Raw genomic sequence first — 53510 nt, forward strand, 5'->3', positions numbered from 1 at the left:
TAGTTGGGGGATCTCCCCCTGTGAGGATAGGACGTTGCCAGGCAACAACGCAGAGGACGACCGAGCATAACGCTCGGTCGTTTTTTTGTATCGATTAGCGGTGCTCTTTATAGAGGGCATCGCTTTTCGTTTGCCTTTTTTTAAATCAATGATAAAATATAGTCAAAAGTCAAAGATGGTCAGAGGGTGGTGGAGATGAGAAATATTTCGGATGTCATTGAACAGTATTTGAAGCAAGTGTTGAAGGAAAGTCAGGCAAATGCGATCGAGATTAAACGTCAAGACATCGCACAACGATTCGAATGTGTTCCATCCCAAATCAATTATGTCATCAACACACGTTTCACCGTCGAAAAAGGATATTTAGTAGAAAGTAAACGTGGCGGTGGCGGGTATATTCGAATCCGACGCGTCATTTTACACGAAAAACAAGACGTTCTTTCAAGTTTAATGGATGTCATTCATAATCACCCACGTCTAAATGAACAGCTCGTTGAAAATGTGCTCGTTCGATTAGTGGAAGAACAAATGATGGATGAGCAAGAAGCACAGTTGATCTATCATCTCTTATCAGATGAAGCGTTAAACTTACAGGTTGATGATCGCTTTTTTATTCGACGTCAACAATTACTCGCACTGATGAAAGTACTTCGTTATCGTAATGGGGGATAAGTCGTATGTTATGCGAACGCTGTAAACAACGACCTGCTGTCAATGAAGTCGTTGTGATGGAACAAGATGTACCCGTAAAAAAACGATTATGTCGGCAATGTACGGTAGAACTCATGACGGGTTATGTACCGGTCGTGAAGCGGTGTCCGACTTGCCAGATGACACGCCAAGACTTATTGAGTGTACGAAAAGCAGGATGCGCAACATGTTATACCGTATTTCGGGATGAGTTGATCAAGATTACTCGTCAATATCAACAAGGGCACGATCATCACATTGGATCGATCCCCGACTATTTGCGCACGCCTCATGAACGGATTGAAGAACGACTCGAAAAGTTGGCAGGGGAGTTGACCCGCGCTGTCGAACAAGAAGATTATGAACGGGCAGCACGCATTCAAAAAGAAATGAAGCAATTAGAAGGGCAGGGAGATGTATAATGGAAACTTTCCTAACACATCCACTTGGTCCAAAAATGAAAGAGCGTGCCAAACTCGATGACTTGGTCGTTTCTACGAGAATTCGACTGGCACGTAACGTCAAAGACACGGTATTCTCTCCCGTACTTTCTAAAGAAGGCGAACGACAACTTTGTGATCGTCTCGAAGGGAGTCTACGTGGGTTAAAGGGATTTGAATATCTTCATATGCGTGATTATGATGAAGTAACACGACAGGCTTTGATGGAGAAACACTTGATTAGCCCGGCTGTTGCAACAAATGAAGAGAGTGCGGTCTTCTTAAGTGAAGATGAGACAATCAGCGTGTTGATTAATGAAGAAGACCATCTACGCATTCAAACGCTGCTTCCAGGATATCAAGTGAAAGAAGCGTTTGAGTTAGCGAAGCAAGTAGACGCATTATGCGCAGAATCTCTCCCGTATGCGTTTGATGAGCAATTAGGATATTTGACGACATGTCCAAGCAATATCGGAACAGGACTCCGGGCCTCGGTCATGTTACACTTGCCGGGACTCACCTTAACGGGACGGATTAGTCCGATTTTGCGAGAGCTTCGAAAGCTCGGTTATACGATTCGAGGTCGTTACGGTGAAGGGAGCGATGCTGCCGGACGCTTGTTCCAATTGTCGAATCAACGGACATTAGGAAGTCATGAATCACAATTACTGGCCGACTTCATGGAAGTGACAGAACAAGTGATTCAAGCAGAACGCCATGCGCGTGAAGAACTCGTTGCGAATCGTCAGGAGGAATTAGAAGATCGATTTTATCGGTCATACGGTATTTTAAGATATGCTAAACTACTTTCTTCTACTGAGGCGATCGAAAGATTATCTGATTTACATTTGGCGAGTGACCTAGGGATTTTATCTGATTGGAGTCCACCGAAGTTCCATGAACTCATCGTTCAACTACAATCAGGTTTTCTACAAAAGCATTTCGGGAAAACATTATCTACACAAGAACGGGATCGAGAGCGAGCAACCCTCGTTCGTCGAACGTTAGATCAAGGCTTAGTTTGATCCAACTATAAGGAGGTTTTGTCAATGATGTTTGGACGTTTTACAGAACGAGCACAGCGCGTATTAGCTTTAGCACAAGAGGAAGCAGTACGTCTTGGCCATCATAATATTGGTACAGAACATATTTTATTAGGATTGGTTCGTGAAGGAGAAGGAATCGCTGCAAAAGCGCTCTTCGCTCTCGGATTGACTTCTGAAAAAATTCAACAAGAAGTAGAATCATTAATCGGGCGCGGTTCTGAGAATGGATCAACGATTCATTATACACCACGTGCGAAAAAGGTCATTGAACTCTCGATGGATGAGGCACGGAAATTAGGACATTCATACGTTGGAACGGAACATATTCTTCTTGGATTGATTCGTGAAGGAGAAGGTGTCGCGGCACGCGTCCTCAATAACCTTGGAATCAGCTTAACGAAAGCTCGTCAACAAGTATTGCAGCTTCTCGGTAACACGGAGTCTTCTTCAAACGCCTCGCAACCAGGCGCGAGCGCTGCAACCCCAACACTTGATGGATTGGCACGCGACTTGACGCAACAAGCACGTGAGTCACGATTAGACCCGGTCATCGGACGAGCAGGTGAGATTCAACGTGTCATTGAAGTCTTATCTCGTCGTACGAAAAACAACCCGGTTCTTATTGGGGAACCAGGTGTCGGGAAAACAGCTGTAGTTGAAGGCCTCGCCCAACAAATCATCAACAACGAAGTACCTGAAACACTTCGCAATAAACGAGTGATGGTACTCGACATGGGTACACTCGTAGCGGGGACAAAGTATCGTGGCGAATTCGAAGATCGTTTGAAGAAGGTCATGGACGAAATTCGTCAGGCTGGAAATGTTATTCTCTTCATCGATGAGTTGCACACATTGATTGGTGCGGGTGGTGCAGAAGGTGCGATTGATGCATCGAACATCCTTAAACCTTCATTGGCCCGTGGCGAGCTTCAATGTATTGGAGCGACAACGCTTGATGAGTACCGGAAATATATCGAGAAAGATGCTGCGCTTGAACGACGCTTCCAACCGATTCAGGTAAATGAGCCGACAACAGAAGAAGCTGAGCAAATTCTTTTCGGTTTACGTGATCGCTATGAGGCACATCACCGTGTAACCATCACGGACACAGCGATTCATGAGGCAGTCGTTCTGTCTGACCGTTATATCTCAGATCGTTTCTTGCCAGATAAAGCGATTGATCTTGTTGATGAGGCAGCATCAAAAGTACGACTTCGCTCATTCACCGCGCCACCGAACTTAAAAGAATTGGAGTCGCGTCTCGAGTCGATTCGTAAAGAAAAAGACTCAGCTGTTCAAAGCCAAGAGTTTGAAAAAGCAGCATCTCTCCGTGACACGGAACAAAAGTTACGTGATGAGTTGGAAGAGTTAAAAACGGAGTGGCAGAACAAGCAAGGCAATGAAAAGCTTGAAGTGACGAAAGAAGATATCGCTCAAGTTGTCGCAAACTGGACAGGTGTACCGGTCACGAAGATTGCGGAAGAAGAGACAGACCGTCTCCTTAAACTCGAATCAATCCTTCACAACCGTGTCATCGGTCAAGACGATGCTGTGAAGTCGATCTCTCGCGCCATCCGTCGGGCTCGTGCCGGCTTGAAAGATCCAAAACGTCCAATCGGTTCATTCATCTTCCTCGGACCTACTGGAGTCGGGAAAACCGAACTCGCTCGTGCGGTTGCAGAAGCGATGTTTGGTGATGAGGACGCGATTATTCGAATTGACATGTCGGAGTACATGGAGAAACATGCGACGAGCCGTCTCGTTGGTTCGCCTCCTGGATATGTCGGTTACGAAGAAGGCGGTCAGTTAACAGAGAAAGTACGCCGAAAACCATACTCAGTCATTCTTCTCGATGAGATTGAAAAAGCGCACCCTGAAGTGTTCAATATTTTACTTCAAGTGCTTGATGATGGTCGCTTGACGGACTCGAAAGGTCGCACGGTCGACTTCCGAAACACGGTCATCATCATGACATCAAACGTCGGGGCCGCAGCGCTTCAACGTAATAAATATGTAGGATTCACAGTCGAAGATGATGTGAAACGTGAGTATACAGAAATGAAGGATAAAGTACTCGAGGAATTGAAAAAGGCGTTCCGACCTGAGTTCTTGAACCGGATTGACGAAATCACGGTCTTCCATTCCCTTCAAAAAGAGCATATTCAAGAAATCATTAAACTTATGGCAGAGACACTTAAAAAACGTCTCGCCGAACAAGGTGTTGATTTCAGCTTGACGGATGCGGCGCTCGACAAGATTGCCGAAGTCGGCTACGATCCGGAATACGGGGCTCGCCCTCTCCGTCGTGCCCTTCAACGAGAGGTGGAAGATCGCCTCTCAGAAGCAATGCTTGGCGGTACCATTGCCAAAGGTAGTAAAGTTGCGCTCGACGTACAAGATGGAGAGTTTGTCGTTCGTAACGAAGGTGTGGTTCAGTAAATCATTTAGCTCCCTCGTCGTTCATGAGGGAGCTTTTTTTAGACAGGAAGGAAACTTATGGCCAAAATTAAAACGAAATACGTCTGCCAATCGTGTGGATATGAATCAGCCAAATGGATGGGGCGCTGTCCGGGTTGTAATGAATGGAATACGCTCGTCGAGGAGTTTGTCGAGGAGAAGAAAGCGAAACGGGGTGCAGCTTTTGTGCACAGTTCATCCCGACAATTGAAGCCGGAGCGACTAGCGAACGTCGTCTCGCAAGAAGAGACGCGTGTGCACACAAATAGTCGTGAGTTTGACCGGGTGCTCGGTGGAGGGATTGTTCCGGGTTCCCTTGTCTTAGTCGGGGGTGACCCAGGAATCGGGAAGTCGACGATTCTACTACAAGTCAGTGCACATTTAGCCCACAGCGGTAAGAAAGTACTGTATATCTCAGGTGAGGAATCACTCAAACAGACGAAACTGCGGGCGGAGCGTCTCGGGTTACCGACCGAAGACTTGTTTGTGCTCGCTGAGACAGATATGTTGATGATTGAACGGGTCATCGATGAGGAACAACCAGGATTCGTCATCATCGACTCGATTCAAACGGTATATATGGATGAGATTCAATCTGCGCCAGGAAGTGTGTCGCAAGTTCGAGAATGTACGGCAGCCCTCATGAAGATTGCGAAGACGCGAGGGATTGCTGTCTTCATCGTCGGTCACGTGACGAAACAAGGATCGATTGCGGGGCCGCGGCTACTCGAGCACATGGTTGATGCGGTACTTTACTTTGAAGGGGAGCGTCATCATACCTTCCGTATTTTACGAGCAGTGAAAAACCGTTTTGGTTCAACGAACGAGATTGGAATTTTCGAGATGAAAGAGAGCGGGCTAGAAGAAGTGCTCAACCCGTCCGAAATCTTCCTAGAAGAACGAACCGCCGGTGTGTCGGGGTCTACGGTCGTCGCTTCGATGGAAGGGACAAGGACGGTACTCGTTGAACTACAGGCCCTCATCTCCCCGACATCATTCGGGAATCCGAGACGTATGGCGACAGGGATCGACCAAAACCGCGTCGCGCTTTTGATGGCTGTCCTTGAGAAACGTTCAGGCTTGTTGCTTCAAACACAAGATGCCTATTTGAAAGCAGCGGGTGGCGTCAAGTTAGATGAGCCTGCGATTGACCTCGCGATTTGTGTCTCGATTGCCTCGAGTTTCCGCGATCGCCCGACTCGTCCGACGGATGTCTGCATCGGTGAAGTCGGGTTGACCGGAGAAGTGCGACGCGTATCGCGGATTGAACAACGTGTCGCCGAAGCCGCAAAACTAGGATTCACACGTGCCATCATTCCGAAAAACAACATGGGTGGATGGACGGCTCCGGCAGGAATTGAAGTGGTTGGCGTCGGAACGGTAGACGAAGCATTGCAGTTGGCGATCCCGTTTTAACGGGTCGCCAATGGCAGTTTTTAACGCTTTGTAACGAACGTGATTGAAAAAATCATGTTACAATGTAAGTGTTATTTTTTGAAATTTTATTTCATATAGAAGGAGGTGGAATGAGTGAAGATTGCAGTACGAATCGGATTTATTTTGATTGGTCTCGTCGTAGGTTGGTTTGGAATTATCGAAGCGACGCTATTATTAGGAGACTTCGGCATGAATGTGCCGGAATGGTTAACGATTCCATACGTAGCAAGTTTGATTGGTGGACTTATCTTCTTCATTCTTAGTTTATTCTTAACCGATGGTGTTGTTGCATTTATTCGTTTTGTCGAAGAACGGCTCGTCCGTTTACCGGTAGGAGATATTTTATTCGGTTCGATTGGCCTCATTATTGGACTCTTGATTGCCTTTTTAATCAGTGTGTCGCTCGAAGTCACGAACATTTTCTTATTGAGTAAAATCGTCCCGATTTTTGTCACGGCGCTGTTTGGTTACTTCGGATTCGCGGTCGGATATCGGAAGCGTAACGAATGGATCAAGCTATTTGTGAAGAGCGAGCGGGAGAAGCCGGCGGCTGAACCGGTTCAGCGTTCAAATGATAAAATCTTAGATACGAGCGTGATTATCGATGGACGAATCGCCGATATCGCAACGACTGGATTTGTGGAAGGAACATTGATTGTTCCACAGTTCGTCATCGGAGAACTCCAATATATCGCGGACTCGTCGGATACATTAAAACGAAACCGTGGTCGTCGTGGGCTTGATATTTTAAAGGAACTTCAAGAGAATAAGCGAATCCAAGTTGAAATTTATGATGGGGATTTTGAAGACGTACCAGAAGTCGACATTAAACTAATCAAATTGGCAGAGCTTAAAAATGGGATTGTCGTCACGAACGACTATAACTTAAACAAAGTATGTGAAGTTCGAAATGTCCCGGTCTTGAATATTAATGACTTAGCGAATGCCGTTAAACAAATCGTCATCCCAGGCGAAGAGATGGTCGTGACGGTCATTAAAGAAGGAAAAGAGCAAAATCAAGGCGTTGCCTATCTCGAAGACGGAACGATGGTCGTCGTAGAAGGTGGACGTAAGTTGATCTCGAAGACGCTACCTGTCGTCGTGACGAGTGTGTTACAGACGTCTGCAGGTCGCATGATTTTTGCCCGTCCTGAATAACGAACAAAAAAGAGACGCGTGAGCGCTCTCTTTTTTCACGAAGAGAGGTGTTTAGCATAGTATCTTATACAGTTGTGATCCCGGCTGCGGGAAGAGGGAAACGAATGGGGGCGGATGCGAATAAACTTATGTTGTCGCTCCGTGATAAACCAATCATCGTATGGACGCTACAAGCGTTCGATACCGATCCGTGGTGTGAACGAATCGTTCTAGCGATTCGTCCAGAGGAACGTGAATGGTTTGAAGCGATGACGACACAGGTTGAAACACCGATTACATACGTAACAGGTGGGGAAGAACGACAACAAAGTGTTTACGCAGGACTCAAGGTGGTTGCACCCGATACGATTGTGATGATTCATGATGGTGCCCGTCCATTTGTAAAGCGCGAACAGCTACATCAAGTGGCAGAAGCCGCCTTACAAGGTGGAGCCATCTTAGCGGTACCCGTCAAGGACACGGTCAAACAAGTCGAACGTCATCAAATCGAACGAACCGTGCCCCGTGAAAATTTATGGTTGGCGCAAACGCCGCAAGCCTTTCAGATCGATGCCATTTTAGCGGCTCATGAACGGGCGGTCGAACAACAGATGATGGGAACGGATGATGCGAGCTTATTCGAATGGATTGGTGAGACTGTACAAGTCGTCCTTGGGGACTACCATAATATTAAGATGACAACGCCAGAAGATTTATTGTTTGGTGATGCGATTTTAGCGAAGGAGGACTTACAATGAGAATTGGTCAAGGATTTGATGTACACGCATTTGCGGAAGGACGTCCGCTAATTTTAGGAGGGATCGAGATTCCGCACGAACGTGGTCTGCTCGGTCATTCAGATGCAGACGTATTACTCCATACGATTGCCGATGCGGCACTCGGTGCGATTGCGGCAGGTGATATCGGGAAGCATTTCCCGGATACGGACCCTGAATTTAAAGATGCAGATTCGAAAGTGTTGCTTCGCCACGTGTGGCAACTTGTGAAAGACGAAGGGTATGTCCTTGGAAATGTGGATGCGACCGTCATGGCACAACGTCCGAAGTTACGTCCTTATATTGATGAGATGCGGGCGGTCATTGCCGATCTTCTCGAAGCGGACATCGAACAGGTGAACGTGAAGGCGACGACGACAGAGAAGCTTGGCTTTACGGGGCGTGAAGAAGGAATCGCGGCACAAGCGGTCATCTTACTCAACCGAGCTTGACAGAAATGGTATACTATTTGGGCAGAAGAGAAGAAAGGTGGAACTATTATGAGTGAAGTGCGTGTACGCTATGCGCCTAGTCCGACGGGGCATCTCCACATCGGAAATGCGCGGACTGCGTTGTTTAACTACTTATTTGCTCGTCATGCAGGCGGGAAATTGATTCTTCGAATTGAAGACACGGACCAAAAACGAAATGTGTTGAACGGTGTCGAGAGTCAAATGAAGTATTTGGAGTGGCTCGGAATCGATTGGGATGAAGGTCCGGGTCGTGACGGAGATTACGGTCCATATTACCAAATGGAACGTCTTTCACTTTATGAGAAATACGTCAACGAATTGATGAGCAAAGGTCTCGCTTACAAATGCTACATGACGTCAGAGGAGCTCGAAGCAGAGCGTGAAGCACAAATTGCGCGCGGCGAGGCACCACGTTATTCTGGTGCACACCGCAATCTGACTGTCGAAGAACGTGAAGCGTTTGAAGCAGAAGGTCGCAAGCCGTCGATTCGCATCCGTGTGCCGGAAGTCGTAACGTATAAGTGGACAGATGTCGTTAAAGGCGACGTCTCATTCGAGTCGAAAGACTTTGGTGATTGGGTCATCGTGAAACAAGATGGCATTCCAACATACAACTTCGCGGTTGTCGTCGATGACCACTTGATGAAAATCAGCCACGTCTTGCGTGGAGACGATCACATTGCGAACACACCAAAGCAGATGATGGTATATGACGCACTTGGATGGGAATATCCTGAGTTCGGTCATATGACGCTTATTTATAACGATCAACATAAGAAACTATCAAAACGTGACGAATCGATCATTCAGTTTATCGAACAATATGCGGACCTCGGTTACTTGCCGGCAGCGCTCTTCAACTTCATTTCCCTTCTTGGCTGGTCGCCGGTTGGAGAAGAAGAAATCTTCTCAAAAGAAGAGTTTATTCAAATGTTTGATGCGAACCGTTTGTCGAAGAGTCCAGCGGTATTTGACCAACAAAAACTTTCTTGGATCAACAGTGTATACATGAAGAAGGCCACGCTTGACGAAGTAGTGGCACTCAGTTTACCATTCTTACAAGAAGCAGGACGATTACCCGAGGCGGTATCTGTGGAAGAAGCAGATTGGGCAACAAACTTGATTGCATTGTATAAAGAACAAATGACGCACGGGGCAGAGATTGTCGCGTTGACAGACTTGTTCTTCAAAGATGAAATCGAGTATGACGAGGAAGCGAATGCTGTTCTTTCAGGAGAAACGGTTCCCGCTGTCCTTGCAGAGTTCAAACAACAGCTCGAAGGAATCGAAGACTTCACACCAGAAGCGATTAAAGCGGCGACGAAAGCGACGCAAAAAGCAACTGGTCAAAAAGGAAAGAACTTGTTCATGCCAATCCGTGTCGCAACGACAGGACAAACACATGGACCAGAGCTCCCGAACGCAATTTCGTTAATCGGAAAAGAGCGTGTCTTAAAGCGTCTGACAACTTTATTAGCATAAAGGCATCGATGAGGAAAGTAAGCGGTATGGCACTTTGCAGAGACTAGAACCTAGGCTGGGAGTTCTAGATGTGTCCCCCGAAGAAGTGCACCTCTGAGCCGTCTCGGCGATATGTAGTCGAGGCCGCGACTCGGCGTTAACGAGACTTGAGAGGGGAATATTTTTCCCAAACAGAGTGGAACCGCGCTTACGGCGTCTCTGTGCCTTGGCACAGGGGCGTCTTTGTTTTTGTATAAGAAAAGGAGATATCAATTATGGGATTTTGGAGCAGTGTACGCGAAGATTTGCGGACTGTCCTGGAACTTGACCCTGCCGCTCGTTCAAAAGTAGAGGTGGCACTGACGTATCCAGGTCTACACGCCATATGGACACATCGCATCGCACACGGATTATGGAGACGTAACGTGAAGCTGGTGGCCAAGTTATTAGCCCAGTTCAGTCGTTGGGTAACCGGGATTGAAATTCATCCGGGAGCTGTCCTTGGTGATCGCGTGTTCATCGATCATGGCTTTGGCGTCGTCATCGGAGAGACGGCCATTATCGGAAATGACGTGACGATTTACCAGGGCGTCACACTCGGTGGAACAGGGAAAGAGAAAGGGAAGCGACACCCGACGATTGGAAGTGACGTTCTCATTTCAGCCGGGGCGAAAGTGCTTGGAAACATCACGATTGGCGATTGCGTCAAAATCGGGGCAAGCTCGGTCGTGTTGAACGATGTGCCGTCTGATTCGACCGTGGTCGGGATTCCAGGTCGTGTTGTCATTCGAAACGGTAAGCGGGTGAAGCAACATGATTTAGATCACCGTTTACCTGATCCAGACCGTGAGTGCCAAGAACGTCTTGAAAATGCTGTGGCAGAACTTCAACATAAATTAGAGACGCTTGAAAAGCGAATGGAGGAAAAGACACATGATTCAGCTGTACAACAGTCTCACGAATAAAAAAGAACCGTTTGTCCCGATCGTTCCGGGTAAAGTATCGATGTATGTTTGCGGACCGACCGTCTATAACTACATCCATGTGGGAAATGCCCGACCAGCCATCGCTTTTGATACGGTACGTCGTTATCTGACATATCGTGGGTACGAAGTGAAATACGTTTTGAACTTCACGGACGTAGACGACAAAATCATTCGCACCGCCAACGAGTTGGGGGAAGACACGGAGACGTTGACAAACCGTTACATTGAAGCTTATTTAGCTGATACGGGAGCATTGAACGTACAACCGGCAGACGTACACCCACGTGTGACGGATACAATGGAAGAAATCATCGAGTTCATTCGTCAGTTAGAGACAGAAGGGTTCGCTTATGAATCAGAAGGCGATGTATATTTCCGGACGAAGAAGTTTGAAACGTACGGGAAATTAAGTCAACAGTCCATCGAAGATTTACGTGCTGGCTCGCGCGTCGATGTCGGAGAAAAGAAAGAAGACCCGCTCGATTTCGTCTTATGGAAAGCCGCTAAACCAGACGAGCCTTCATGGGATAGTCCATGGGGTAAAGGACGACCAGGCTGGCATATCGAATGCTCGGCCATGGCGAAAAAGCATCTCGGAGCAACGATTGATATTCATGCGGGCGGTCATGACTTGAAATTCCCACACCACGAGAATGAGATTGCCCAGTCAGAAGCGTGCAACCATGCGAAGTTTGCCAACTACTGGCTGCATAACGGATTCATCAACATTGAAAACGAGAAGATGTCTAAATCGCTCGGCAACTTCCTACTCGTCCACGAGGCATTGAAAGAAGTCGATCCGATGGTCCTTCGTTTCTTCATGTTGTCGGTCCATTATCGTCATCCAATCAACTACAGTCGTGAATTGATTGAACAGGCGGCAAACGGTTGGAGTCGAATCAAAGAAGCGTATCAAAACATCGAATATCGTTTATCGGTAACGGCTGGACTTGGTGAGCCGAGCGAGTCAATGGAGCGGAAACTTGAAGCGATCAAGACGTCGTTCATCGAATCGATGGATGATGATATCAATACGGCAAATGCTATGACTGTCCTCTTTGACTTAGCAAGAGAAGCGAACATTTACGCCAAGGCGGACCATGTGGCAAAAACGACACTCGAACAAGTTCTCTCGTTATTCGACGAATTGACAGGTGTGCTCGGATTGACGCTCGCTGAAGAGAAAGAATTGCTCGATGCCGAGATTGATCAATTGATTCAAGAACGAAACGACGCACGCGCGGCACGTAACTTTGCCCGCGCTGACGAGATTCGTGATTTACTGAAAGAACAAAACATCCAACTCGAAGACACGGCCCAAGGGGTTCGGTGGAAACGGTTATGATGCAACCGAAACAAATGAATGCTCTCGCGCTCGCCTATATGGGTGACGTGGTGTATGAATTGGCCGTACGAGAAAGGCTGCTCGAGAAAGGGTTGACGCGCCCGAACGATTTGCATCGAGGGGCAGTCCGTTACGTGAACGCGCGGGCGCAAGCAAGCGTCGTGACCTATTGGCTTGAGACGGACGTGTTGACAGAAGAAGAGCAAGCCGTCGTCAGACGTGGTAAGAATGCGAAGTCAGGCTCGATTCCGAAGCGGGTCGACGTCCATACGTATCGTTACTCTACGGCATTTGAGGCATTGATTGGCTATATCTACTTAACAGAAAGAAGGGATCGTCTTGAAGAACTCATCAAACAAGCGTTCGAACGACTCGAAACCGAGTCGACCGAAACGACATGACGAAAAACGGGGCGCGGAAAAACGAAAGTTTGACCGTCCTCGCGGGGAACGTCCAGAACGTTCACGCCATCAGAAGGCGGAACGACCGGACTATAAGGAAGTAGACGTGATGGAGGAAGGAATCGATTTTCTTTACGGTCGAAACCCTGTACTCGAAGCACTTCGAAGCGGTCGCGACATGAACAAAGTGTTTGTTATGGAAGGGCAACAAAAAGGACCGCTCGCTCAAATCATCTCGATGGCGAATGAAGCATCCGTCCAAGTGTCATTCGTACCGAAAACAAAACTCGAGAAGATGGCTGGTAGTGAACATCACCAAGGTGTTGTAGCGGCCGTCGCGGCTTATGAGTATAAAACAATCGAGGACATGTTCGCGCTCGCCGCTTCAAAAGAAGAGACACCGCTCTTTATTTTGTTAGATGAACTCGAAGACCCACACAACCTCGGTTCGATTTTACGGACCGCGGATGCTGTCGGGGCACATGGAATCATTATTCCGAAACGCCGTTCCGTCGGTTTGACTCAGACGGTCGCCAAAGCGTCGACTGGCGCGATTGAACATATCCCGGTTGCGCGCGTGACGAATTTGACGCGGACACTCGAAGAGTTGAAAGAAAAAGGATTATGGGTCGTTGGGACCGATGCGAAAGAGAGTCAGGATTATCGTCGATTGGATGGGAATATGCCACTTGTCGTGGTCATCGGGAGTGAAGGCAAGGGAATGAGCCGACTCGTGCGTGAATCATGCGACTTCCTCGTTCACTTACCAATGGTTGGTCATGTCACGTCACTGAATGCATCTGTTGCAGCGGCGCTCCTTCTGTATGAAGTGCATCGCTCACGTCACCCGTTAGCATGAGTATCCAAAAACGCGAGCTCCTTCTTGTCGACGGATATAACATCATCGGGGCGTGGCCGCATTTAAGAAGTTTGCGCGATATGGATTTTGACCAAGCGCGCAATTTGTTAATTGAAGCGATGGCGGAATATCAGGCCGTATCTGGGAAAGAAGTCACCATCGTCTTCGATGCCCATATGCGATACGGGCGTGAATCGAAAGAAAAACGAAGTCGTGTCGATGTCGTCTACACAAAAGAAAATGAGACGGCAGACGAATGGATTGAGCGGCGGGCGCACGAACTGGTGGATAACCGACTAGTCACATTATTCGTCGCGACGAACGACTTTACCGAGCAGTGGGTCATTTTTGGCCAAGGTGCCTTACGTGTCCCCGCGACCGAATTATTAAAAGATTGGAAGCATGCAAAAACACTGATTGAGCAACAACGCCTCTCGTTAGAGAAGGAACAATCGAATCGAAAAACGATCGATATTCCTCCGCATATTCAAGAACGATTTGAAGAAATGCGACGTCGTAAATCAAAAGGTGACTGAAATCACGGACGAGTTCATGAAATGGACTCGTCTTTGTTTCGATTTTGACATTTTTTTGCAAAGGAATGTTGTATACTATTACATATATGAGTTACACAGTATTTAATTGACGGAATTTTTAGAAATTTGTTTGACGCATAGGAGTAGGGAGTCCTATAATGGGACACAACCTTACATAGTTCAGGATCAATCGCCGGGGGGTAACGAGCATGAACGGATGGCCGTACGAACAGTTTGAAAAAATGTCAGACGAAGAGTTGGTCTTATTGGCGCGCAACGAAGGGGATAGCGACGCGCTCGAGTTTTTGATTGAACGATACCGGTATTTTGTTCGAGCAAAAGCCCGCTCTTATTTCTTGATTGGTGCAGATCATGAGGACATCGTCCAAGAGGGCATGATCGGTCTCTATAAAGGGGTGCGGGACTATAAAGACGAGCGACTCGCCTCGTTCAAAAGTTTTGCCGAGATGTGCATCACACGTCAGATGATTACAGCAATCAAGACGGCGACACGTCAAAAACATATTCCGCTCAACTCATATGTGTCACTCGATAAACCGATTTTTGATGAAGAATCTGATCGGACGTTGCTCGATGTCATTTTGCCACCACATCCGACGGACCCGCAGGAACTGATCGTGACTCAAGAAGAACAGACATTTATGGAAGCGAAGATGGATGAGATTTTAAGTGATCTCGAGCGGAAGGTGTTGCGTCTTTATTTAGACGGACGTTCTTACCAAGAGATTTCAGACGACCTCGACCGTCATGTCAAATCGATTGATAATGCGTTACAGCGCGTGAAGAAGAAGTTTGAACGCCATGTCGACGTCCGAATGCTCACGAGCTAACCGATGATTGACCGCGTGCCTCCTATGTGATACTTTAAAAGCAGCGCCTTGTCCGTAGACGCCATTTACAGGAGGCGTTTTTTTTTTCGCTCTTTTTTAAGAGGGATTAGTCGAAAGGGGCGCTTATGAATGGCAAAGAAAGTAAGTCTCGCTTGCTCAGAATGCGGGTCTCGGGAGTATTCGACGACAAAAAAAGATGGTGTGTCGACACGGCTTGAAATGAAAAAGTTTTGTCGCCGCTGTAACGCGCATACGATGCATCGAGAATCAAAGTAACGTAGATTGGCATTCAATGTAGGAGGAAGCTACCATGAACTTTTTGCGCGACGTATGGAAAGAGTTGAAAAAAACGAGTTGGCCAACTCGTAAAGAACTCACGAAATATACCGTTACCGTCATCGCGACCGTTGTCGTGATTGGCCTGTTCGTGTTCGGCGTAGATACTGGAGTCAGCTATCTCGTCAATTTATTGATTAACTAAGGAAGAGGTGAAAGCCGTGGAGAAACAGTGGTTTGTTGTCCAGACGTACTCAGGTTTTGAGAATAACGTCAAAGAAAACCTAGAACGTCGAATCGGTTCGATGAACATGGAAGATAAAATTTTCCGCGTCCTCGTCCCGACTGAAACGACGCAAGAAGAAGTCACATTAAAGAGTGGCGAAAAGAAAATTAAAGAGCGTGAAGTCAAAAGTTTCCCGGGCTACGTGTTCGTAGAGATGGTCATGACTGACGATTCATGGTATGTTGTCCGCAACACGCCTAACGTCACCGGCTTCCTCGGTTCAACGGGTGGCGGAGCAAAACCAATCCCGCTTCAACCGGACGAAGTGACAAACGTCTTGTCACAAATGGGTCTCATCGAGAAGAAAGATCGTTACAACTACGAGCTCGGTGACCTTGTCCGCGTGAAAGAAGGCGCGTTCGAGAACTTTGAAGGTACAATCGATGAGATTGAAGCTGACAAAGAGAAGCTCAAAGTCGTGGTCGACATGTTCGGTCGTGAAACAAAAATTGAGCTTGATTTCGAACAAGTTCAGAAAATTAACTAAACCCACTTGCTAATCCGTGAAACGGATGGTACAATCGAAAATGTTTGATGTTGTGCTATATTTCGGTACAAACTCGACCTAATAGATTGAGTGGGAGGGCGCACAACGTCCAAGAAACCACATTTTAGACTTAAGGAGGTGTGTCTCGTGGCGAAAAAAGTTTCTAAACTCGTTAAACTTCAAATCCCAGCTGGTAAAGCTAACCCAGCACCACCAGTAGGTCCAGCACTTGGTCAAGCAGGTGTTAACATCATGGGATTCTGTAAAGAGTTCAACGCTCGTACACAAGACCAAGCCGGATTGATTATTCCTGTAGTCATCACGGTATACGAAGATCGTTCGTTTACATTCATTACGAAAACTCCACCAGCTGCAGTTCTTTTGAAGAAAGCTGCTGGTATCGAGAGTGGTTCTGGTGAACCAAACCGTAAGAAAGTAGCAACGGTTAAGCGTGACAAAGTTCGCGAAATCGCTGAACTTAAAATGCCTGACCTTAACGCATCATCTGTAGAAACAGCGATGCTTATGGTTGAAGGTACTGCACGTAGTATGGGTATTGTAATTGAAGACTAATTGTTAGTCTCTGGGGTTGTCGGTGAATACTGCTCACCTTCAATCCCTTCATTATGTGGGAGGAAATTCCGCTAACCACAAGGAGGAAAAGATCATGGGTAAAAAACACCAAGAAGCAGCTAAGCTTGTTGACCGCACGAAGTCATACGACCTCGCTGAAGCTGTCGAGCTCGTTCAAAAAACAGCTACTGCTAAATTCGATGAAACAATCGAAGTTGCTGTCCGTCTCGGCGTAGATCCGAAGAAAGCAGACCAACAAATCCGTGGTGCCGTTGTACTTCCACACGGTACTGGTAAAACACAAAAAGTTCTCGTCTTCGCTAAAGGTGAGAAAGTGAAAGAAGCGGAAGCTGCTGGCGCAGACTACGTTGGCGACGCTGAGTACATCAACAAAATCCAACAAGGATGGTTCGACTTCGATGTAATCGTTGCGACACCTGACATGATGGGTGAAGTTGGTAAACTTGGTCGTGTTCTCGGACCTAAAGGCCTCATGCCTAACCCGAAAACAGGAACAGTTACTTTCGACGTAGAAAAAGCAATCGCGGATATCAAAGCTGGTAAAGTTGAATACCGTGTTGATAAAGCTGGTAACATCCACGTTCCAGTTGGTAAGAAGTCATTTGAAGCATCTAAACTCACTGAGAACATCGAGACAATTCTCGAAACACTCATGAAAGTGAAGCCTGCTACTGCAAAAGGAACTTACCTTAAAAACATCGCGCTTTCATCTACAATGGGTCCTGGGATCCGTGTAGCGACTGCGGATTTCCTTAAGTAATCTTGTTGAAATAAATTGTTGACAACGTGTGACACCGCTGTTAAAGTAATACACGTTCAACCGAATATGTTGGATTACCGTAGACAGAAGGTGGACATCGGTCCGTAAACCCTTCCGAGGTGTCTTTGCTCGAACTTGAGCCTGTTGTCACAGGTTTACTTTCAAACAATTACGCCCTCGTATGTCTTCATACGAGGGATTTCTTTTGGAGAGCAGCCTCTCGTCCGGTATAAGAATTGACTAGGAGGTGCAAACACATGGCAAACGAAAAAATCGTAGCTCAGAAATCGGCACTCGTCGATGAAATCGCTGAGAAAATGCAAGCGAGCGTTGGAACAGTTGTTGTTGACTACCGTGGACTTACAGTTGAAGAAGTGACTACACTCCGTAAATCACTCCGTGACGCTGGAATCGAGTTCAAAGTTTACAAGAACGGTCTTCTTCGCCGCGCAGCTACTCAGTCGAACTTCGAAGGTCTTGACGAAGTCTTCACTGGTCCTACAGCAATCGCCTTCTCTAACGAAGACGTTGTTGCTCCAGCGAAGATCTTGAACGACTTCTCGAAAGAGCACAAAGCGCTCGAACTCAAAGGCGGAATCATCGAAGGCAAAGTGACTTCACTCGAAGAAATCAAAGCCCTTGCAGAACTTCCATCACGCGATGGTCTTCTCTCGATGCTTCTCAGCGTACTTCAAGCTCCAATCCGTGGGCTCGCAGTCGCAACAAACGCAATCGCAGAACAAAAAGAAGAGCAATCAGCTTAATTTTTATCGCGTAGCGTAACTCAAAAAACTTTTTCACAACATCAAAGGAGGAAAACCATAATGGCTTTCAACAAAGAGCAATTCATCGAAGACCTCAAATCAATGACGGTTCTCGAACTTAACGAACTCGTAAAAACAATCGAAGAAGAATTCGGCGTATCAGCAGCAGCTCCAGTAGCAGTTGCAGGTGCTGGCGCAGGCGCAGCAGCTGAAGAGAAAACTGAATTCGACGTAGTACTCACAAACGCTGGCGCTGGTAAAATCAACGTCATCAAAGCTGTTCGTGAAATCACAGGTCTCGGCCTTAAAGAAGCAAAAGCACTCGTTGACGGAACTCCAGCTCCAGTCAAAGAAGGCGTTTCTAAAGAAGACGCTGAGTCAATCAAAGCTAAGCTTGAAGAAGCTGGCGCATCTGTTGAAGTTAAGTAATTCAACTTCACAACCTATAGAAGCTCGCCACGGCGAGCTTCTTTTATTTCCTTGAAGAAAGGGTTAGGAGGTTCAACGCATGGGAGATCATTACTACACGAACGATCCACGTTCGGAAAGTGCCCCGGAGACATGGACGTACGAGTTGCGAGGGAAACAGTATCATTTCACTTCGGACCGCGGTGTGTTCTCGAAAGGATCGGTCGATTTTGGGTCGCGTCTTTTAATTGAGTCGTTTGAAGTGCCTGATGTCTCAGGACGTATTTTAGATGTAGGCTGTGGCTATGGTCCAATGGGGATCTCGCTTGCCGATGCCTCTGGGCGTGAAGCCTTGCTCATTGATGTAAATGAGCGTGCGCTGGCGCTCTCTGAGCAAAACGCCGCCCGTAATGGAGTGACGGTCGAAACACGACTTTCTCACGCGTATGACGCGGTGGGGGGAGAACGGTTTGCCGCCATTGTCACCAATCCGCCGATTCGCGCGGGGAAACAAGTCGTCCATACGATCTTGCGTGAAGCACATGCGCATTTGGTCGATGGGGGAGCAATCTATGTCGTCATTCAAAAGAAACAAGGAGCACCTTCTGCTAAGAAATTACTAGAAGAGGTGTTTGGTCAAGTCGAAACAATTGCGAAAGAGAAAGGTTACTTTATTTTCCGAGCAATTCGGTCTTGACAAACGGTGAAGTCTTGTTGACTCGCCATAACGTATATGCTAACATTATAAAATGCCATTGGAATGGAATTCGCTTGAAACTGCCGTGTCTGCTGCTTTTTAGGGACGGAAAACGAGCGACATTCAATGACAATGTTCGATTATTACGCCCGAAAAATTCGCTAAAGAATTGGGGGTCTGAGAGGTGAATCAGTTGACTGGTCAACTTGTTCAGTACGGTCGTCACCGTCAGAGAAGAAGCTTTGCCCGTATCAGTGAGGTATTAGAGCTTCCGAATTTGATTGAAATTCAAACTGCTTCTTATGAGTGGTTCTTGCGTGAAGGATTGAAGGAAATGTTTACGGACATTTCGCCGATTTCCGACTTCACAGGAAACCTCGTATTGGAGTTCATCGATTACTCGCTCAGCGAGCCGAAGTATTCGATCGATGAATCGAAGGAGCGCGACGTTACTTATTCTGCGCCACTTCGCGTAAAAGTGCGTCTCCAAAACAAAGAGACAGGTGAGCTCAAAGAACAAGAAGTGTTCATGGGGGATTTCCCGCTCATGACAGAATCGGGAACGTTTATCATTAACGGCGCAGAACGCGTCATCGTTTCCCAGCTTGTCCGTTCACCAAGCGTGTACTATAACGCTAAACTCGATAAAAACGGTAAACGTGGATTTGGCGCAACCGTCATCCCGAACCGTGGTGCTTGGCTCGAACTTGAGACAGACGCTAAAGATATCGTTTATGTTCGTATCGACCGTACCCGTAAAATTCCGGTAACGGTGTTGTTGCGTGCCCTCGGATTCGGTACGGACCAAGAAATTATCGACCTTCTCGGGGATGACGAATATCTTCGTAACACCCTTGAAAAAGATAATACAGAGTCTACAGAGAAAGCGTTGATTGAGATTTATGAGCGTCTACGCCCTGGTGAACCACCAACGGTAGAAAACGCAAAATCACTTCTCGTGTCACGTTTCTTCGACCCGAAACGCTATGACTTGGCGAACGTCGGTCGCTATAAGATGAACAAAAAACTTCATCTTAAGAACCGCTTGTTCGGTCAAAAATTAGCGGAAACACTCGTGGACCCAGAAACAGGCGAAGTACTCGCTGAAGCTGGAACAGTCCTCGACCGCCGCAACTTAGATCGTATCCTCCCACACTTGGAGAACGGCCTCGGTTATGTCGATGCGGAACCAACTGGTGGTGTCGCTGAAGGTGAACCGTTCGGTCTTCAATCAATCAAAGTCATCTCACCAGATGACCCAGATGGAGAGCGTATCTTGAACATCATCGGAAATGGCAATATCGACCGCAGTATCAAGCATATTACGCCGGCTGATATTATCGCTTCAATCAACTACTTCTTCAACTTACTTCACGAAGTCGGAACAACAGATGACATCGACCACTTAGGAAACCGTCGTCTTCGTTCAGTCGGGGAACTTCTCCAAAACCAATTCCGGATCGGGCTTTCTCGTATGGAACGTGTCGTAAAAGAACGTATGTCGATTCAAGATCAAAACGCGATCACACCGCAAGCGCTTATTAACATTCGCCCGGTTATCGCATCACTTAAAGAGTTCTTCGGTAGCTCGCAATTGTCACAGTTCATGGACCAGACGAACCCGCTTGCTGAGTTGACGCACAAACGTCGTCTCTCTGCACTTGGACCGGGTGGTTTGACACGTGAACGTGCTGGTTTCGAAGTTCGAGACGTTCACTATTCGCACTACGGTCGGATGTGTCCAATCGAAACACCAGAGGGACCGAACATCGGACTCATCAACTCACTCTCGTCTTATGCGAAAGTGAACGAGTACGGTTTCATCGAAGCACCGTATCGTCGTGTTGACCCGGAAACAGGTCTTGTTACTGGCGATATCCAATATATGACGGCTGATGAGGAAGACCTCTACGTCGTCGCACAGGCGAACATGCCGCTCACAGAAGACGGTCACTTTGCAGACGAACAAGTTCTTTGCCGTTTCCGCGGACAAAACTTGTCAGTTGAGCCAAGCCGAGTCGATTACATGGACGTCTCGCCGAAACAGGTTGTTTCTGCCGCGACAGCATGTATTCCGTTCCTTGAGAACGATGACTCGAACCGTGCCCTCATGGGAGCGAACATGCAACGTCAAGCAGTACCACTTCTCCAACCAGATTCACCGATCGTCGGTACTGGAATGGAGTACGTGTCTGCGAAAGACTCTGGGGCAGCGATCGTTGCGAAATACCCAGGTGTCGTTGAACGCGTCACAGCGCGTGAAATCTTGATCCGTCGCACGTCTGACGTCAACGGTTCTGAGGTTTCAGGTGATTTAGACCGTTACAAACTTCAAAAATATGTCCGTTCAAACCAAGGGACATGCTACAACCAGAAACCAATCATCGCAGCTGGCGACCGTGTCGAAAAAGGAGAAATCCTCGCAGACGGTCCGTCGATGGATATGGGTGAGCTCGCGCTCGGCCGTAACGTCGTCGTTGCCTTCATGACATGGGATGGTTACAACTATGAGGATGCGATCATCATGAGTGAGCGTCTCGTGAAAGATGACGTGTACACATCGATTCATATCGAAGAGTACGAGTCAGAGTCACGTGACACGAAACTCGGGCCAGAGGAAATCACGCGTGATATTCCAAACGTCGGAGATGACGCGCTTCGTAACTTGGACGATCGTGGAATTATCCGCATCGGAGCTGAAGTTAAAGATGGCGATATCCTCGTCGGTAAAGTAACGCCTAAGGGAGTTACAGAATTGACGGCGGAAGAGCGTCTCTTGCACGCAATCTTCGGTGAGAAGGCACGTGAAGTACGTGATACGTCACTTCGTGTACCAAACGGTGGAGACGGAATCATCTTGGATGTCAAAGTGTTCGACCGTGAAAACGGCGACGAATTGTCTCCAGGCGTCAACCAAATGGTACGTGTCTATATCGTTCAAAAACGTAAGATTCACGAAGGGGATAAGATGGCGGGACGTCACGGTAACAAAGGTGTTATCTCGCGGATCCTCCCTGAAGAAGATATGCCATACATGCCAGACGGTACACCGGTTGACATCATGCTCAACCCGCTTGGGGTACCATCTCGTATGAACATCGGTCAGGTGCTTGAACTTCACTTAGGAATGGCAGCGAAGAAGCTCGGCATCAAAGTGGCAACACCTGTATTCGATGGAGCGCGTGAGGAAGACGTATGGGCAACGATTGAAGAGGCTGGTATGGATAAAGATGCGAAGACGCGTCTCTATGACGGTCGTACGGGTGAACCGTTCGATAACCGTGTCTCTGTCGGTGTCATGTATATGATCAAACTCGCGCACATGGTTGATGACAAACTTCACGCTCGTTCGACTGGACCATACTCACTCGTTACGCAACAACCGCTCGGTGGTAAAGCACAGTTCGGTGGTCAGCGCTTCGGGGAGATGGAAGTTTGGGCTCTTGAAGCGTACGGCGCAGCCTACACGCTCCAAGAAATCTTGACAATCAAGTCGGATGACACGGTTGGTCGTGTGAAAGCATACGAGGCCATCGTGAAAGGCGAGAGCGTTCCGAAAGCGGGCGTTCCTGAATCATTCCGCGTCTTGATCAAAGAGCTTCAAGCGCTCGGTATGGAAGTCAAGATGATGTCAGCGGATGATGAAGAAGTCGAAATGAAAGATGAAGATGACGACAACATCCCGAACGCAACATCGGCGTTAGAACAAGTCGTTCAACCGACTGTTACGGAAGAGGAATAAGGCGAAAAGGGAGGTCGGCCCCTTGGTAGATGTTAATCGATTTGAATATATGAAAATCGGCTTGGCTTCATCAGAGAAGATCCGTTCGTGGTCTTACGGTGAAGTCAAAAAGCCGGAAACGATCAACTATCGTACACTTAAACCAGAGAAGGACGGATTGTTCTGTGAACGAATCTTCGGTCCTACGAAAGACTGGGAATGTTACTGCGGGAAGTACAAACGAATCCGTTATAAAGGAGTCATTTGTGACCGTTGTGGCGTTGAAGTGACGAAAGCGAAAGTGCGTCGCGAGCGAATGGGCCATATCGAGCTCGCGGCACCAGTTTCGCACATCTGGTACTTCAAAGGGATTCCAAGCCGCATGGGGCTTGTTCTCGATATGTCACCACGTGCACTTGAAGAAGTGATTTACTTCGCTTCTTACGTGGTTACAGAGCCAGGTGATACACCGCTTGAGAAGAAACAACTTCTCTCGGAAAAAGAGTTCCGTCTCTATCGTGAAAAATACGGTAGCGACTTCAAAGCAGACATGGGTGCTGAAGCAATCCGCACACTCCTTCAAGACGTCAATCTTGAAAAAGAAGTAGGCGAGCTTCGTGAAGAGTTGAAAACTGTCCAAGGCCAACGTCGTACACGTGCGATCAAGCGTTTGGAAGTTCTCGATGCGTTCTTCACATCAGGGAACAATCCAGACTGGATGATCCTTGAAGTACTTCCTGTCATCCCACCAGAGCTTCGCCCAATGGTACAGCTCGATGGTGGACGCTTTGCGACATCTGACTTGAACGACTTGTATCGTCGAGTCATCAACCGTAACAACCGTCTCAAACGTTTGCTCGATCTCGGCGCGCCGAACATCATCGTGCAAAACGAGAAGCGTATGCTTCAAGAAGCGGTTGACGCCCTCATCGACAACGGTCGTCGTGGTCGTCCGGTAACAGGTCCTGGTAACCGTCCGCTCAAATCACTTTCACACATGTTGAAAGGGAAACAAGGTCGTTTCCGTCAAAACCTTCTTGGTAAACGGGTCGACTACTCAGGACGTTCGGTTATCGTCGTAGGACCGAACTTGAAGATGTATCAGTGTGGTCTTCCAAAAGAGATGGCACTTGAGCTCTTCAAACCGTTCGTGATGAAAGAGCTTGTCGGTCGTGGCATCGCTTCAAACATCAAGAACGCAAAACGCAAAATCGAGAAGATGCAACCTGAAATCTGGGGCGTCCTTGAAGAAGTCATCCGTGAGCACCCAGTTCTCTTGAACCGTGCCCCGACACTTCACCGCCTTGGTATTCAAGCATTCGAACCGATTCTTGTTGAAGGTCGTGCGATTCGCCTTCACCCACTCGTATGTACGGCTTATAACGCCGACTTCGATGGTGACCAAATGGCCGTCCACGTTCCGCTTTCTGCAGAAGCACAAGCGGAAGCACGTCTTCTCATGCTCGCTGCACAGAACATCTTGAACCCGAAAGACGGTAAACCAGTTGTTACACCATCGCAGGATATGGTCCTCGGTAACTACTACATCTCACTTGAACGTGAAGATGCTGTCGGTCAAGGGAAAGTGTTCTCGAACGTCAACGAAGCGTTGATCGCTTACCAAAACGGATATGTCCACTTGCACTCGCGTGTGGCGCTTCCGGCACGTACGCTCAACAACCCGACGTTCACAGACGAACAGAACGAGAAATTGCTCATTACGACTGTTGGTAAGATGATTTTCAACGAAATCTTGCCGAACACGTTCCCATACTTGAACGAGCCAACGATGGAAAACTTGCAGGAAGCAACTCCTGATAAGTACTTCATCGACAAAGGGGCGAACGTTGCGGAAGAAATCGCATCACGTCCAATCATCGACCCGTTCAAAAAAGGATTCCTTGGAAAAGTCATCGCGGAAGTGTTCCAGAAGTTTGAAACGACTGAAACAAGCCGCATGCTTGACCGCATGAAAGATCTCGGTTTCAAACACTCGACGAAAGCCGGTGTGACGGTTGGGATTGCCGACATCATCGTACTTCCTGATAAACAGGAAATCTTGGATGAGGCACAAAAACAAGTCGACCAAATCATGAAGTCGTTCCGTCGTGGTCTCATCACAGAAGATGAGCGTTACGAGCGCGTTGTACGTGCTTGGAACGAAGCGAAGGATGAAATTCAATCTCGATTGATGAAATCCCTCAACCGCTTGAACCCGATCTTCATGATGTCTGACTCTGGTGCCCGTGGTAACGCCTCTAACTTTACGCAGCTTGCGGGTATGCGTGGTTTGATGGCCGCTCCATCTGGTCGCATCATCGAACTTCCAATCAAATCGTCATTCCGTGAAGGTCTGACGGTTCAAGAGTACTTCATCTCGACTCACGGGGCTCGTAAAGGTCTTGCCGATACAGCCTTGAAGACAGCCGATTCAGGTTACTTGACGCGTCGTCTCGTTGACGTTGCGCAAGATGTCATCATCCGTGAAGAAGATTGTGGAACAGACCGCGGTATTCGCGTATCTGCACTCCGCGAAGGTACGGAAGAAATCGAAAACTTGTACGACCGCCTCGTCGGACGTACATCGTTCGAAACGGTCACACACCCTGAAACGGGCGAAGTGTTGGTCGATAAGAACGAATTGATCACAGAAGACATCGCACGCGTCATCGTTGATGCGGGTGTCGAGCAAGTTGAAATCCGTACGGCCTTCACATGTAACACGTCACACGGCGTATGTAAGAAGTGTTACGGACGTAACTTGGCTACTGGATCAAACGTTGAAGTCGGGGAAGCCGTCGGTATCATCGCCGCACAATCAATCGGTGAGCCAGGAACGCAGCTTACAATGCGTACCTTCCACACAGGTGGGGTTGCCGGAGACGATATCACACAAGGTCTTCCACGTATCCAAGAGGTATTCGAAGCCCGTAACCCGAAAGGTCAAGCGGTCATCTCGGAAATCTCTGGTACGGTCATCGACTTCACGGAATCGCGTGACAAGCGTGAACTCACGGTCGAAGGATTCAGTGAAACACGTTCTTACACGATTCCATTCGGAGCGCGTCTCCGTGTTCAAATCGGCGATACAGTAGAAGCCGGTGAAGTCTTCACGGAAGGTTCGATCGATCCGAAAGAATTGCTCGCCGTCCGTGGTGTATCTGGTGTTCAGAACTATCTTCTCCAAGAAGTTCAAAAAGTATACCGGATGCAAGGGGTAGAAATTGGTGATAAGCACGTTGAGGTCATGGTTCGCCAAATGCTTCGTCGTGTCAAAGTCATCGAGTCTGGTGACACACCACTTCTCCCAGGTTCACTTGTCGACATCAGCGTCTTCAAAGAAGCGTGTAAAGATGCGATTCGTGACGGTAAACACCCAGCGACTGCAAAACCAGTCCTTCTCGGGATCACGAAAGCATCGCTTGAGACAGATTCGTTCCTCTCAGCAGCTTCGTTCCAAGAAACGACTCGTGTCTTGACGGATGCGGCAATCAAAGGGAAACGCGACTATCTCCTCGGACTCAAAGAGAACGTCATCATCGGTAAACTTGTTCCAGCTGGTACTGGAATGGCGGTCTACCGTGATGTTGAACTTAAAGAAGATGAGGCGCCAGTTGCACTCGAAGATACAACGGTCGAGTAAAATACGTCTTGACAGCGCAGGTTGGCGGTGCTACTATGATTTAGTGCCGCCAATCGGTTGTTGTCGATGACAACGATGTCCAGCAGTCGGCAAGCTACTTGGACGTCCATCCGAACTTTCTACGGGAAGGTTTGGCTGCTACAATTGCCACTTTCAAGGTATAACTCACGTTTTTGCGAGGTCATGGAATGCCTACGCCTCGTAAAAGCGTTTCGTTATGACCTTAAATGAACCACCCGGGTCGGTGGGACTAGAAAATAGCAACATTCAGGAAGGGAGGATCTTCAAAGATGCCTACTATTAACCAGTTAGTCCGTAAAGGACGTAAATCGAAAGTCGTTAAATCTGACTCTCCAGCACTTAACAAAGGTTACAACAGTTTCATCAAGTCACAAACAAACGTGAGCTCACCACAAAAACGTGGTGTTTGTACACGTGTTGGTACAATGACTCCGAAGAAACCGAACTCGGCACTTCGTAAGTATGCTCGTGTTCGTTTGACTAACCAAATCGAAGTGACTGCGTACATTCCAGGTATTGGCCACAACCTTCAAGAGCACAGCGTTGTTCTTATCCGTGGAGGACGTGTAAAAGACTTACCAGGGGTACGTTACCACATCGTCCGTGGTGCGCTTGACACTGCAGGTGTTGATGGACGTATGCAAGGCCGTTCTAAATACGGTACGAAACGTCCGAAAGCTGCGAAGAAGTAATTCTCGCAAACTAAACTACAATTGAAATTTTGAAAGGAGGGTACTCGGATGCGTAAAAACCGTGCAGAACGTCGTGACGTTATCGCAGATCCGATCTACAACTCGAAATTGGTAACTCGCCTCATTAACCGTGTCATGTTAGACGGTAAAAAAGGTACAGCTCAAACTATCATTTACAACGCATTTGGCATCATCGCTGAACGCTCAGGCAAAGAGCCTATGGAAGTGTTCGAAGAAGCAATGAACAACATCATGCCTGTACTTGAAGTTAAAGCACGCCGTGTAGGTGGAGCTAACTACCAAGTTCCTGTTGAAGTTCGTCCAGAGCGCCGTACAACACTTGGTCTTCGTTACCTCGTGAACTACGCTCGTCTCCGCAACGAAAAAACGATGGAGCAACGTATCGCGAACGAAATCATGGATGCAGCCAACAACACTGGTGCGTCTGTTAAGAAACGCGAAGACATGCATAAGATGGCAGAAGCAAACAAAGCGTTTGCTCACTATCGTTGGTAATTTAATCGTAAAGTCCACTCCGCCAAGCATGGCTTAACGGAGTGGCTTTCGGGTATAATCATATCGTGTGCGTGCACACGAAAAATCAAACATGCGGAAGGAGAATACCCAGTATGGCAAGAGAATTCTCCCTAAAGAATACTCGTAACATCGGGATCATGGCTCACATCGATGCCGGTAAAACGACAACAACTGAACGTATTCTTTATTACACAGGTCGTATCCATAAAATTGGTGAAACGCACGAAGGTGCTTCACAAATGGACTGGATGGAGCAGGAGCAAGAACGTGGAATCACGATCACTTCAGCTGCGACAACTGCACAGTGGAATGGCCACCGTGTAAACATCATCGATACACCTGGACACGTAGACTTCACAGTAGAAGTTGAACGTTCACTCCGTGTACTTGATGGTGCTGTTGCTGTACTTGACGCTCAGTCAGGTGTAGAACCACAAACTGAAACTGTATGGCGTCAAGCGACGACATATGGTGTACCACGTGTCGTATTCGTCAACAAGATGGATAAAATCGGCGCAGACTTCTTGTACTCTGTGAAGACGCTTCATGAGCGCCTCCAAGCGAACGCTTACGCGATCCAACTCCCAATCGGAGCAGAGGACGATTTCAAAGGGATCATCGATCTCGTTGAAATGAAGACTTACATGTACAACAACGACCTCGGTACTGACATCGAAGTTACAGATGGCTTCCCAGCTGATATGGCTGACCAAGCTGAAGAACTTCGCGGTCAATTGATCGAAGGTGTTGCTGACTTCAACGAAGAGTTGATGATGAAGTACCTTGAAGGTGAAGAGATTTCAATCGAAGAATTGAAAGCTGCAATCCGTCAAGCGACACTTAGCGTTGAATTCTACCCTGTACTCGTTGGTTCTGCCTTCAAGAACAAAGGTGTTCAGCTCATGCTTAACGCCGTTGTTGATTACCTCCCATCACCAGTTGATGTAGAGTCAATCAAAGGGATCAACCTCGATACAGAAGAAGAAATCACGCGTGAGCCTTCTGACGAAGCTCCATTCTCAGCACTTGCGTTCAAAGTTATGACTGACCCTTACGTCGGTAAATTGACGTTCTTCCGCGTGTACTCTGGTACAGCTGAAGCGGGATCATACGTGAAGAACTCGACTAAAGGGAAGCGCGAGCGTCTCGGTCGTATCCTTCAAATGCACGCAAACAGCCGTGAAGAGATTCCAATGGTATACGCTGGTGACATCGCCGCTGCTGTTGGTTTCAAAGACACGACTACTGGTGACACGCTTTGCACAGAGAAAGATAACATCGTTCTCGAGTCAATGACGTTCCCAGAACCAGTTATCTCGGTTGCAATCGAGCCTAAATCGAAAGCAGACCAAGATAAAATGGGTCAAGCTCTTGCGAAACTCGCAGAAGAAGATCCAACATTCCGCACTGAAACAAACCCTGAGACTGGTCAAACGATCATCTCTGGTATGGGTGAACTTCACCTTGATATCCTCGTTGACCGTATGCGTCGCGAATTCAAAGTAGAAGCTAACGTTGGTGCACCACAAGTTGCTTACCGTGAAACAATCCGTGGCGCTGCGAAGATCGATTCGAAATTCGTTCGTCAGTCTGGTGGACGCGGTCAGTACGGTCACGTTGTCGTAGAATTCGAGCCGAACGAAGAAGGCGCTGGATTTGAGTTCGAGAACAAGATCGTCGGTGGTGTTGTACCACGTGAATACGTCCCAGCTGTTCAAAACGGGATTGAAGAAGCTCTCGAAAACGGTATCCTCGCTGGTTACCCAGTAGTAGACGTTAAAGCTCGCCTCGTATTCGGATCGTACCACGATGTCGACTCGAACGAGATGGCGTTTAAAGTTGCTGCTTCGATGGCGGTTAAACAACTTAAGGACCAAGCGAAAGCTGTCATCCTTGAGCCAATGATGCGTGTTGAAGTTGTTATCCCAGAAGAATACATGGGTGACATCATGGGTGACGTAACGTCACGCCGTGGACGCGTAGAAGGTATGGAAGCTCGCGGTAACGCACAAGTCGTTAAAGCGATGATTCCACTTTCAGAAATGTTCGGTTACGCAACATCACTTCGTTCACGTACACAAGGACGCGGAACGTACTCGATGCACTTCGACCACTACGAAGAAGTACCGAAATCAATTGCTGAAGAAATCGTCAAAAAAGCGAACGGCTAATAACGGTTGTATCGCTAGATTGATTGTTGTAAGCTAAGGAGGACGTATGTTAAAAGTAACCTACGTCTTCCTAGTTAAATAAAAAACTAATCGTTTAATAGAGGAGGAATCTAGAATGGGTAAAGAAAAATTCGACCGTTCTAAGCCGCACGTTAACATTGGTACAATTGGCCACGTTGACCACGGTAAAACAACTTTGACTGCAGCAATCTCTGCTGTACTTTCACGTGCACAAGGTAAAACAGCTACTAAGTTCGACCAAATCGATGGTGCTCCAGAAGAGCGCGAGCGCGGTATCACAATCGCAACAGCTCACATCGAGTACGAAACTGACAAGCGTCACTACGCACACGTTGACTGCCCAGGACACGCTGACTATGTTAAAAACATGATCACTGGTGCTGCTCAAATGGACGGCGCGATCCTCGTTGTATCTGCAACAGATGGCCCAATGCCACAAACACGTGAGCATATCCTTCTTTCACGTCAAGTAGGTGTTCCTTACATCGTAGTCTTCATGAACAAAGTTGACATGGTAGACGACGAAGAGCTCCTCGAACTCGTTGAAATGGAAATCCGTGAACTTCTTTCTGAATACGACTTCCCAGGCGACGACCTCCCTGTAATCAAAGGTTCTGCACTTGGCGCACTTAACGGTGAAGCTCAGTGGGAAGAAAAAGTTATGGAACTCATGAACGCTGTTGATGAGTACATCCCAGAACCAGTTCGTGATACAGAAAAAGACTTCATGATGCCTGTTGAGGACGTATTCTCAATCACTGGTCGTGGTACTGTAGCGACTGGTCGTGTTGAGCGTGGTGTTCTCCGCGTCAACGACGAGATCGAAATCGTTGGTCTTACAGAAGAAACTAAGAAAACTGTATGTACTGGTGTAGAGATGTTCCGTAAGCTTCTTGACTATGCTGAAGCTGGCGACAACATCGGTGCACTTCTCCGTGGTGTATCACGTGACGACATCGAGCGTGGACAAGTACTTGCTAAGCCAGGTTCAATCACACCACACTCAAAATTCAAAGCATCAATCTACGTTCTTTCTAAAGAAGAGGGTGGCCGTCACACGCCATTCTTCGCGAACTACCGCCCGCAGTTCTACTTCCGTACAACTGACGTAACAGGTATCGTTCACCTTCCAGAAGGTACTGAAATGGTAATGCCAGGAGACAACATCGAGTTGACGGTCGAATTGATTTCTACAATCGCGATCGAAGACGGTACACGTTTCTCTATCCGTGAGGGTGGCCGTACTGTAGGTGCTGGTTCAGTAACAGAAATCATCGAGTAATCGATTGATTCAACTGAACAACTTCAAGCAGTCCGCAATATGCGGGCTGCTTTTTTGTGTTTTCCTATGGTCGTGGTAATATGAAACATACGAGAAAGGAGTGGCGTCATGTTAAAACAGTTGGAGATGATTTGTCGTTTAAACGGGATCGATTATCGGATTGGCGGTTCGCAACTTTTAAAGCATCATGGAATCGTCGATGTGACCAATGACATCGATTTGTTCGTAGAGCCGGATCAGTTTGAACGGTTGGATGAGGTCTTGAGTCGTGCCGGAGAGAAACGGTCATCTGAACCACATGAAGCATACTTGACGACTTACTTTGGGGAGTATGTGTTTGAGGGGGATGACGTTGACGTCATGTCCAGTTTTCGGATGAAGTGCACAGACGGGATTTATACACATCCTTATATAGAAGGAGAAGGGAACTGGATGCACCTCGAAGAGTGGGTTGTGCTTTACACAGTCATTGGTCGAGAGGACAAATTGACGCGTTTGGTGCAATATTTCGAGACACATCCCATCAATGCTGGCATCATCCACACTTGTTTAAAGCGGGCGCCACATTCGGTCATCGAAGCGGTGACAGAGCGGTTTGGAGAGGTTATGAAACGCTAGGTCGAGTTGACATGGGAGTTCGTTTGAAAAATAGTTCAATAAAAGAATGAATTTTCTCTTGCAAAAGCTCGCGAATCTTGTTACATTAGGGAACGTTGAGCAACTCATCAGACAACCGGCAACTTCAAAAATCTAATCTTGCATTCCATGACCAGATTAGATATAATGATTAAGTGTTTGTGCGAGTGGTGAGAGACTTTACAGCAGAAAATGGGTCCAATCGTTGATTTGCAATGATCGGATACCTCTGCTGACACAAGCACGCTGCGTTGAAGCGGGAGGTTATGACACGCCAGGCAGCATTGCCATGGCCGGTGTGGAAATTTCCGCGGAGAATTGTCTATTTTAAAAGTAGGCGACAAAGGAGGGAAATAAACATGGCAAATGAAAAAATTCGTATTCGTTTAAAAGCATATGACCATCGCGTTCTCGATCAATCAGCTGAGAAGATCGTTGACACTGCGAAGCGTTCAGGTGCAAAGGTATCGGGTCCAATCCCGCTACCAACTGAAAAATCGGTTTACACGATCCTTCGTGCGGTTCACAAGTACAAAGATGCTCGTGAGCAGTTCGAAATGCGTACACACAAACGCTTGATCGACATCGTAAACCCAACACCGAAAACAGTCGATTCGCTTATGCGTCTCGAGTTACCATCAGGTGTAGACATCGAAATCAAACTTTAATTCTTCATATAGTAGATACTAGCCAGAAGAGACAATTAATTATTAACAGGAGGTGTATCTCATGGCTAAAGGAATCTTAGGAACAAAACTTGGTATGACTCAAATCTTCAACGAAGCAGGCGAAGTAGTACCAGTAACAGTAGTTGCTGTAGAAGGTAACGTTGTTCTTCAACTTAAAACAGTTGACACAGACGGTTACGAAGCAGTTCAACTTGGTTTCGGAGACATCAAAGAATCACGTCAAAACAAACCATCAAAAGGTCACGCTGCGAAAGCAAACGCGACACCTAAGCGCTTCATCAAAGAGGTTCGTACTTCAGTAGAAGGATACGAAATCGGTCAAGAGATTAAGGCAGACATTTTCGCTGCAGGTGAATTAGTAGACGTAACAGGTACATCGAAAGGTAAAGGATTCCAAGGTGCGATCAAGCGTCACGGACAATCACGTGGACCAATGGCCCACGGTTCGCGCTACCACCGTCGTCCTGGTTCGATGGGTCCTGTCGCTCCTAACCGCGTATTCAAAGGGAAGCTTCTTCCTGGTCAAATGGGTGGAGAGCGTAAAACAATTCAAAACCTTGAAATCGTTAAAGTTGATGTGGAACGCGGCCTTCTCCTCGTGAAAGGTGCTATCCCAGGCGCTCGTAAATCGAACGTCATCATCAAAACAGCGGTCAAAGGTAACTAATTAACTGCACGGAAAGGAGGAATTACGAATGCCTAAAGTAGCTTTGCTTAACCAAACAGGTTCAAATGTTGGCGAAATCGAATTGGCAGAAGCCATCTTCGGAATCGAGCCAAACGAATCAGTACTTTACGACGCAATCGTCATGCAACAAGCATCACGCCGTCAAGGTACTCACGATACGAAAGGTCGCTCGGAAGTACGCGGTGGCGGCCGTAAACCATGGAAACAAAAGGGAACTGGTCGTGCGCGCCAAGGTTCTATCCGCTCACCACAATGGGTTGGTGGTGGTACAGTCTTCGGTCCAACACCACGTTCATACTCTTACAAACTTCCTAAGAAGGTTCGTCGTTTAGCACTTCTCTCGGCTCTTTCGTCGAAAGTACAAAACAACGAATTCATCGTCCTCGAAGGCCTTGCTTTCGATGCACCAAAAACAAAAGATATGGCTGCTGTACTCAACAGCTTATCAGTAGAACGTAAGGCTCTTGTAGTCACAGCGGACTACAATGAGACTATCGCTCTCGCAGCTCGTAACATCCCAGGAGTGACTGTGATCGACGCAGCAGGCGTAAACGTTCTTGACCTCGTTGCTAACGACAAAGTCATCTTCACTAAAGATGCGGTTGCGAAGGTAGAGGAGGTGCTTGCATAATGGCTCAAGCATACGATATCATCAAACGTCCGATCATCACTGAGCGTTCAGTTAGCCTCATGGAAGCTAACAAATACGTTTTCGAAATCGACGTAAAAGCGACTAAATCGCAAGTGAAACACGCTATCGAAACAATCTTCAACGTGAAAGTTGCTTCGGTAAACACAATGAACTACAAACCGAAAGCGAAACGTGTCGGTCGTCACGCTGGTTACACAGCTCGCCGTAAAAAAGCGATCGTAACTCTTGCAGAAGGCAACACAATCGACTTCCTCGGTTAATTAACTACCTTAGAAGAAAAGGAGGGAATCCTCGATGGCAATCAAAAAGTTTAAGCCGACCACTAACGGTCGTCGTAACATGACATCTCTCGACTTTGCAGAGATCACAACGAATCGCCCTGAAAAATCGTTAACTGAAAAGCTTTCGAAAAAAGGCGGACGTAACAACCAAGGTCGCTTGACTGTTCGTCACCAAGGTGGCGGTCACAAGCGCAAATACCGTATCATCGATTTCAAACGTAACAAAGATGGCGTTGCAGGACGCGTAGCAACGATCGAATACGATCCAAACCGTTCAGCAAACATCGCACTCATCAACTATGTAGATGGTGAGAAACGTTACATCCTCGCTCCTAAGGGCATCAAAGTAGGCATGGAAATCATGTCTGGTCCTGAAGCGGATATCAAAGTGGGGAACGCTCTTCCACTCGTAAACATCCCTGTCGGTACAACAATCCACAACATCGAGCTTAAGCCTGGTAAAGGCGGTCAGCTTGTTCGTGCGGCTGGTGCATCGGCACAAATCCAAGGACGTGACGGCAAGTACGTCATCGTTCGTCTTCAATCAGGTGAATCACGCTTGTTCCTCGGCACTTGCCGCGCGACAATCGGTTCAGTTGGTAACGAAGAACACGAACTCGTAAACATCGGTAAAGCAGGACGTTCACGTTGGTTAGGCAAGCGCCCAACAGTACGTGGTTCTGTAATGAACCCGGTTGATCACCCACACGGTGGTGGTGAAGGTCGTGCGCCAATCGGTCGTTCGGGCCCACTTACTCCTTGGGGTAAACCAGCTCTTGGTCTTAAGACTCGTAAGAAAAACAAATCGAGCGACATGTACATCCTTCGTCGCCGTAAGAAATAATTACTACATGATTCTCGGGCGGTTCGAAAGGGCCGTTCCCGAATCATTCCAAAGGGAGGTTCTAACATGGGTCGCAGCTTGAAAAAAGGTCCATTCGCAGATCACCACTTACTCGCTAAAGTTGACAAACTCAACGAATCTGGTGAGAAGCAAGTCATCAAAACTTGGTCACGTCGCTCGACGATCTTCCCAGAATTCATGGGTCACACGTTCGGTGTGCACGATGGTCGTAAACACGTACCAGTATTCGTGACAGAAGACATGGTTGGTCACAAACTTGGTGAATTCGCTCCAACACGCACTTACAAAGGTCACGGATCAGACAAGAAAACGAAACGGTAATTTGAGGGGAGGTCAAATCCATGCAAGCTAAAGCATCAGCTAATATGGTCCGTCTTGCTCCTCGCAAAGCACGTCTCGTTGTAGACTTAATTCGCGGGAAACAAGTCGGCGAAGCGCTCTCTGTCCTTGCTCACACAAACAAGGCAGCATCGCCAATCGTTGAGAAAGTATTAAAATCAGCGATTGCTAACGCAGAGCACAACTACGATATGAACATTGAGAACCTCGTTGTAACAGAAGCTTTTGTCAACGAAGGTCCAACACTCAAACGCTTCCGCCCACGTGCGATGGGTCGCGCAAGCCGCATTAACAAACGCACAAGCCACATCCACATCGTGGTAACTGAGAAATAAGGAGGGATATGTAGTGGGTCAAAAGGTAAATCCGCACGGTCTTCGCGTTGGTGTTATCAAAGACTGGGATTCGCGTTGGTACGCTGAGAAAGACTACGCTGATCTCCTTCATGAAGACTTCGTTATTCGTGAATACATCGAAAACAAAATGAAGGATGCTAGTGTTTCTAAAGTTGAAATCGAACGCGCTGCAAACCGCGTGAACATTTCGCTTCACACTGCGAAGCCAGGTATGGTAATCGGTAAAGGTGGTTCTGAAATCGAATCACTCCGTAAACACATTACAAAAATCGCTGACGGAAAACGCGTTCACATCAACGTTGTTGAAGTGAAAAACGCTGACGCTGTTGCGAAGCTTGTAGCAGAAAACATTGCTCGTCAATTGGAAGGTCGCGTATCATTCCGTCGTGCAATGAAACAATCAATTCAACGTTCGATGCGTACTGGCATCAAAGGGATCAAAACAGAAGTTTCTGGTCGTCTTGGTGGCGCTGATATCGCTCGTTCAGAGAAATACTCGGAAGGAACAGTTCCACTTCACACACTCCGTGCCGACATCGACTACGGAACAGCTGAAGCTGACACAACTTACGGTAAAATCGGCGTAAAAGTTTGGTTATACCACGGTGAAGTTCTTCCAACAAAAAACAACACAGCGAAAAACGCTGAATAATAAACACTCTTTCAGGAAGGAGGCAACACACTATGTTGTTACCTAAACGCGTGAAATATCGTCGTGTACACCGTGGTAAAATGCGCGGGAATGCTAAACGCGGCACAACTGTACACTTCGGTGAGTTCGGTCTCCAAGCTCTCGAAGCGAGCTGGATTACAAACCGTCAAATCGAATCAGCACGTATTGCAATGACACGTTATATGAAACGTGGTGGTAAAGTGTGGATCAAGATCTTCCCACACAAGCCGTACACTAAAAAGCCTCTCGAAGTCCGAATGGGTTCGGGTAAAGGTGCTCCAGAAGGCTGGGTAGCTGTAGTTAAGCCTGGCAAAGTAATGTTCGAAATCGCAGGTGTATCTGAGGAAGTGGCACGTGAGGCACTTCGTCTTGCATCGCACAAACTTCCAGTAAAATGTAAGTTCGTGAAACGTGAAGAAAATGGTGGTGATACGAATGAAAGCAACTGATCTCCGTCAATCAACAACTGAAGAGCTCAACGGTAAAGTGGGCGAGTGGAAAGAAGAACTCTTTAACCTTCGCTTCCAACTTGCTACAGGTCAGCTTGAGAATCCTGCTCGTATCCGTGAAGTACGCAAGTCGATTGCGCGTGCTAAAACGATTCTTCGTGAACGCGAACTCGGCATCAACAACGGCTAATTACATCGGATTCTTGAGAGGAGGTAACACTCATGGAACGCAACAACCGTAAAGTGTTCACTGGTCGCGTCGTGTCTGACAAAATGGACAAAACGATCGTCGTCGCAGTAGAAACAAAGGTTCGTCATAAACTCTATGGCAAACGTGTAAACTACACGAAGAAATATAAAGCACACGATGAGAACAACGTCGCTAAAGTGGGCGATATCGTTCGCATCGCGGAAACACGTCCTCTTTCTAAAGACAAACGTTTCCGTCTTGTAACAGTAGTAGAAGAATCAGTAATCATCTAATAACAGTTCGGATTTATTAAACATCCGGAGGGAGGTACACTCGCATGATTCAACAAGAATCTCGCTTGAAAGTAGCAGACAACTCTGGCGCGCGTGAACTGTTGACAATTAAGGTTCTCGGTGGTTCTGGTCGTAAGACTGCAAACATCGGTGACATCATCGTCGCAACGGTAAAACAAGCAACACCAGGTGGCGTTGTTAAAAAAGGTGACGTTGTCAGAGCAGTTGTCGTTCGTACAAAACGCGGCGCTCGTCGTAAAGATGGTTCGTACATCCGTTTCGATGAGAACGCAGCAGTCATTATCAAAGATGACAAGAGCCCACGCGGCACACGGATCTTCGGGCCAGTTGCACGTGAACTTCGTGAAAAAGAATTCATGAAGATCGTTTCGTTGGCACCGGAAGTACTTTAATTTCCAATTTCAATCCTATAAGGAGGTGCGCAAACGATGCATGTTAAAAAAGGCGATACAGTCCAGGTAATGTCTGGTAAAGATAAAGGCAAGCAAGGGGTTATCCTCAAAGCTATGCCAAGCAAAAACCGCGTAGTGGTTGAAGGCGTAAACGTGATGAAAAAACACTCTAAACCTTCACAAGCGAATCCACAAGGCGGGATCCTTGAGATCGAAGCACCAATTCACGTCTCGAACGTAATGCCACTCGACCCTAAAACTGGCAAACCAACTCGCGTTGGTTTCAAAGTAGTCGATGGTAAAAAAGTTCGTGTCGCGAAATCGGGCGAATCACTCGATAAATAAGAAGAACGTGACGAAAGGAGGTCCATTCGACTATGAACCGTTTGCAAGAGAAGTATAAAAGCGACATCGTGAAAGCGATGATGGATAAATTCAACTATGACTCGGTCATGCAAGTACCGAAAATCGAAAAGATCGTCATCAACATGGGTGTAGGTGATGCTGTTTCGAACTCGAAAGCACTTGACATGGCAGTTGAAGAATTAACAATTCTTTCAGGTCAAAAACCACTCGTAACGAAAGCGAAGAAATCAATCGCTGGTTTCAAGCTTCGTGAAGGTATGCCAATCGGTGCGAAGGTTACACTTCGTGGCGAGCGTATGTACGATTTCCTCGACAAATTGGTAACTGTTTCACTTCCACGTGTACGTGACTTCCGCGGTGTATCGAAGAAAGCATTCGACGGACGCGGTAACTACACGCTTGGCGTGAAAGAGCAACTTATTTTCCCTGAAATCGATTACGATAAAGTATCTAAAGTACGCGGTATGGACATCGTTGTTGTTACAACAGCAAACACAGACGAAGAAGCACGTGAATTGCTCACACTTCTCGGTATGCCATTCCAAAAATAATCTAGAGGGAGGTCGACAACATGGCTAAAAAGTCAATGGTGAATCGCGAACTTAAACGCGAGAAACTCGTTGCCCAGTACGCTGAAAAGCGTGCGAAGTTGAAAGCTGAAGGCGATTATATCGGACTCAGCAAATTGCCACGTAACTCGTCACCTGTACGCTTGCACAACCGTTGCAGCATCACAGGTCGTCCGCATGGTTACATGGGTAAATTCGGGATCAGCCGTATCAAGTTCCGTGATCTTGCATACAAAGGTCAAATCCCTGGTGTTAAAAAAGCAAGCTGGTAATCCACTAACAGTGTGAAAGGAGGTACATCGCATGGTAATGACAGACCCTATTGCAGATATGCTTACACGTATCCGTAACGCTAACATGGTTCGCCATGAAAAAATGGAGCTTCCAGCTTCGAACATTAAACGTGAGATCGCTGAAATCCTTAAGCGTGAAGGTTTCATTCGCGATGTTGAATATATCGAGGACGCTAAACAAGGTACACTTCGTCTTTTCCTTAAATATGGAGCAAGCAACGAACGTGTAATCACTGGTCTCAAACGTATTTCGAAACCAGGTCTTCGCGTATACGCAAAAGCTGATGAAGTGCCTAAAGTACTCGGAGGACTCGGAATCGCAGTTCTTTCGACATCTAAAGGTCTTATGACTGATAAAGAAGCTCGCCAACAACAAGTCGGCGGCGAAGTGCTCGCCTACATCTGGTAAGTCACTTTTCTAACAAGAACGGAGGTGTAATCAATGTCACGTATTGGTAAAAAACCAGTTACGATTCCTGCTGGCGTTACTGTAACAGTTGCTAATGACAACACGGTCACAGTAAAAGGTGCTAAAGGTGAACTTTCGCTTTCAGCTAACCCGGCATTGGAAATCAAAGTTGAAGAGAACGAATTGACGGTTGTTCGTCCAGACGAATCGAAAGAAAGCCGTACAATTCACGGTACGACACGTGCCCTTATTGCCAACATGGTACAAGGTGTGTCGAACGGATTCCAAAAAACACTTGAGATCTCGGGGGTTGGTTACCGTGCTACTAAGCAAGGTAACAAACTCGTCCTCAACCTCGGCTACTCGCACCCAATCGAGTACGTTGCTGAGGAAGGTATCGAAATCGAAGTTCCTTCAAACACGCAAATCATCGTAAAAGGGATTAACAAAGAGCGCGTCGGTCACGTTGCTGCTCAAATCCGCTCGTACCGTGCTCCAGAACCTTACAAAGGTAAAGGTGTTCGTTACTCTGATGAACGTATTCGCCGTAAAGAAGGTAAAACTGGTAAGTAATTCGTCACGAAATGAACGGAAAGGAGTGGCATAAATGATCACAAAGGCAGATAAAAATGCAGTTCGTAAAAAACGTCATGCTCGCGTACGTCGTACGATCTCGGGGACAGCAGTTCGTCCACGTTTGAACGTATTCCGTTCGAGCAAGCACATTTACGTTCAACTTATCGATGACGCGTCACAAACAACGCTTGTGTCTGCATCTTCGAAAGATAAAGCTCTCGATCTTACAAATGGCGGTAACGTTGAAGCAGCGAAAGCTGTTGGTAAACTTGCTGCAGAACGTGCACTCGAGAAAGGTATCGACACAGTTGTGTTCGACCGTGGTGGATACCTCTATCATGGCCGCGTCAAAGCTGTTGCAGAAGCAGCTCGTGAAGCAGGTCTTAAATTCTAATAAAAAGGAGGGGACACTCGATGCGCCAGTTAGACGTTAACATGGAACAACTTGAAGAACGCGTTGTTACCGTAAACCGCGTCGCGAAAGTCGTAAAAGGTGGCCGCCGCTTCCGTTTTGCTGCTCTCGTAGTCGTAGGTGACAAAAATGGTCACGTCGGTTTCGGTACAGGTAAGGCACAAGAGGTGCCAGAAGCGATTCGCAAGGCTATTGAAGCCGCTAAGAAAAACATGGTACAAGTACCTATGGTTGGTACAACAATTCCACACGAAATCACAGGAGTATTCGGAGCAGGTCGTGTATTCATGAAACCAGCTTCTGAAGGTACTGGGGTTATCGCTGGTGGTCCAGTTCGTGCGGTGCTCGAACTTGCAGGTGTAGGTGACATCCTTTCGAAATCGTTAGGTTCAAACACACCGATCAACATCGTCCGTGCGACGGTACAGGGCTTGACTGAGCTCAAAAAAGCAGAGGAAGTTGCTAAACTACGTGGTAAAAGCGTAGAAGAACTTCTTAACTAAGGGAGGGAACTAGACATGGCGAAACTCGCAATCACCCTCACACGCAGCACAATTGGTCGTCCGGAAGGTCAGCGTGTTACTGTACGTACACTCGGTCTTCGCAAAATGCATCAAACGGTCGTTGTCCCAGACAACGTCGCGATGCGCGGTATGATCAATAAAGTGTCGCACCTTGTGACTGTAAAAGAAATCAACGAATAATAAAGATTTTAATAAATAAGGAGGTGCCACTATGAAACTCCATGAATTGAAGCCAACTCCAGGTTCACGTCACGAACGTAACCGTGTCGGTCGCGGTATGGCGACTGGTAACGGTAAAACTTCTGGTCGTGGACACAAAGGTCAAAAAGCTCGTTCGGGCGGTGGCGTTCGTCCAGGATTTGAAGGTGGGCAAAACCCACTTTACCGTCGTCTTCCAAAACGCGGTTTCAACAACCCAACTCGTAAAGAGTACGCGGTTGTTTCCCTAGACACGCTTAACCGTTTCGAAGCAGGTACTGAAGTTACTCCAGAACTCTTAATCGAGACTGGTGTTGTCAGCTCTGCAAAAGACGGAATCAAAGTCCTTGCTAACGGCAAGCTTGAAACTAAATTGACTGTAAAAGCCAACAAGTTCTCGGGTGCAGCGAAAGAAGCGATCGAAGCAGCTGGCGGTACAGTTGAGGTGATCTGATGTTTCAGACGATCTCCAATATGTGGCGCGTGAAAGATATTCGACAGCGTATTCTCTTCACACTCGCAATCATCATCATTTTCCGCATCGGGGCTCATATCCCGGTGCCGATGGTGAATACGGATGTGTTGCGTTTTGACTCAGGAGGTCTTCTTGACTTCTTGAACTTGTTTGGAGGAAATGCTTTACAGAACTTCTCCCTGTTCGCAATGGGGATCATGCCGTACATTACGGCATCGATCGTTGTTCAACTTTTACAAATGGACGTCGTTCCGAAGTTTGCCGAATGGGCTAAACAAGGAGAGGCGGGTCGTAAAAAGTTAGCGACGGTCACGCGCTATGGGACGATCATCTTAGGATTTGTCCAAGCGACTTCATTGTCGTTTGGATTTAACCGCCTCTACCCAGGTCTCGTCAATGAGACATGGGGAACGGCGACTTACTTTGTGATCGCGATTGTACTCACTGCGGGTACAGCGTTCTTGATGTTCCTTGGTGAAATGACAACGGAGAAAGGTGTTGGGAATGGTATTTCCATCATTATCTTCGCCGGTATTGTTGCTGGGTTCCCAAGAATCTTTACGCAGATTTATGAAACAAAACTCCAAAACGCTGGAGATGCATTGTTCATTAATATCGTTTACTTGGTTGTATTGGCCCTTGTTATTTTGGCTGTGACGGTTGGGATCATTTATGTTCAACAAGCGGCACGCAAAATTCCAATCCAATATGCAAAACGCACGGCGAACCGTACCCCTGTGGGCGGTCAGTCGACGCACTTGCCAATCAAGCTAAACGCTGCAGGTGTTATCCCGGTTATCTTCGCGATTTCCTTCATGGTAACACCACCAACTGTTGCAAGCTTCATTGCTTCTCCAGAGACAACGCAAAAGTTACAAACGTACTTTGACACTACGGCGCCAATCGGAATGTCGATTTACGTTGCGTTAATCATTGCGTTCTCTTACTTCTATACATTTGTTCAGGTTAACCCAGAACAGATGGCAGAAAACCTGCAGAAGCAAGGTGGTTATATTCCTGGGATTCGTCCTGGGGCGCAAACAGAACAGTACATCACGAAGTTACTGTATCGATTGACTTTCTTCGGAGCGATCTTCTTATCGCTTGTGGCGATCATGCCGACAATCTTCATTAAGCTTGCCGGTCTTCCAACTTCCGTTCAAATCGGAGGGACGAGCTTATTGATCGTCATCGGGGTAGCCCTCGAAACGATGAAACAAATCGAGAGTCAACTTGTAAAACGACACTATAAAGGCTTTATCCGTTAAAGCGGAAGGAAGGGTTGACCCTTCCTTCCTGTCGTGTTTACAAGCCCTTCGTGAAAATCAAAACTGGAGGCTAACCGAGATGAATCTAGTACTCATGGGCTTACCGGGTGCTGGGAAAGGGACTCAAGCGGCTAAAATCGTAGAAGAGTACCAAATCCCTCACATTTCGACAGGCGACATGTTTCGTGCGGCAATCAAAGGCGGAACGCCACTCGGTAAAGAAGCCAAGTCATTCATGGATAAAGGTGAACTCGTACCGGATGAGGTAACAATCGGAATCGTACGTGAGCGTCTTAGCCAAGATGACACTGAAAAAGGTTTCTTACTCGATGGATTCCCGCGTACTGTTGCTCAAGCAGAGGCACTCGAAAGTTTGCTTAAAGATTTGGGGAAACAGATTGACCACGTCGTCAACATCGATGTGGATGCGGAAATTCTCGTTCCACGCTTGACAGGTCGTTGGATCTGCCCAACGTGTGGCGCGACATATCACGTGATCTTCAACCCACCAAAAGTGGAAGGCATCTGTGATGTGGATGGGTCGGCTCTCATGCAACGTGAAGACGATAAAGAGGAAACGGTCCGCCGTCGCCTTGACGTCAACATCGAGCAATCGAAACCACTCATTGACTTTTACGCTGAAAAAGGGTATCTTCGTACATTGGATGGAGATCGTCCAATCGATGTCGTATATGCCGATGTCAAAGCATTACTCGGTGATACTGAATGATCATCACGAAGACGCCTCGTGAAATTGCGATTATGCGTGAGGCTGGGCAAATTGTTGCTCGAACGCACCAGGTGCTCAAACAGCACATAAAACCAGGAATCACGACGCTTGAGCTCGACCAGATTGCGGAAGATTACATTCGCAGCCAAGGTGCGACGCCATCGTTTAAAGGCTATAACGGTTTTACCGGTAGTGTTTGCGCTTCGGTGAATGAAGAGCTTGTTCATGGCATTCCAGGAAAACGGGTATTGAAAGATGGAGATATTATCTCAATCGACATCGGTGCCTACTATAATGGATACCATGGAGATTCCGCTTGGACTTATCCAGTGGGAACAATCTCAGAAGAGACACAGCGGCTACTTGACGTAACCGAAGAAAGTCTGTATAAAGGATTGGAGCACGCCAAGGCTGGAGGGCGATTGACAGATATTTCGCATGCGATTCAAGCATATGTTGAATCACATGATTTCTCTGTCGTCCGCGAATACGTCGGTCATGGTGTTGGACAAGATTTGCATGAAGAGCCGCAAATTCCACACTATGGTCCACCGGGGAAAGGGCCGCGCCTGAAGACTGGGATGACGTTAGCTATTGAACCAATGGTTAATGCTGGTCAACGCTATGTTCGAACACTGGCTGATAACTGGACAGTTGTCACAGTGGACGGTAGCATGTGCGCCCACTTTGAGCACACCATCGCCATCACAGACGATGGATACGAGATTTTAACGAAACTCGATTCCGGTGAATGAGGCTCTATTGTTTCATACTGATCCATTTTGGATCCTTCTCTCACAGTAGATGGCAATAGATCGTCTGTGCTCCTAAAGATCTTCATATAGAAAGGGGAATAAATGATGGCGAAACAAGATGTCATTGAAGTGGAAGGCACTGTTGTCGAACCACTTCCGAACGCAATGTTTAAAGTGGAGTTAGAAAACGGCCATACGGTGCTCGCGCACGTCTCAGGGAAAATTCGGATGCACTACATTCGGATCCTTCCAGGTGACCGCGTAACTGTTGAGTTGTCTCCATACGACTTGACTCGCGGGCGGATTACGTACCGTTATAAGTAACTCCGATTTTTCCAGGAGGAGGGTATACTCATGAAAGTAAGACCGTCGGTAAAACCGATTTGCGAAAAATGTAAAGTTATTCGCCGTAAGGGTAAAGTAATGGTAATTTGCGAAAACCCGAAACACAAACAAAAACAAGGTTAATTTCAGAGGAGGTGCACACATGGCACGTATTGCTGGTGTAGATATTCCACGCGAAAAACGTATCGTTATTTCGCTCACATACATCTATGGTATTGGTAAAACAAAAGCACAAGAAATTTTGAAGGCTGCTAACGTTTCTGAAGAGACACGCACACGCGACCTTACTGAAGATGAACTCAACCGTATCCGTGAGGCAATTGACGGAATCAAAGTTGAAGGTGACCTTCGTCGTGAAGTTTCACTTAACATCAAACGTTTGATCGAGATCGGCGCATACCGCGGTATCCGTCATCGCCGTAGTCTCCCTGTTCGCGGTCAAAACACGAAGAACAACTCGCGTACTCGTAAAGGCCCACGCCGTACAGTAGCGAACAAGAAGAAGTAAAGGAGGGAATTGAACAATGGCGAAACGTAAGCAAAACGTACGTTCTAAACGTAAAGTTAAAAAACATGTTGAAGTCGGTGTGGTACACATCCGTTCTACATTCAACAACACAATCATTACAATCACTGACACGCAAGGTAACGCGATCTCATGGGCTACTTCTGGTAACCTTGGATTTAAAGGATCACGTAAATCGACTCCGTTCGCAGCACAAATGGCTGCTGAAACTGCAGCGAAAGTTGCAATGGACAACGGTATGCGTACAGTAGAAGTTAACGTTAAAGGTCCTGGTGCTGGACGTGAAGCGGCTATCCGTGCGCTCCAAGCTACTGGTCTCGAAGTTACTGCAATCCGTGACGTAACTCCAGTTCCGCACAACGGTTGCCGCCCTCCGAAACGTCGCCGCGTATAATCGCTTGAACGTGTGAGGGGATTACCTAGCACGACAGCTTATACTTTAGCAGTTCAAACTGCACGGCAGGATATACTCAAGGAGGGGTTCAGATGATCGAGATTGAAAAACCAAAGATCGAAACGGTCGAAATCAGCGAGGACGCTACGTTTGGTAAATTCGTAGTAGAACCGCTTGAACGTGGATATGGCACTACTCTCGGTAACTCACTACGTCGAATTCTATTGTCATCGCTCCCAGGTGCAGCGGTAACAGCGGTTCAAATCGATGGCGTGCTTCACGAGTTCTCTACGATTGACGGTGTCGTCGAAGACGTTACTCAAATCGTACTAAACCTCAAGAAGTTAGCACTCAAAGTGTACTCGGAAGAAGAGAAAACGCTTGAGATTAACGTTTCAAGTGCCGGTGCTGTCACTGCGGCAGACATTACCCATGATAGCGACGTTGAAATCTTGAATCCTGAGCTCCACATCGCGACTCTCGCTGACAATGCGACGCTTCGCATGCGTTTGACTGCTCGCCGTGGTCGTGGTTACGTCCAGGCAGAAGATAACAAACGTGATGATATGCCGATTGGGGTCATTCCAATCGATTCGATCTATACACCGATTCAACGCGTGAACTACGAAGTAGATAAAACACGTGTCGGTCAAGACGCTAGCTTTGATAAGCTTTTATTAGACGTGTGGACAGATGGTTCAATTCGTCCGGAAGAAGCTGTATCATTAGGAGCTAAAATTTTGACTGAACACTTGAACATCTTCGTTGGTTTGACAGATGAGGCTCTCAACGCAGAAATTATGGTCGAGAAAGAAGAAGACCAAAAAGAAAAAGTACTCGAAATGACGATTGAAGAACTCGATCTCTCAGTTCGTTCGTACAACTGCTTGAAGCGCGCTGGCATCAACACTGTTCAAGAACTCGCAAACAAATCAGAGGAAGAGATGATGAAAGTTCGTAACCTCGGACGTAAATCACTCGAAGAAGTTCAACACAAGTTGGACGAACTCGGTTTGGGCTTGCGTAAAGAAGACTAAGTTCAACCGAAGGAGGGAAATGTAATGGCTTATTCGAAACTTGGCCGTACAAGCTCGCAACGCAAGGCGCTTTTGCGTGATCTTGCAACTGACCTAATCATCAACGAGCGCATTCAAACAACTGAACAAAAAGCGAAAGAACTTCGCCCAGTCGTTGAAAAATTGATCACTCTTGGGAAACGTGGCGATCTTCATGCCCGTCGTCAAGTAGCTTCATTCGTTCGTAAGGAGAACGCTGGAGAAAAAGACGCAATCCAAAAATTGTTCGAAGACGTGGCTCCACGCTACGCTGAACGTCAAGGTGGATACACGCGCATCATGAAAGTCGGCCCACGCCGCGGTGATGGTGCAGAAGTTGTAATCATCGAACTCGTCTAATTCATTAGGCAGTCAACAGGGCATGCGGTGACGTATTGCCCTGTTTCCACATAAGAAAGGAGTCGACCAATGGAATCACAAATTATGGTACGGGACGTCGTATTTCATTACCCTGGACAGTCTGAGCCGGCACTTAACGGCCTATCGCTCGATGTATATAAAGGGGAATGGCTTGCGATTGTCGGCCATAACGGTTCTGGTAAGTCGACACTGACGAAATTGTGGAACGGACTTCTGATTCCTGAAAAGGGAGAAGTCCGCGTCGAGACACTCGATCCATCGAACGCCGCAGACGTGTGGGACGTTCGAACGCGGATTGGGGTCGTCTTTCAAAATCCCGACAATCAATTTGTCGGGGCGACCGTGCGCGATGATGTGGCATTTTCTCTCGAAAACATGGGACTTCCACGTCAAGAAATGGTTCGTCGAATTGATGACAGTCTAGCGCGCGTTGGATTATCGGAACTAGCGGACCGTGAACCGCATCAGTTATCCGGTGGACAAAAGCAGCGTGTTGCGATTGCTTCGGCTCTCGCAATGCGCCCGCGTGTCCTCGTGCTCGATGAAGCGACCTCGATGCTCGACCCGATTGGGCGACAAGAGGTATTACAAACGGTACGACAGCTCGTCTCGGAAGGGATGACCGTTGTCGCCATTACACACGAGCTCGACGAAGTGTTGTTTGCTGACCGTATCATTGCATTGTCAAAAGGCACGATTGCGATGACCGGTACACCTGAAGACGTGTTTCAACATCCAGATACGCTCCGTGACATTCAATTAGATGTCCCGTTTATCGTTCGGATGCAACTCGAACTGAAGGCACGTGGCATTCCACTCGATCGTCTGATGCTACAACATTCGGAGTTGGTGAACCATCTATGCCGATACGCATTGAAGAAGTAACATATCAATACCAAATGAATACTCCGTTTGAACGAACCGCGCTGCGCGATGTGAATGTAACCATTCCGTCGGGAGCGCTTGTTGCGTTTCTTGGACATACAGGCTCCGGGAAATCAACGCTCGTTCAACATATGAATGGCTTATTACGACCGACAGACGGGCGTGTGGTGGTCGACGACATCACCGTTACCCCGATTCGCTCGCGTCGTGATAAAAAGCAAAATCTCTTACCGCTTCGGCGTCGCGTTGGGCTCGTCTTTCAATATCCTGAGCACCAATTGTTTGAAGAGACGGTCGAACGCGACGTCATGTTCGGTCCGCGCAACTTTGGCGCGACAGATGCCGAAGCGAAAGAGCGTGCCCATGAGGCACTTCGACTCGTCGGTTTAGATGAATCATTATGGGACCGTTCCCCATTCGACCTTTCCGGGGGTCAGATGCGCCGTGTTGCGATTGCAGGCGTCTTAGCGAGCCGTCCCGATGTCCTCATCGTGGACGAACCGACAGCGGGTCTCGATCCGATTGGAAGACGCGATATGCTGGCGTTATTTAAGCGGCTACGAGAAGAGCTGAACTTGACACTGATCCTTGTCTCACACGATATGGATGATGTGCTCACCTATGCAGAACGCGTGATTGTGATGGAACGTGGTCAGGTGGCGTTCGATGGGGACCCGTTTGAACTGTTCCAAGACGAATCGCTCGTACATCGTCTCCAGCTTGATATCCCACACGTTCTCCGCTTCGCTCGCGATTTAGCGCCAACGTTTGGAGAGACGGACATTCCGCTCGTACGAACGGAGGGCGAATTGGCGGATTGGATTGCAACGCACTTGAAAGGGGGAGCCGAATGATTATTGGTCAATATATACCGGGCCATTCTTGGCTCCATTCACTCGATGCGCGTGCAAAGACACTTTTTATTTTAGGGTTTATCCCGGTGGTGTTTTTAGCAGATAACTTATGGACGAATTTATTTCTATTAGCATTCACGCTGTTTGCGGTGAAACTATCACAACTATCGTGGCGTTATTTATGGAATGGATTACGCATGATTCTCTTCTTAATCGTCTTCACGTTGATCTTGCAGCTGTTATTTAATCGCGATGGGACACTGCTCTTTGAATTCGGGCCGATCGCAATCTATTCAGAAGGGATTCGAATGGGACTGATCGTCTCGCTCCGATTCTTCTATCTCGTCATGTTGACGACACTCGTTACGTTGACGACAACGCCAATGGAGTTGACTGACTCGATTGAAGCAGGTCTCCGACCGTTTGAGCGGATTCGTGTGCCTGCACACGAGATTGCCTTAATGTTATCGATCTCGCTTCGTTTTTTACCGACCCTTGCCGACGAGACAGACCGCATCATGAAAGCTCAACAAGCGCGAGGTGTTGATTTGATGAGCGGTCCATGGAAGTCTCGTTTAAAAGGTGTCATCCCGCTATTGATCCCGTTATTCATTTCTGCGTTTAAGCGCGCTGAAGACCTCGCCACGGCAATGGAGGCGCGTGGGTATCGTGGTGGTGAAGGACGGACGAGGTTGCGTGAGATGAAGTGGCAGACGCGTGATACGGCAGTATTACTTCTATTTGTCGCGTTAACACTCATTTTGTTTGGATTGAGAGGGATTGGATGAGACGGATTAAACTGACAGTTGCCTATGACGGGACACACTATGCGGGATATCAAGTACAGCCAAACGGGAATACGATTCAGGCCGAGATTGAGGCGGTCTTGACTCGGATGCATCGACACTCCGTCAAAATTGTCGCCTCAGGTCGTACAGACGCCCGTGTCCACGCTTTAGGACAAGTGATTCATTTTGATACAACGCTACAGATGCATGCAGAGCGGTTCGTGAAAGCATTGAACGCGATGTTGCCGGACGACATTCTCGTCAAACAAGCAGTAGAAGTCGACACGACGTTCCATGCTCGGTATGGGGCGAAGCGAAAAGAGTATCGCTATCATATTCGTAAGACGGAGGATCCGTTCAGAAGACACTATGCTGCCACGGTGACTTACGCGCTCAGCCTGGAACGAATGGGTCAGGCGATGGAGCGGCTAGTCGGAACCCACGACTTTACATCATTCTCGGTGACGAAAACGGAAGTTGAGGATCGTGTTCGTACCATCTATGAAGCAGAAGTGCTCGAGGTGGATGATGAGATTGTATTTCGTTTCGTTGGTTCTGGCTTTTTATATAATCAAGTACGCATTATGGTGGGGACGGTAATCGAGGTGGGGAGAGGCAAATATGAGCCTATGGACATCACCGAAATGCTGGAGGCGAAAGACCGCCGTGTGGCGGGGATTACCGCGCCCCCGCACGGTTTATATTTATGGAATGTGAATTATGAAAAAGTAGATTGACATTCCCTCTATAAAATCGTATTATATTCATTGGCATTTCATTTTCAAATTTAGAGATGAACCACAATCTTAGCCCCGTAAACTAGGATTATGATAAAGCATCAAAAAATTAAGTGAACAGACATTTCTAGGAGGTATTCCACATGCGCACAACATTCATGGCTAAAGCATCTGAAGTAGAACGCAAATGGCTCCTTATCGACGCAGAAGGCAAAACACTCGGTCGTTTGACTAGTGAAGTAGCATCACTTCTTCGCGGTAAGCACAAGCCGACTTTCACACCACACGTTGATTGCGGAGACCACGTCATCATCATCAACGCTGAGAAAATCAAATTGACTGGTAACAAATTGAATGACAAGATCTACTACCGTCATTCAGGTCATCCAGGCGGTTTGAAATCACAAACTGCAAAAGAGCTTCTCGCAAAACGTCCAGAGCGTATGCTTGAACTCGCGATCAAAGGGATGCTTCCAAAAGGATCACTCGGTCGTCAACAATTCAACAAACTCCACGTTTACGCTGGAACTGAACACAAGCATGAAGCACAAAAACCAGAAGTTTACGAACTTCGCGGTTAATCGAGACACAGGGAGGAACTAAACGATGGCAGATGTACGTTACTACGGAACAGGCCGCCGCAAACACTCGGTGGCTCGCGTTCACCTCGTTGCAGGTGACGGTAAAGTTGTTGTAAATGGCCGCGATATCTCAGAATACTTCGGTCATGAGACTTTAATCATGATGGCTAAATCACCACTCGTATTGACTGAAACAGAAGGTAAATACGATGTAATCGTTAACGTTAACGGTGGTGGATACACTGGACAAGCAGGAGCAATTCGCCACGGCGTATCACGTGCGCTTCTTCAAGCGGACCCAGAATTCCGTCCAAGCCTCAAAGAAAAAGGCTTCTTAACTCGTGACGCTCGTATGAAAGAACGTAAAAAATACGGTCTTAAAGCAGCACGTCGCGCACCACAATTCTCGAAGCGTTAATCTTCGCGAAGTGGTTCGAACTCTCCATCCTTTTGGGTGGAGAGTTTTTTGTATAAATTAGTCGATTCCGAAGCCGTCAAGAAAACGCTTTTTTTGATATACTGATATCGAAACAGTTATAAGGGGGAAGCAATATGCTTACAGTAGAGCAAGTACGCGAGGAATTGGCGGGGCTCGTTGATCCGACGATCAACCGAACGCTTGGAGATACAGCGGGAGTCAAAGACATCCGCATTAAAGAAGACTATGTCAGTGTGAAAGTGGCACTCGGACAAACAGGGAGCGGGGAACAGCTTCAGTTACAACAAGAAATCGTCACACTGCTCAAGGGGAAAGGCTTTAAGACGGTCGGCCTTCGTTTTGAAGCGTTGAATGATGAAAGTTTGAAAGAGGCAACGAAGCCGGCGATTCTTCGTGAGAATTCAGGAACGACATTTATCGCCATTGCTTCAGGTAAAGGTGGCGTAGGAAAGTCGACAGTATCTGTCAACCTAGCTGTCGCTCTTGCACGTGCCGGGAAGAAAGTCGGATTGATCGACGCGGACATTTACGGTTTCAGCGTTCCAGATATGCTTGGAATCGAAGAGCGTCCAGTCGTTCGTGGGGAAAAAATCATACCAGTTGAGCGTTTCGGCGTGAAAGTCATTTCGATGGGCTTCTTCGTTGAAGACAATGCACCGGTGATCTGGCGCGGACCGATGCTCGGGAAGATGCTCAATAATTTCTTCAATGACGTCGAGTGGGGCGACCTCGACTATCTATTACTCGACTTACCGCCAGGAACGGGAGATGTCGCACTTGATATCCATTCCATGCTCCCATCATGTCAAGAATTGATCGTGACGACACCACACGCTACAGCAGCTTTCGTTGCAGCACGTGCGGGGGCAATGGCGATTAAGACGAACCATAAACTGTTGGGTATCATTGAAAATATGGCCTACTTCGAAAGTAAGGTAACGGGTGAGAAGGAATACGTATTTGGTCATGGTGGTGGAGAAAAACTGTCAGAAGCACTGAAGAGTAAACTCCTTGCTCAAATCCCACTCGGTCAACCGTATGACAACGAGGAAGACTTTGCACCATCGGTCTATCGTGATGGGCATCCGTTTGAGCATACGTATGATGAGTTGGCGCAAGCAGTCATTCAACAAATAGAAGGGTGAATCGGTGAGAGATGAAAGTACAAGGTTTTTTACGTTTGTTTTGGACAACGCTCGTGTTTGGGACGTTGTTTGGGTTCCTAATGAATTTATTGGCGAACCCGGGTTATTTGGTCAGTCAGTCCTGGGAGGCAATTGTTACGGCACTTAGTTACTCGAGTACATGGACCGGGATCAGCATGATGGGCTTTTTCGCCTATTTAATCATCCACCGAGTCGGTCTTGACTTGTTTAGAGGACCACGTCTATGGAATCGTGTTCAAGTATTGCTGATTGCTTTCGCAATCTTTGATGCCGTTTATTTACGAATGCTCGCATTTGGGAACGACCATATGTGGCGTTATATCGGTGAGATGGTCGTATTATTAATTGTCGCTTGGGTAGTTGCTGCGAGTAAGGCGAAACAAACAAATATGAGTGCTTTCATCCCAACGCTCTTCTTGATGACGGTGATTACATTAATTGAATGGATTCCAGCTCTTCAAACAACTGATGAAATCCCATTACTTTGGCCGGCGCTCGCGACACTCGTGTTTGCGAATGCTTATCAAGTGTTAATGCTTCATCGTTTCCAACAGACTGGGCAAGTGGCCGAGTCGACTTCATCAGAATCAGGAAAGAAAAAAACTAAAAAGCAGATGTCTTCTAAGTCATCGTAACGATCAACCAGTCTTGGATTGCTCCTTATCATGGGAAGAATTCAACGACTGGTTTTTTATTTTGATTGCATTTGAAGAAAAAATAAAGTTTTTTTAGAAAAACAGTTGACGGTTTTTGGCGATGCTGATATATTAATAAACGTCGCTGATGTTGTTCACGAAACAATAATCAGAAAGCGAAAAAAATAATAAAAAGTGGTTGACTTTCACAAGTCAAATCGCTATTATTAAAAAGTCGCTAACACGACAACGATTGGTCTTTGAAAACTGAACGATGAGGCAAAAATAAGTTTTACAATTTTTGAATGAAGCGCAAGCTTCGTCAATTTAAGAGCTATATCAAATTCTTTGGAGAGTTTGATCCTGGCTC

At 47.2% G+C, this 53510-nt stretch carries 68 protein-coding genes and 2 other annotated features; all 68 genes read left to right on the forward strand.

What is annotated here, in order from left to right:
* Positions 1–195: 195 nt before the first annotated feature.
* The 68 genes from KNO85_RS13880 (at position 196) to KNO85_RS14215 (ending at position 53140) form a co-directional block, all read left to right on the forward strand.
* Positions 196–672: a CtsR family transcriptional regulator gene (locus tag KNO85_RS13880; protein ID WP_214791026.1), complete on the forward strand. Its 477-nt coding sequence runs from the start codon at positions 196–198 to the stop codon at positions 670–672.
* Positions 673–677: 5 nt separating this feature from the next.
* Entirely contained in the window at positions 678–1112 is a 435-nt protein-coding gene (locus tag KNO85_RS13885) for a UvrB/UvrC motif-containing protein (protein WP_214791028.1), read from the forward strand.
* Positions 1112–2155: a protein arginine kinase gene (locus tag KNO85_RS13890; protein ID WP_214791030.1), complete on the forward strand. Its 1044-nt coding sequence runs from the start codon at positions 1112–1114 to the stop codon at positions 2153–2155. The genes KNO85_RS13885 and KNO85_RS13890 overlap by 1 nt, the downstream gene beginning before the upstream one ends.
* Positions 2156–2179: 24 nt before the next feature.
* The gene (gene clpC / locus KNO85_RS13895) at positions 2180–4615 is read left to right on the forward strand and encodes an ATP-dependent Clp protease ATP-binding subunit (RefSeq protein WP_214791038.1); all 2436 of its coding nucleotides are present in this window, start codon (positions 2180–2182) and stop codon (positions 4613–4615) included.
* 57 nt (positions 4616–4672) lie between these two features.
* Positions 4673–6049: a DNA repair protein RadA gene (gene radA / locus KNO85_RS13900; protein WP_074032385.1), complete on the forward strand. Its 1377-nt coding sequence runs from the start codon at positions 4673–4675 to the stop codon at positions 6047–6049.
* A 114-nt stretch (positions 6050–6163) separates the two neighbouring features.
* Positions 6164–7228, forward strand: coding sequence for a PIN/TRAM domain-containing protein (locus tag KNO85_RS13905; protein WP_214791040.1), 1065 nt, complete (start codon positions 6164–6166; stop codon positions 7226–7228).
* Between the two features lie 56 nt (positions 7229–7284).
* Positions 7285–7965, forward strand: coding sequence for a 2-C-methyl-D-erythritol 4-phosphate cytidylyltransferase (gene ispD, locus KNO85_RS13910; protein ID WP_214791107.1), 681 nt, complete (start codon positions 7285–7287; stop codon positions 7963–7965).
* The gene (ispF, locus tag KNO85_RS13915) at positions 7962–8435 is read left to right on the forward strand and encodes a 2-C-methyl-D-erythritol 2,4-cyclodiphosphate synthase (RefSeq protein ID WP_214791050.1); all 474 of its coding nucleotides are present in this window, start codon (positions 7962–7964) and stop codon (positions 8433–8435) included. Before ispD ends, ispF begins: the two co-directional genes overlap by 4 nt.
* A gap of 45 nt (positions 8436–8480) precedes the next feature.
* Positions 8481–9938: a glutamate--tRNA ligase gene (gltX, locus tag KNO85_RS13920; RefSeq protein WP_214791109.1), complete on the forward strand. Its 1458-nt coding sequence runs from the start codon at positions 8481–8483 to the stop codon at positions 9936–9938.
* Positions 9935–10141, forward strand: a binding site (T-box leader). It overlaps the preceding gene by 4 nt.
* Before the next feature lie 51 nt (positions 10142–10192).
* The gene (gene cysE / locus KNO85_RS13925) at positions 10193–10882 is read left to right on the forward strand and encodes a serine O-acetyltransferase (RefSeq protein ID WP_214791052.1); all 690 of its coding nucleotides are present in this window, start codon (positions 10193–10195) and stop codon (positions 10880–10882) included.
* Positions 10851–12248, forward strand: a complete 1398-nt coding sequence (gene cysS, locus KNO85_RS13930; RefSeq protein WP_214791054.1) for a cysteine--tRNA ligase — start codon at positions 10851–10853, stop codon at positions 12246–12248. Before cysE ends, cysS begins: the two co-directional genes overlap by 32 nt.
* Positions 12245–12649 (forward strand): Mini-ribonuclease 3, encoded by a 405-nt coding sequence (locus tag KNO85_RS13935; protein WP_214791056.1) that lies wholly within the window; start codon positions 12245–12247, stop codon positions 12647–12649. Before cysS ends, KNO85_RS13935 begins: the two co-directional genes overlap by 4 nt.
* Positions 12650–12758: 109 nt before the next feature.
* Positions 12759–13508 carry a 23S rRNA (guanosine(2251)-2'-O)-methyltransferase RlmB gene (rlmB, locus tag KNO85_RS13940; protein WP_214791111.1) on the forward strand — a complete coding sequence of 250 codons (750 nt, stop codon included), beginning with the start codon at positions 12759–12761 and terminating at the stop codon, positions 13506–13508.
* On the forward strand, positions 13505–14044 hold the full coding sequence (locus tag KNO85_RS13945; protein WP_214791058.1) for an NYN domain-containing protein: 540 nt from the start codon (positions 13505–13507) through the stop codon (positions 14042–14044). The genes rlmB and KNO85_RS13945 overlap by 4 nt, the downstream gene beginning before the upstream one ends.
* Before the next feature lie 209 nt (positions 14045–14253).
* Positions 14254–14895 carry an RNA polymerase sporulation sigma factor SigH gene (sigH, locus tag KNO85_RS13950; RefSeq protein WP_031421852.1) on the forward strand — a complete coding sequence of 214 codons (642 nt, stop codon included), beginning with the start codon at positions 14254–14256 and terminating at the stop codon, positions 14893–14895.
* Positions 14896–15024: 129 nt separating this feature from the next.
* Positions 15025–15171, forward strand: coding sequence for a 50S ribosomal protein L33 (gene rpmG, locus KNO85_RS13955; RefSeq protein ID WP_026824819.1), 147 nt, complete (start codon positions 15025–15027; stop codon positions 15169–15171).
* Between the two features lie 34 nt (positions 15172–15205).
* The gene (gene secE / locus KNO85_RS13960) at positions 15206–15376 is read left to right on the forward strand and encodes a preprotein translocase subunit SecE (RefSeq protein ID WP_074032412.1); all 171 of its coding nucleotides are present in this window, start codon (positions 15206–15208) and stop codon (positions 15374–15376) included.
* 16 nt (positions 15377–15392) lie between these two features.
* Positions 15393–15944 carry a transcription termination/antitermination protein NusG gene (gene nusG / locus KNO85_RS13965; protein WP_012727691.1) on the forward strand — a complete coding sequence of 184 codons (552 nt, stop codon included), beginning with the start codon at positions 15393–15395 and terminating at the stop codon, positions 15942–15944.
* Between the two features lie 147 nt (positions 15945–16091).
* Positions 16092–16517, forward strand: coding sequence for a 50S ribosomal protein L11 (rplK, locus tag KNO85_RS13970; protein WP_012727690.1), 426 nt, complete (start codon positions 16092–16094; stop codon positions 16515–16517).
* A 94-nt stretch (positions 16518–16611) separates the two neighbouring features.
* Positions 16612–17298, forward strand: a complete 687-nt coding sequence (gene rplA, locus KNO85_RS13975) for a 50S ribosomal protein L1 (protein ID WP_074032415.1) — start codon at positions 16612–16614, stop codon at positions 17296–17298.
* Between the two features lie 59 nt (positions 17299–17357).
* Positions 17358–17511 (forward strand) — a sequence feature (ribosomal protein L10 leader region).
* 44 nt (positions 17512–17555) lie between these two features.
* A complete protein-coding gene (rplJ, locus tag KNO85_RS13980; RefSeq protein ID WP_214697119.1) occupies positions 17556–18062 on the forward strand; it encodes a 50S ribosomal protein L10 in 507 nt (168 codons plus the stop codon).
* Positions 18063–18122: 60 nt separating this feature from the next.
* Entirely contained in the window at positions 18123–18491 is a 369-nt protein-coding gene (rplL, locus tag KNO85_RS13985; protein WP_074032420.1) for a 50S ribosomal protein L7/L12, read from the forward strand.
* Between the two features lie 79 nt (positions 18492–18570).
* A complete protein-coding gene (locus KNO85_RS13990) occupies positions 18571–19167 on the forward strand; it encodes a class I SAM-dependent methyltransferase (protein ID WP_074032423.1) in 597 nt (198 codons plus the stop codon).
* Positions 19168–19360: 193 nt separating this feature from the next.
* Positions 19361–22909, forward strand: a complete 3549-nt coding sequence (gene rpoB / locus KNO85_RS13995) for a DNA-directed RNA polymerase subunit beta (protein ID WP_214791113.1) — start codon at positions 19361–19363, stop codon at positions 22907–22909.
* Between the two features lie 22 nt (positions 22910–22931).
* Entirely contained in the window at positions 22932–26531 is a 3600-nt protein-coding gene (gene rpoC / locus KNO85_RS14000) for a DNA-directed RNA polymerase subunit beta' (protein WP_214791060.1), read from the forward strand.
* Between the two features lie 290 nt (positions 26532–26821).
* Positions 26822–27244: a 30S ribosomal protein S12 gene (gene rpsL / locus KNO85_RS14005; protein WP_012727683.1), complete on the forward strand. Its 423-nt coding sequence runs from the start codon at positions 26822–26824 to the stop codon at positions 27242–27244.
* Positions 27245–27292: 48 nt separating this feature from the next.
* Entirely contained in the window at positions 27293–27760 is a 468-nt protein-coding gene (gene rpsG / locus KNO85_RS14010) for a 30S ribosomal protein S7 (RefSeq protein WP_012727682.1), read from the forward strand.
* A 113-nt stretch (positions 27761–27873) separates the two neighbouring features.
* Positions 27874–29952, forward strand: coding sequence for an elongation factor G (gene fusA / locus KNO85_RS14015; RefSeq protein WP_214791067.1), 2079 nt, complete (start codon positions 27874–27876; stop codon positions 29950–29952).
* A 115-nt stretch (positions 29953–30067) separates the two neighbouring features.
* Entirely contained in the window at positions 30068–31255 is a 1188-nt protein-coding gene (tuf, locus tag KNO85_RS14020) for an elongation factor Tu (protein ID WP_074032430.1), read from the forward strand.
* A gap of 108 nt (positions 31256–31363) precedes the next feature.
* Positions 31364–31873 (forward strand): hypothetical protein, encoded by a 510-nt coding sequence (locus KNO85_RS14025; RefSeq protein ID WP_214791069.1) that lies wholly within the window; start codon positions 31364–31366, stop codon positions 31871–31873.
* Between the two features lie 377 nt (positions 31874–32250).
* On the forward strand, positions 32251–32559 hold the full coding sequence (gene rpsJ, locus KNO85_RS14030) for a 30S ribosomal protein S10 (protein ID WP_074032438.1): 309 nt from the start codon (positions 32251–32253) through the stop codon (positions 32557–32559).
* Between the two features lie 61 nt (positions 32560–32620).
* Positions 32621–33247 (forward strand): 50S ribosomal protein L3, encoded by a 627-nt coding sequence (gene rplC / locus KNO85_RS14035; RefSeq protein WP_026824832.1) that lies wholly within the window; start codon positions 32621–32623, stop codon positions 33245–33247.
* A 28-nt stretch (positions 33248–33275) separates the two neighbouring features.
* Positions 33276–33899 (forward strand): 50S ribosomal protein L4, encoded by a 624-nt coding sequence (gene rplD / locus KNO85_RS14040; RefSeq protein WP_214791072.1) that lies wholly within the window; start codon positions 33276–33278, stop codon positions 33897–33899.
* Positions 33899–34180, forward strand: coding sequence for a 50S ribosomal protein L23 (rplW, locus tag KNO85_RS14045; protein ID WP_026824834.1), 282 nt, complete (start codon positions 33899–33901; stop codon positions 34178–34180). The genes rplD and rplW overlap by 1 nt, the downstream gene beginning before the upstream one ends.
* A gap of 34 nt (positions 34181–34214) precedes the next feature.
* Positions 34215–35045: a 50S ribosomal protein L2 gene (rplB, locus tag KNO85_RS14050; RefSeq protein ID WP_012727674.1), complete on the forward strand. Its 831-nt coding sequence runs from the start codon at positions 34215–34217 to the stop codon at positions 35043–35045.
* 66 nt (positions 35046–35111) lie between these two features.
* A complete protein-coding gene (gene rpsS, locus KNO85_RS14055) occupies positions 35112–35387 on the forward strand; it encodes a 30S ribosomal protein S19 (RefSeq protein WP_012727673.1) in 276 nt (91 codons plus the stop codon).
* A gap of 20 nt (positions 35388–35407) precedes the next feature.
* Positions 35408–35740, forward strand: coding sequence for a 50S ribosomal protein L22 (gene rplV, locus KNO85_RS14060; protein WP_214791081.1), 333 nt, complete (start codon positions 35408–35410; stop codon positions 35738–35740).
* A gap of 13 nt (positions 35741–35753) precedes the next feature.
* Entirely contained in the window at positions 35754–36413 is a 660-nt protein-coding gene (rpsC, locus tag KNO85_RS14065) for a 30S ribosomal protein S3 (RefSeq protein ID WP_012727671.1), read from the forward strand.
* A 32-nt stretch (positions 36414–36445) separates the two neighbouring features.
* A complete protein-coding gene (rplP, locus tag KNO85_RS14070; protein WP_012727670.1) occupies positions 36446–36883 on the forward strand; it encodes a 50S ribosomal protein L16 in 438 nt (145 codons plus the stop codon).
* Complete coding sequence (gene rpmC, locus KNO85_RS14075; protein WP_012727669.1) at positions 36870–37073, forward strand: 50S ribosomal protein L29; 204 nt, start codon at positions 36870–36872, stop codon at positions 37071–37073. Before rplP ends, rpmC begins: the two co-directional genes overlap by 14 nt.
* A 32-nt stretch (positions 37074–37105) precedes the next feature.
* Positions 37106–37366: a 30S ribosomal protein S17 gene (gene rpsQ / locus KNO85_RS14080; protein WP_012727668.1), complete on the forward strand. Its 261-nt coding sequence runs from the start codon at positions 37106–37108 to the stop codon at positions 37364–37366.
* 44 nt (positions 37367–37410) lie between these two features.
* Positions 37411–37779: a 50S ribosomal protein L14 gene (gene rplN, locus KNO85_RS14085; RefSeq protein WP_012727667.1), complete on the forward strand. Its 369-nt coding sequence runs from the start codon at positions 37411–37413 to the stop codon at positions 37777–37779.
* Positions 37780–37815: 36 nt separating this feature from the next.
* Positions 37816–38124 carry a 50S ribosomal protein L24 gene (gene rplX, locus KNO85_RS14090; protein ID WP_074032448.1) on the forward strand — a complete coding sequence of 103 codons (309 nt, stop codon included), beginning with the start codon at positions 37816–37818 and terminating at the stop codon, positions 38122–38124.
* A 32-nt stretch (positions 38125–38156) separates the two neighbouring features.
* Entirely contained in the window at positions 38157–38696 is a 540-nt protein-coding gene (rplE, locus tag KNO85_RS14095) for a 50S ribosomal protein L5 (protein ID WP_012727665.1), read from the forward strand.
* A 20-nt stretch (positions 38697–38716) separates the two neighbouring features.
* A complete protein-coding gene (gene rpsN, locus KNO85_RS14100) occupies positions 38717–38986 on the forward strand; it encodes a 30S ribosomal protein S14 (RefSeq protein WP_012727664.1) in 270 nt (89 codons plus the stop codon).
* A 31-nt stretch (positions 38987–39017) separates the two neighbouring features.
* The gene (rpsH, locus tag KNO85_RS14105) at positions 39018–39416 is read left to right on the forward strand and encodes a 30S ribosomal protein S8 (protein ID WP_026824842.1); all 399 of its coding nucleotides are present in this window, start codon (positions 39018–39020) and stop codon (positions 39414–39416) included.
* 33 nt (positions 39417–39449) lie between these two features.
* Positions 39450–39989, forward strand: coding sequence for a 50S ribosomal protein L6 (gene rplF / locus KNO85_RS14110; protein ID WP_012727662.1), 540 nt, complete (start codon positions 39450–39452; stop codon positions 39987–39989).
* 34 nt (positions 39990–40023) lie between these two features.
* Positions 40024–40386 carry a 50S ribosomal protein L18 gene (rplR, locus tag KNO85_RS14115; RefSeq protein WP_034804040.1) on the forward strand — a complete coding sequence of 121 codons (363 nt, stop codon included), beginning with the start codon at positions 40024–40026 and terminating at the stop codon, positions 40384–40386.
* Between the two features lie 20 nt (positions 40387–40406).
* Entirely contained in the window at positions 40407–40907 is a 501-nt protein-coding gene (rpsE, locus tag KNO85_RS14120; RefSeq protein WP_012727660.1) for a 30S ribosomal protein S5, read from the forward strand.
* A gap of 15 nt (positions 40908–40922) precedes the next feature.
* A complete protein-coding gene (gene rpmD, locus KNO85_RS14125; protein WP_012727659.1) occupies positions 40923–41108 on the forward strand; it encodes a 50S ribosomal protein L30 in 186 nt (61 codons plus the stop codon).
* Between the two features lie 31 nt (positions 41109–41139).
* Positions 41140–41580, forward strand: coding sequence for a 50S ribosomal protein L15 (rplO, locus tag KNO85_RS14130; RefSeq protein WP_012727658.1), 441 nt, complete (start codon positions 41140–41142; stop codon positions 41578–41580).
* Positions 41580–42869, forward strand: a complete 1290-nt coding sequence (gene secY / locus KNO85_RS14135; RefSeq protein WP_214697130.1) for a preprotein translocase subunit SecY — start codon at positions 41580–41582, stop codon at positions 42867–42869. The genes rplO and secY overlap by 1 nt, the downstream gene beginning before the upstream one ends.
* 79 nt (positions 42870–42948) lie before the next feature.
* Positions 42949–43599 (forward strand): adenylate kinase, encoded by a 651-nt coding sequence (locus KNO85_RS14140; protein ID WP_012727656.1) that lies wholly within the window; start codon positions 42949–42951, stop codon positions 43597–43599.
* Positions 43596–44354 carry a type I methionyl aminopeptidase gene (gene map, locus KNO85_RS14145; protein WP_214791083.1) on the forward strand — a complete coding sequence of 253 codons (759 nt, stop codon included), beginning with the start codon at positions 43596–43598 and terminating at the stop codon, positions 44352–44354. The genes KNO85_RS14140 and map overlap by 4 nt, the downstream gene beginning before the upstream one ends.
* A gap of 105 nt (positions 44355–44459) precedes the next feature.
* Positions 44460–44678: a translation initiation factor IF-1 gene (gene infA, locus KNO85_RS14150; RefSeq protein WP_021066622.1), complete on the forward strand. Its 219-nt coding sequence runs from the start codon at positions 44460–44462 to the stop codon at positions 44676–44678.
* Positions 44679–44708: 30 nt separating this feature from the next.
* Positions 44709–44822 (forward strand): 50S ribosomal protein L36, encoded by a 114-nt coding sequence (gene rpmJ, locus KNO85_RS14155; protein WP_003156543.1) that lies wholly within the window; start codon positions 44709–44711, stop codon positions 44820–44822.
* Positions 44823–44841: 19 nt separating this feature from the next.
* The gene (gene rpsM, locus KNO85_RS14160; RefSeq protein WP_012727653.1) at positions 44842–45207 is read left to right on the forward strand and encodes a 30S ribosomal protein S13; all 366 of its coding nucleotides are present in this window, start codon (positions 44842–44844) and stop codon (positions 45205–45207) included.
* 16 nt (positions 45208–45223) lie between these two features.
* Complete coding sequence (rpsK, locus tag KNO85_RS14165) at positions 45224–45619, forward strand: 30S ribosomal protein S11 (RefSeq protein ID WP_012727652.1); 396 nt, start codon at positions 45224–45226, stop codon at positions 45617–45619.
* 92 nt (positions 45620–45711) lie between these two features.
* Positions 45712–46656 (forward strand): DNA-directed RNA polymerase subunit alpha, encoded by a 945-nt coding sequence (locus tag KNO85_RS14170; RefSeq protein WP_012727651.1) that lies wholly within the window; start codon positions 45712–45714, stop codon positions 46654–46656.
* Positions 46657–46680: 24 nt separating this feature from the next.
* Positions 46681–47034 carry a 50S ribosomal protein L17 gene (gene rplQ / locus KNO85_RS14175; protein ID WP_012727650.1) on the forward strand — a complete coding sequence of 118 codons (354 nt, stop codon included), beginning with the start codon at positions 46681–46683 and terminating at the stop codon, positions 47032–47034.
* A gap of 69 nt (positions 47035–47103) precedes the next feature.
* Positions 47104–47940: an energy-coupling factor transporter ATPase gene (locus KNO85_RS14180; RefSeq protein ID WP_214791086.1), complete on the forward strand. Its 837-nt coding sequence runs from the start codon at positions 47104–47106 to the stop codon at positions 47938–47940.
* Positions 47916–48794 carry an energy-coupling factor transporter ATPase gene (locus tag KNO85_RS14185; protein WP_214791088.1) on the forward strand — a complete coding sequence of 293 codons (879 nt, stop codon included), beginning with the start codon at positions 47916–47918 and terminating at the stop codon, positions 48792–48794. The genes KNO85_RS14180 and KNO85_RS14185 overlap by 25 nt, the downstream gene beginning before the upstream one ends.
* Positions 48791–49582: an energy-coupling factor transporter transmembrane component T family protein gene (locus tag KNO85_RS14190; protein ID WP_214791090.1), complete on the forward strand. Its 792-nt coding sequence runs from the start codon at positions 48791–48793 to the stop codon at positions 49580–49582. Before KNO85_RS14185 ends, KNO85_RS14190 begins: the two co-directional genes overlap by 4 nt.
* A complete protein-coding gene (gene truA / locus KNO85_RS14195; RefSeq protein WP_214791101.1) occupies positions 49579–50319 on the forward strand; it encodes a tRNA pseudouridine(38-40) synthase TruA in 741 nt (246 codons plus the stop codon). The genes KNO85_RS14190 and truA overlap by 4 nt, the downstream gene beginning before the upstream one ends.
* Before the next feature lie 143 nt (positions 50320–50462).
* Positions 50463–50900, forward strand: a complete 438-nt coding sequence (gene rplM / locus KNO85_RS14200) for a 50S ribosomal protein L13 (protein ID WP_026824852.1) — start codon at positions 50463–50465, stop codon at positions 50898–50900.
* Positions 50901–50925: 25 nt separating this feature from the next.
* Positions 50926–51318: a 30S ribosomal protein S9 gene (gene rpsI, locus KNO85_RS14205; RefSeq protein WP_012727644.1), complete on the forward strand. Its 393-nt coding sequence runs from the start codon at positions 50926–50928 to the stop codon at positions 51316–51318.
* A gap of 134 nt (positions 51319–51452) precedes the next feature.
* Positions 51453–52484 carry an Mrp/NBP35 family ATP-binding protein gene (locus KNO85_RS14210; protein WP_214791103.1) on the forward strand — a complete coding sequence of 344 codons (1032 nt, stop codon included), beginning with the start codon at positions 51453–51455 and terminating at the stop codon, positions 52482–52484.
* A gap of 11 nt (positions 52485–52495) precedes the next feature.
* The gene (locus KNO85_RS14215; RefSeq protein ID WP_214791105.1) at positions 52496–53140 is read left to right on the forward strand and encodes a KinB-signaling pathway activation protein; all 645 of its coding nucleotides are present in this window, start codon (positions 52496–52498) and stop codon (positions 53138–53140) included.
* The last annotated feature ends 370 nt before the right edge of the window (positions 53141–53510 follow it).

Source organism: Exiguobacterium sp. s124, from assembly GCF_018617485.1.
Lineage (GTDB): Bacteria > Bacillota > Bacilli > Exiguobacteriales > Exiguobacteriaceae > Exiguobacterium > Exiguobacterium aestuarii.

Coding starts and splice junctions, on each gene's coding strand:
- KNO85_RS13880 (WP_214791026.1), top strand. CDS start 196: ATGAGAAATATTTCGGATGTCATTGAACAGTATTTGAAGCAAGTGTTG.
- KNO85_RS13885 (WP_214791028.1), top strand. CDS start 678: ATGTTATGCGAACGCTGTAAACAACGACCTGCTGTCAATGAAGTCGTT.
- KNO85_RS13890 (WP_214791030.1), top strand. CDS start 1,112: ATGGAAACTTTCCTAACACATCCACTTGGTCCAAAAATGAAAGAGCGT.
- clpC (WP_214791038.1), top strand. CDS start 2,180: ATGATGTTTGGACGTTTTACAGAACGAGCACAGCGCGTATTAGCTTTA.
- radA (WP_074032385.1), top strand. CDS start 4,673: ATGGCCAAAATTAAAACGAAATACGTCTGCCAATCGTGTGGATATGAA.
- ispF (WP_214791050.1), top strand. CDS start 7,962: ATGAGAATTGGTCAAGGATTTGATGTACACGCATTTGCGGAAGGACGT.
- cysE (WP_214791052.1), top strand. CDS start 10,193: ATGGGATTTTGGAGCAGTGTACGCGAAGATTTGCGGACTGTCCTGGAA.
- cysS (WP_214791054.1), top strand. CDS start 10,851: ATGATTCAGCTGTACAACAGTCTCACGAATAAAAAAGAACCGTTTGTC.
- KNO85_RS13935 (WP_214791056.1), top strand. CDS start 12,245: ATGATGCAACCGAAACAAATGAATGCTCTCGCGCTCGCCTATATGGGT.
- rlmB (WP_214791111.1), top strand. CDS start 12,759: ATGGAGGAAGGAATCGATTTTCTTTACGGTCGAAACCCTGTACTCGAA.
- KNO85_RS13945 (WP_214791058.1), top strand. CDS start 13,505: ATGAGTATCCAAAAACGCGAGCTCCTTCTTGTCGACGGATATAACATC.
- sigH (WP_031421852.1), top strand. CDS start 14,254: ATGAACGGATGGCCGTACGAACAGTTTGAAAAAATGTCAGACGAAGAG.
- rpmG (WP_026824819.1), top strand. CDS start 15,025: ATGGCAAAGAAAGTAAGTCTCGCTTGCTCAGAATGCGGGTCTCGGGAG.
- secE (WP_074032412.1), top strand. CDS start 15,206: ATGAACTTTTTGCGCGACGTATGGAAAGAGTTGAAAAAAACGAGTTGG.
- rplA (WP_074032415.1), top strand. CDS start 16,612: ATGGGTAAAAAACACCAAGAAGCAGCTAAGCTTGTTGACCGCACGAAG.
- rplJ (WP_214697119.1), top strand. CDS start 17,556: ATGGCAAACGAAAAAATCGTAGCTCAGAAATCGGCACTCGTCGATGAA.
- rplL (WP_074032420.1), top strand. CDS start 18,123: ATGGCTTTCAACAAAGAGCAATTCATCGAAGACCTCAAATCAATGACG.
- KNO85_RS13990 (WP_074032423.1), top strand. CDS start 18,571: ATGGGAGATCATTACTACACGAACGATCCACGTTCGGAAAGTGCCCCG.
- rpsL (WP_012727683.1), top strand. CDS start 26,822: ATGCCTACTATTAACCAGTTAGTCCGTAAAGGACGTAAATCGAAAGTC.
- rpsG (WP_012727682.1), top strand. CDS start 27,293: ATGCGTAAAAACCGTGCAGAACGTCGTGACGTTATCGCAGATCCGATC.
- fusA (WP_214791067.1), top strand. CDS start 27,874: ATGGCAAGAGAATTCTCCCTAAAGAATACTCGTAACATCGGGATCATG.
- tuf (WP_074032430.1), top strand. CDS start 30,068: ATGGGTAAAGAAAAATTCGACCGTTCTAAGCCGCACGTTAACATTGGT.
- KNO85_RS14025 (WP_214791069.1), top strand. CDS start 31,364: ATGTTAAAACAGTTGGAGATGATTTGTCGTTTAAACGGGATCGATTAT.
- rpsJ (WP_074032438.1), top strand. CDS start 32,251: ATGGCAAATGAAAAAATTCGTATTCGTTTAAAAGCATATGACCATCGC.
- rplC (WP_026824832.1), top strand. CDS start 32,621: ATGGCTAAAGGAATCTTAGGAACAAAACTTGGTATGACTCAAATCTTC.
- rplD (WP_214791072.1), top strand. CDS start 33,276: ATGCCTAAAGTAGCTTTGCTTAACCAAACAGGTTCAAATGTTGGCGAA.
- rplW (WP_026824834.1), top strand. CDS start 33,899: ATGGCTCAAGCATACGATATCATCAAACGTCCGATCATCACTGAGCGT.
- rplB (WP_012727674.1), top strand. CDS start 34,215: ATGGCAATCAAAAAGTTTAAGCCGACCACTAACGGTCGTCGTAACATG.
- rpsS (WP_012727673.1), top strand. CDS start 35,112: ATGGGTCGCAGCTTGAAAAAAGGTCCATTCGCAGATCACCACTTACTC.
- rplV (WP_214791081.1), top strand. CDS start 35,408: ATGCAAGCTAAAGCATCAGCTAATATGGTCCGTCTTGCTCCTCGCAAA.
- rplP (WP_012727670.1), top strand. CDS start 36,446: ATGTTGTTACCTAAACGCGTGAAATATCGTCGTGTACACCGTGGTAAA.
- rpmC (WP_012727669.1), top strand. CDS start 36,870: ATGAAAGCAACTGATCTCCGTCAATCAACAACTGAAGAGCTCAACGGT.
- rpsQ (WP_012727668.1), top strand. CDS start 37,106: ATGGAACGCAACAACCGTAAAGTGTTCACTGGTCGCGTCGTGTCTGAC.
- rplN (WP_012727667.1), top strand. CDS start 37,411: ATGATTCAACAAGAATCTCGCTTGAAAGTAGCAGACAACTCTGGCGCG.
- rplX (WP_074032448.1), top strand. CDS start 37,816: ATGCATGTTAAAAAAGGCGATACAGTCCAGGTAATGTCTGGTAAAGAT.
- rplE (WP_012727665.1), top strand. CDS start 38,157: ATGAACCGTTTGCAAGAGAAGTATAAAAGCGACATCGTGAAAGCGATG.
- rpsN (WP_012727664.1), top strand. CDS start 38,717: ATGGCTAAAAAGTCAATGGTGAATCGCGAACTTAAACGCGAGAAACTC.
- rpsH (WP_026824842.1), top strand. CDS start 39,018: ATGGTAATGACAGACCCTATTGCAGATATGCTTACACGTATCCGTAAC.
- rplF (WP_012727662.1), top strand. CDS start 39,450: ATGTCACGTATTGGTAAAAAACCAGTTACGATTCCTGCTGGCGTTACT.
- rplR (WP_034804040.1), top strand. CDS start 40,024: ATGATCACAAAGGCAGATAAAAATGCAGTTCGTAAAAAACGTCATGCT.
- rpsE (WP_012727660.1), top strand. CDS start 40,407: ATGCGCCAGTTAGACGTTAACATGGAACAACTTGAAGAACGCGTTGTT.
- rpmD (WP_012727659.1), top strand. CDS start 40,923: ATGGCGAAACTCGCAATCACCCTCACACGCAGCACAATTGGTCGTCCG.
- rplO (WP_012727658.1), top strand. CDS start 41,140: ATGAAACTCCATGAATTGAAGCCAACTCCAGGTTCACGTCACGAACGT.
- secY (WP_214697130.1), top strand. CDS start 41,580: ATGTTTCAGACGATCTCCAATATGTGGCGCGTGAAAGATATTCGACAG.
- KNO85_RS14140 (WP_012727656.1), top strand. CDS start 42,949: ATGAATCTAGTACTCATGGGCTTACCGGGTGCTGGGAAAGGGACTCAA.
- map (WP_214791083.1), top strand. CDS start 43,596: ATGATCATCACGAAGACGCCTCGTGAAATTGCGATTATGCGTGAGGCT.
- infA (WP_021066622.1), top strand. CDS start 44,460: ATGGCGAAACAAGATGTCATTGAAGTGGAAGGCACTGTTGTCGAACCA.
- rpmJ (WP_003156543.1), top strand. CDS start 44,709: ATGAAAGTAAGACCGTCGGTAAAACCGATTTGCGAAAAATGTAAAGTT.
- rpsM (WP_012727653.1), top strand. CDS start 44,842: ATGGCACGTATTGCTGGTGTAGATATTCCACGCGAAAAACGTATCGTT.
- rpsK (WP_012727652.1), top strand. CDS start 45,224: ATGGCGAAACGTAAGCAAAACGTACGTTCTAAACGTAAAGTTAAAAAA.
- KNO85_RS14170 (WP_012727651.1), top strand. CDS start 45,712: ATGATCGAGATTGAAAAACCAAAGATCGAAACGGTCGAAATCAGCGAG.
- rplQ (WP_012727650.1), top strand. CDS start 46,681: ATGGCTTATTCGAAACTTGGCCGTACAAGCTCGCAACGCAAGGCGCTT.
- KNO85_RS14180 (WP_214791086.1), top strand. CDS start 47,104: ATGGAATCACAAATTATGGTACGGGACGTCGTATTTCATTACCCTGGA.
- KNO85_RS14185 (WP_214791088.1), top strand. CDS start 47,916: ATGCCGATACGCATTGAAGAAGTAACATATCAATACCAAATGAATACT.
- KNO85_RS14190 (WP_214791090.1), top strand. CDS start 48,791: ATGATTATTGGTCAATATATACCGGGCCATTCTTGGCTCCATTCACTC.
- truA (WP_214791101.1), top strand. CDS start 49,579: ATGAGACGGATTAAACTGACAGTTGCCTATGACGGGACACACTATGCG.
- rplM (WP_026824852.1), top strand. CDS start 50,463: ATGCGCACAACATTCATGGCTAAAGCATCTGAAGTAGAACGCAAATGG.
- rpsI (WP_012727644.1), top strand. CDS start 50,926: ATGGCAGATGTACGTTACTACGGAACAGGCCGCCGCAAACACTCGGTG.
- KNO85_RS14210 (WP_214791103.1), top strand. CDS start 51,453: ATGCTTACAGTAGAGCAAGTACGCGAGGAATTGGCGGGGCTCGTTGAT.
- KNO85_RS14215 (WP_214791105.1), top strand. CDS start 52,496: ATGAAAGTACAAGGTTTTTTACGTTTGTTTTGGACAACGCTCGTGTTT.